Source organism: Enterococcus sp. DIV2379, assembly GCF_050542965.1.
Lineage (GTDB): Bacteria > Bacillota > Bacilli > Lactobacillales > Enterococcaceae > Enterococcus_D > Enterococcus_D entomosocium.
Genome location: NZ_CP172938.1, coordinates 173,015 through 230,685 on the forward strand (window position 1 = coordinate 173,015; position 57,671 = coordinate 230,685).

A 57,671-nucleotide genomic window follows, 5' to 3' on the forward strand; every position below is an offset into this window, starting at 1 on the left:
TATTTGGCTGAAGAGTGCGGAAGGAACCAATATTTTATGCGACCTTTGGTGTGGCACTGGCAAGCGCAGTCATGGGAATGGGCAAATGAAAAAAGGCCATCAAATGATGCGAATGAGTGGTGTACAAGAAATGCAGCCTAACCTACGGACTCAGCCCTTTGTGATCGATCCATTTGCAATCAAAGGAGTGGATGCGTTAGTGGTGACCCACATCCATTCCGATCATTTAGACATCAATACCGCAGCCGCAGTCCATCAAAATTGTCCAGAAGCAAAATTCGTCGGTCCCCATGAAGTCGTTGCAACTTGGTTGAAATGGGGAATACCAGAAGAAAAAACCATCGTGGTCAAACCGGGGGATGAAGTGACTATTGGGCAGGTGAAAATCGTCGCTTTAGAAGCATTCGATCGAACCGCTCTGATTACTTGTGAAGATCCGGATACCAGCTTGAAAGGAAAAATGCCACAGGACATGGATCGTATCGCAGTCAATTACTTGTTTGAGACTTCCGGTGGGGCGATTTATCATGCAGGAGATTCTCATTATTCGAATGTATTTGCTAAACATGGGAATCAGTACAAGATCGATGTTTGCTTAGGTGCATATGGCGAAAACCCGCGGGGCATCACCGACAAAGTTACATCAGTCGATATGTTGCGGATGGCCGAATCCCTCAATGCCAAAGTGGTGATTCCCGTACATTATGATATCTGGTCCAATTTTATGGCTGATCCAAAAGAGATCACCGAGATTTGGAAGTTTAAAAAAGATCGTTTGAACTATGAGTTTAAACCGTATATTTGGCAAGTTGGCGGCAAATTCACCTACCCAACGAATAAAGATGATCTTGAATTTAATTTCTATCGTGGCTTCAAAGATGTTTTTTCGGTCGACAATGATACGCCATTCCCTTCTTTCTTATAAAAGAAGGGGGGATGCTGCAAAAGCCAAATTTGAAAGGAGCAAACGTAATGCTGCGTTATTTTTATGAAAATGAGTTGGTTGCAATCAACCATGAACAGCCCGAAGACTGGGAAGCTGCTATCTGGGCGAGTGGCGAAGGATTAAAGCAAAAGGCGTTGATTACGGATCAGTACATTGAAGATGTCATTCGGGATGTCCATCAATACGGTCCTTATATTGTGATCATTCCCAAAGTAGCCATGCCCCATTCTTCAGCAGAAAGCAAAGGCGTCTTAGGAACAGGGATCGGGCTGACGATTTTTCCAGCGCCCGTCTCGTTTCAGGAAGATAATCCGGACAAGGAGGCGCAGTTGTTCTTTATGCTCGCTGCCAAAAACGCTGAAGCACATATGAACAATATCGCTGGTTTATCAGAGATGTTGATGGAAGAGGGGCTGGTAGAAGATCTATTAGGTGTAAAAACGATGGCAGATTTTGAAATGGTGATGGAGAAATATGACCAAAAAGAAAGCAGGGATTAGATGGAAGTGGTAGGAGATTTCTTATTGAGATGCTGGGATTACTTTGCTCAGAATATTTTGATGCAGCCAGCTTTTTTGATCGGTTTTATTGTACTGATCGGTTACTTACTATTGAAACGGCCGTTTGTTGAATGTGTCGCAGGTTTCTTAAAAGCCACCGTTGGTTACTTGATTTTGACGATTGGCTCTGGTGGATTGGTCAATAATTTCCGTCCGATCTTGGTGGGGCTTAAGGAGCGTTTTGAATTAGATGCGATGGTCACTGACCCGTATTTTGGTCAAAATGCGATCACCGCCGGCATTGAAGAACGATTCGGACGCACCTTTGGTGACACGATGCTCTTATTATTGATTGCCTTTGTTTTTAATATCTTACTCGTTCGCTTTAAAAAATATACGAAGCTGCGGGCCGTCTTTACTACTGGAAATGTGCAAGTACAGCAAGCCGCAACGGCCTTTTGGTTACTGCTATTTTGTTTTCCAGACTTGGGTCGGATCGAAGTCTTACTTGTCATGGGCTTGATCTTAGGCTGCTATTGGGCGGTTGGTTCCAATTTGACCGTGGGCATCTGTCAAGATTTGACGGAAGGTGCTGGTTTTGCGATTGCCCATCAACAGATGTTTGGTGTTTATTTCTTTGCGAGACTTGCGGAACGGTTCAAAAAGAACAAATCCAATCGGAAATTAGAAGATGTCGAACTACCGGGTTTTTTATCGGTCTTCAATGAAAATATGGTATCGACTTCGATCCTGATGCTCTTTTTCTTCGGTATCATTTTAGTGACACTTGGACAAGATTATTTAATAACAGCAGGATTTATGGCAGAAGGACAAAGTTTCTTATTTTATATTTTACAAACATCACTGATGTTTGCCGTCTACTTAGCAATTCTTCAATTAGGTGTGCGCACCTTCGTTTCCGAATTGACCGAGTCATTTCAAGGAATCTCAAATACGATTTTACCAGGTGCTGTTCCGGGGATCGATATCGCCGCAACCTTTGCCTTTGGTTCACCAAATGCTGTGACGGTGGGCTTTTTATTCGGTGCATTAGGACAATTTTTAATGATTGCTTTACTGATTTTGTTCCGGTCACCAACGATCGTGATTGCCGGGTTTATCCCACTGTTCTTTGATAATGCAGCGATTGCCGTTTTTGCCAACAACCGTGGAGGTATCAAGGCGGCTTGTCTTTTCCCATTCTTATCAGGCATCATTCAGATCGGTGGTTCGGCCTTGATCGCTACTTGGGTAGGATTGTCCCAATATGGCGGCTATCTTGGTATGTTCGACTGGGCGACCGTCTGGCCATTCTTTACAGTATTGATGAAATTCTTAGGCATCATTGGTGTGGTTCTTGTGGTGGTGATCTTATTAGTGATTCCGCAATTGCAGTACCGCAGAGATCCAGAAGGATATTTCTTGATCGTAGATGATTACGATGCGTATGTAGAAAAACAAAAATAATAAATTCTTAGGAGGAAAAAAAGATGAGAGTATTAGTATCTTGTGCAAATGGATCAGGAACAAGTTTGATGATGATGCGGAGTGTTGAAAAAGCTTTGAAGTCTGAAGGGATCACAATCACCTCTATCCACCACTGCGCGATTTCCGAAGGCAAAAGCACCGCCAAGAATTACGATGTGGTCTTTACGCCAATGAACTTTGTCAATATGTTCGATAAAGCAAAAGAAAAGGGCGTAACAGTAATCGGGGTCAGAAATGTGATGTCTCCAAAAGAAATCATTGAGCGGGTCAGAGAAGCGGGTCTTTCAAAGGAGTAGTCAGCGTAACAGGATGTGGCAAAACAAAAAGATTGGTCAAACAAAAGAGAGGGGAATTTCATGAGCAGACCAAAACTACAGATTGCTTGCGATCACTCCGATTTAGCTAGTGCACTGGCAGATATCAAAAAAGTCGGCGATGTGGTTGATATTATTGAAGCAGGGACTATTTTATTGTTGCAAGAAGGAGAACAGGTATTACGCTGTTTCCGAGCAATGTATCCGGAGAAGTTGATCGTAGCAGACACAAAATGTGCCGATGCCGGTGGGACGGTCGCCAAAAACTGCCAGCAAGCTGGCGCGGATTATATGACCGTGATTTGTGCAGCAACGATCCCAACAATGAAGGCAGCAGCAAAAGAAATTGCTGAGATCCAAGTAGAATTATATGGTGACTGGACCTACCAGCAAGCACAGCAGTGGCTAGATGCCGGCATCTCACAAGCCATCTATCATCAAAGTCGTGACGCATTGTTAGCTGGTGAAACATGGGGAGAAAAAGATTTAACGAAAGTCCGTAAATTGATCGATATGGGGTTTCGAATGTCCGTCACGGGAGGATTGAGCGTCGAGACGTTGGCTCTGTTTGCCGGCATTGATGTGTATACCTTTATCACAGGACGAGGCATCACTGCCGCTGACGATCCGCAACAAGCAGCAGTTGATTTCAAGCAAGAGATTTTACGGATTTGGGGGTAGTTTTCTATGAGTTTGATCGGTCTATATGAAAAAGCAACACCCAAAGCCCTTTCTTGGCCGGAACGATTGCAGTTTGTCAAAGACCGAGGTTTCGACTTCATTGAAATGTCCATCGATGAATCCGATGAACGCTTGGCACGCCTAGAGTGGAACCAAGCACAGCGCAAAGAGATCGTCGAGGCAATCTATGACTCGGGGATCAAAATCTTGTCTTTATGTCTCAGTGGACATCGGCGGTTTCCCTTTGGTTCGATCGATGAAAAAAAGCGCAAGCACGCGATGCATCTGATGGAAAAAGCCATCGACTTGGCTTCAGATTTGGGTATTCGCTGCATCCAATTAGCCGGATACGATGTGTATTATGAGGAAAAAAGTCTTTGTAGCCGAGAATGGTTCATTGCCAATCTAAAAGAAGCCGTCGCCAGGGCGTCTGAAAAGGGGGTCGTTTTGTCACTAGAGATCATGGATGATCCGTTTCTGAATTCTATCTCAAAGTATTTACGGATCAAGGAGCAGATCCCTTCGCCCTATCTACAAGTCTATCCAGATGTCGGGAACCTATCGGCCTGGCCAGAAAATGATGTCGGTTATGAATTAGAAAAAGGCATTTGCGAGATTACCCAGATTCATTTGAAAGATACATTGGCGGTCTCAGATAAGTTTCGAGGAAAGTTTAAAGAAGTACCGTTTGGCACTGGGTGTGTTGATTTTGATGGCTGCTTACGCACGCTGAAGCGGTTGAATTATAACGGTTCTTTTGTCATCGAGATGTGGAGTGAGACGAGCGCTGACCCGATTGGGGAGATTGAACAAGCCAAAGCATTTTTATTACCAAAACTAAAGGAGGTCGGTTACCTTGATCAATCAGCTTCAATTGATGAAAGAGCGAGTTTATCAAGCCAATAAGAGACTGCCTGAGGAAGGGCTAGTAACGCTGACTTGGGGAAATGTCAGTGAGATTGATCGAGATTTAGGGATTATCGTCATTAAACCAAGTGGTGTTGATTATCAGACGATGACGGTTGATTCAATGGTGGTTTGCGACTTAACGGGAACACCGAAAGAGGCGAAGACGTTGAAGCCTTCCTCGGATATCAAAACCCATGCGCTATTGTATAAGCACTTCGAAGGCGTCAAGGCGATCGTCCATACGCATTCGACAAATGCGGTAAAATGGGCGCAAGCACAGCGAGACATTCCTGCATATGGAACGACGCATGCGGATACTTTTTATGGTAGTGTCCCTTGTACACGACCATTACGGGCCTCTGAGGTAACGGCAGACTATGAAAAAGAAACCGGCAAAGTCATTGTCGAGACGTTTGAAAAGCGGGGATTAGATCCGCTTGCATGCCCAGCTGTCCTCACAGCGGGACACGGTCCCTTTACTTGGGGGCAATCTGCGGAACAAGCGGTCAGCAATAGTATTGTTTTAGAAGAGGTTGCAGAAATGGCACTAGGTACCGAAGCTTTGACCTTGGATCGAACACCGATCGCTGATTATTTGCTGGATAAACATTATTTCCGCAAGCATGGCGAACATGCTTATTATGGACAAGGATAACGGAAAAGCAGCCATTCCTAGCGATCAAGGAATGGCTGCTTTTCTATTCGTTTTCTTCAACGAGTGTTTTCACATAAAAGCGATCCATCGTGGTATGCTGTGCCGCCAATAGTGGCTGGGACAATGCGCGATAGCCGGCTTTTTGATAGACATGCAAGGCAGCTTCTAAAGAATGATGGGATTCTAAATAGAGTTGCCGATAGCCTAGTTCAAAAGCTTTGGCCTCGATCTTCGCCAGCAGGGGATAGCTGAGGCGCTGCCCTTTGGCGGCATCACTGAGATAAAATTTTTGCAGCTCGGCGATTTGCCCTTCTGAATCATAAGTGGCAAGACCACCGCCGCCTAAAAGGATACCCGATTCATCGGTGACGACAAAATAATGGCGGCTAGCAGGATCTGCTGCATAAAATTCACTTAAGTGGTCTAACTCGGGATCAAAATAGGCAGTTCCTGGAACCGCCAACTGGTGGTCGGTCAAGCTTTTGCGAATGATAGCAGCTAATGGCGCATCATCTTGAGATTGGATCGGACGAAATATCGGCTTCATGCAGTTCCTCCTTAACGTAAAAGTAAATGAATAGCTATAGTGTACCACAGCATCGAGGTAGTGTTTAGTGATGATAAGAAAAGCATCCTCGCAATGGCGCACCTCTTTAATAAGAAAACCGCCCCCTCGTTGCCAGGCTCCTAATGTAAAAAGGAGGATGGCGAAACGAGGGGGCGGTTTTTGTGTTAGTCATGGAAGCAGTAATTAGAGCGTTTCACCATTAGAGGCGATTACTTGCTGGTACCACGCAAAGGAATCTTTTTTCAAACGATTCAAGGTTCCTTTGCCGGTATTGTCTTTGTCGACATAGATCATGCCATAGCGTTTCTCCATTTCGCCGCTGCCGAAGCTGACGATATCAATGATCCCCCAAGGCGTATAACCTAATAGCGGTACACCATCTTCAACCACCGCTTTTTCCATCTGTTCGATATGCTCTTTCAGGTAAGTGATGCGGTAGTCATCATGGACTTGCTGTTCATTGGTTAATTGATCGTAAGCACCAAAGCCATTTTCTACGATAAATAGCGGCAAGTCATAGCGTTGATAGATCGTATTTAACACATAGCGCAACCCGACTGGATCGATAGGCCAGCCCCAATCAGAAGCACTGATATAAGGATTACTCACGATTTTTGCTCCCGGGATATCCTCAGTTGGTGTGCCAGCCACTTCATCAAGGGTTGAGATCGTTCCTGACATGTAATAGCTGAACCCAATATAATCAACGGTTCCCGCTTTTAATAGCGCTTGTTCCTCGGGCGTGATCTCAATCGTGATGCCTTTTTTTGCCCAATATTTTTGCACATAGGTTGGGATCTTGCCTCGTACGTGGACGTCGCTGTAAAAATAGCGCCGTTCATTGGCTTTGACGGATGCCATCAAATCAGCTGGCGCACAAGAGTAGGGGTAGACCGGGACATAGGCCATCATACAACCAATCTGAAACTCTGGATTGATTTTTTTGCCTTCGATCACGGCTGCCGCACTGGCAATCAACTCATTGACGCCCGCTTGAAAGACGAGTGCTTCTTTTTGACTGTCATCCTCGATGATCATGGCAGAATTGGTCCAAACGTGCAACGGCTCTTGCCCATCTGCTTGATTATTGATCTCATTGAAAGTCATCCAATACGTCACTTTGTCACGATACCGTTGAAAAACAGTCTTAGCGAATTTGACAAAGAGGGGAATCACTTCTTTGTTAGCAAACCCACCAAATTCTTCATAGAGGGCATAAGGCATTTCAAAGTGAGACAAAGTGATGACGGGTTCGATGCCATTTGCCTGCAATTCGTCGAAAAGATCATCGTAGTATTGGAGACCGGCTTCATTTGGTTCTTCTTCTGTTCCAGTTGGATAGATCCGGCTCCAAGAAATCGATGTCCGTAGACATTTCAAGCCCAGTTCTTTGAATAACTGGATATCTTCTTTGTAACGGTGATAAAAGTCAATGGCTTCATGGTTCGGGTAATATTCCCCTTCAATGACTCCTTTGGTGATTTTACGGGGAATACCGTTGCCACCGGCCGTCATGACATCGGCGGTACTCATTCCACGGCCAGCAACATTCCAAGCGCCTTCCGCTTGATGGGCAGCGATCGCGCCGCCCCATAAAAAATCTTTCGGCATTTTTGCGGACATAAATTTCATTCCTCCTCGACTCATTCGTTTGCTTATAATTCTACTTTCTGGGAACGGTTAGAGGCGATCACGAAAGGCAAATAGATCAAGACCGAAATCGCAAGACAAACGACACCGACAACCGCAGCGATCGCATTTCCTCCAGTTCCTAAAAAGAGATTAATGATTCCTGGGGTCGTCCATGGTACCCCAATCGCTGGGGTCGGCATGATCGGCCAGACAACAGTGACAAAATAACCCACCAAAATATTGACCATTGGTGTCAAAATAAACGGAATGATCATGATTGGATTCAAGACGATCGGTAGACCGAAGATCATCGGTTCATTGATTTGGAAAATTCCTGGAACTAAGGACATCTTAGCGATCTCACGTTGTTCTGGACGTTTTGAAGCGATGAAGATCGCAATGATCAAGCCCAATGTCATACCAGTTCCGCCCATATTTGCGAACATATCATTTAAAACGCCCCAGGTTTCTTTGTAAGGAACGTCCCACAAGGAGCCGCCCTGGTTGATAAAGTCTAGGTTAGCTAGATCTTGTTCGGTAAAAATCGCTGAACGAACCGCATTCAATGTGTTTGGTCCATGGATCCCAATCGCAAACAACGTGGTTTGCAAAAATGCCAAGATCAAGACACCGACGACATTGCCCCCCAGATCCCGCAATGGACTTTGGATCCCGTTGTAAATCAGTTCATTGATGCCTTCCGGTGCAATCATTAAAACTAAGAAATTGATCAAAGCAGTGACTGCCACGATGATCACGATCGGAATCATGCCAGAAAAGGAACGGGAAACAGCTGGTGGTACCATTTCAGGCATTTTGATCTGCAATCGTTTGACCTTGAAAAGCTTCGGTAAGAATTCACCGACCAAACAAGCCACGATCATAGCTACGAACAACCCTTGGGCGCCTAAATATTGTGTAGAGATCACATTGACATCATCTACTGCAAACGAGGTCGGGTACAAGATCATAAAGGCAGCGACACTTGTCAAACCAACTAGCGTAGCATCTGCTTGGAAATGCTTGGCTAAAAGTTGGGCAACAAGAAACGCAATGAATAAACTCATGATGTTGATGGTCCCGTTCGCCACGGAAGCTAGAACTTGCTGGGCGCTTTCCAGATTAGGAAAAAGCCGATTCAGTTGAAATAATTGCACGATGAAACTTTCATTGGAAAATAAAATATTGTTGACCAAAATAACGAGAGAAGAAGCGATGGTCAGTGGGAAAATCAGCATGAATGCATCCCGGATCGCTGCTACGTGGCGTTGATTGTTCAACTTTGTTGCGATTGGTACCAACGAGCGGTCTAACAGGTCATTGAATTTTTGCATAATAATAACACCTTTCCTTAATTGATGCCATCATTATAGCGAATGAAAGCGGCTAAAAGTAAGCGGATACGGATTCCGTACATATCTCTCAAGAAATGAAAAAAATTCCGCATCCGGAACACAGTGTTACAAAAAAAGATGGTTCAGTAAACTGAACCATCAAGGGTTGGAACGATAATCTTGTAAATAGCCGATCAGTGTTTCTAAAATCGCTACTGAAGGCAATTGACTAGTCAAATCAAGAAAGATGTCTTTGCGTTCCTCTTTGATCGCATACTCGATCGAATAATCGCACAGGCGTGCCAACGTACTTTCCCGATTAGGGGTAATGCAGTATTTCTGCACGATCGCTTGATTGTCTAAACCGGTAATGACTTCGATCAGTTCTTTGGTTTCACCAGAGACACTCAGAAAAACCAAAACATTTTTTTGATCTTTTCGCAAAAAGCTTTTGATTGGGTAGGTCAGCTCATCAATGCTGATACTAAAGTAACCGAGACTGGCTAGCTTGCGGGCAACGTATTGCGCGATCGCACCGGATGCCCCCATCCCCATAAATAAGATCAAATCGGCATCCCGCATCGCTTCGGCAAGTTTTCGTATTTGGTATTCCGCATCAGGGTGGAAGATCTGCATATTCAAGCCTTTGATGCGCGCTTCTAAACCTAAGTGTTCAGGATGCGCGTCAAAATGGGCTTTTTCTAAATGATTTTTGATATAGAAGCGAAATTCTGGAAACGACTGAAAGCCGACTTTTTGAATAAAACGAAAGACCGAAGTCGAAGAGACATGAGCATCATCGGCAATGTCGCGCACACGCATATACGGGATCTTTTCTAAGTGATTGACGATAAAACGGTAGATTTCTTGTTCTACCGCAGAGAGCTTGTTCAAGTTTAATTGTTCAAAAAGCGCCATGCTGGTTCCTCGCTGTCCTAGATAATCAATTTACACCAGTATAGCATATCCGAACTTTTAACGGTGCAGCTGTTGGTGGATCTGATAGACTGCGCCGATCAAGCCGGCATCGTTTTTTAGCTTCGCTGGACGAACAGGCGCGATGGTTTGTCCGCGCAAATAATTAATCGCTTCATGCCGTGTTTCCGTGATCGTCAAGCGAGCCTGCAGGCGTTCCCAGAAATAAGGATTGGCACTGATGCCGCCGCCGATCAATACCAATTCTGGGTCAAAACAGCTAATCAAATTGATCAACCCTACAGACAAATCCGTTAGAAATTGGTCCGTCAGCTTCAACGCCAATGCTTCGCCTTGCTGCGCGCGGTCAAAAATCTCTTTGGCGTCTTGGGTGGGTTCAAAGCCAGGAACTGCTGCGCCAGATAAATTGTAGAGGCGAATCAAGCCGCCCACGACGGCAGTTTTTTTATTGATGGAACTTTCCTCGATATTGCCTTCTTCTGGCAGCTGATCGATCACCATCCAACCAAATTCACCAGCCATGCCATGAGCACCTCGGTAGACTTGATTATTGATTACGATCCCACCGCCTACACCAGTGCCTAGGACAAGACACAAATAGTTGGCTACCTCTTGCGCATTCCCGATCCATTTTTCAGCAATCGCTGCTGCATTGGCATCATTTTCCACCGCCACCGGCAATCCTGTACGCGCTTCCAAGACTGCTTTAAAATTTTCACCATATAACGATTTGATGGCGCCAGCCGTTAACATAAACCCGTCTTTTTGAACGATCCCTGGGGCACTGATCCCAATGCCATCAATCGTGTGGCGGCTCTGGGCATCTTCGATGATCGTGAGTAGATCCTGATAAAACTGGGCTGGCTCATAGCTAGTGGGGATCGCTGATTTTTCAAGGATCACTCCGGTTTCATCTAAAACCCCATATTTAATACTTGTTCCGCCAATATCAAATCCTACGTACATTCTTCTTCCTCACCTTTCAAAACATTGTTGCCTTAAGTGTACCATCTGGCAGGAGGAATTTTTTTCTTTTTTCAGCTATTTTTTGACAGCCGTTTCCGCTGCATCCAAATAAAACAAAATGTCACTTTTGCCTTCCTGATTGGTTCCTTTGTACACCTCCGTATCCAGGCCTCCGATACGAAAGCCTGCTCGCAAGTAAAACAGACAGGCAGAAGGATTGTTGTCCTGCGCTTGTGTATAGATTCCGCGATAGTCTTTGGCAAGGGCCGCTTTCAGTGCCTGTTGGATCAACAGTTGACCGATTCCTTGCTTGCGGTAGTCTGTGTTGACCTTTAAGTCATAGAGGTACAGATACTTGAAAAAAGCGTCTTGAACGATCGCTAAGCCGATGCATTTTCCATCATCATAAGCACCGATAAACAGACTGTTTCGGCTCATTTCATCATAGCAATAATTTTCATCTGGGAAACGCATCGTCTGAATGTCTTCAGGTGCAAATTTACAGATCGTGTACTGCCAGTTGCCCTCATTATAAGACGGCAGCATTTTCCCCCATAAGGAGAAGGGTTCGTTTTTCAAGCGGATATCAGCTTGGTGTTCTTGATCGATCAGTTTGATTTCTAGCATGAGACACCTCGATTTTCTATAGTTTTCAATCATGAGTATTTAAAAGTAAGCTGTTGCAGTTTAGTTTACTACAAAGAATGAAAAATCACGATACTTATTAAACAGTCTGGTCTTCCTGTGAGAAGGGACGTTTTTGTAGGAGTAACTTAGTTGTTTGTCTATACATTTAGGTGGAAAAAGCAGAAAATATTCCATTGATACCTTAGTCACAATGACCGACGGAAAAATACGTCTTAAGTTTGATTATATTTATCGCTTGTTTTTTTATACTGAAGGTAGATAGAAAAAACGGAGGACAATCACTTGAAAAAAGCAATTAGTATGATCCTGCTCGTGTTAACGATCGGGACCGTCACATTGGTTACATGGTCTTATTTTACGAAAGATGATTCCAGCGAACTGGTTCAGCTGGTGGATCGTTTCAATCCTTTCGTACCGGAGAAAAAGGTTTATGTCAAAACATCCGATGAGTATGGCGTGCCGCAAGAACATGATGCCTATGAATATACGCAAGAAGGAATCAATGAAGATGGACAAAAAATAAAAATCACGTTTTGGGCACCACAAAAATTAAAAGAAAATGCCTACCTAGAGCTTGATGCAAAGGGCAAACATGTGGAGTCGTATCAAGAGGTGACCGAGCAGGATCTCCCTGACGCTATCAAAGACGAGTTGGTTACGACCCATTGATCATCGAGCCTGCTTGAAGAAACGGACAGAAAGTCATTTCCCACAAGTTGGGAGATGGCTTTTTTTAGTACCTTCACCTAAAGAAAAGTTCGCCAAGATTTGATTTGGGTGAAAAAGATTAGAGGATGATAGAATTTTCAGAAAAAATAGATAATTTTTTCAATTCTTAGTTGCAATAGTAGAAACGTCTGGTATTCTCTATGAGGTAGTTAAAAAAAATCATTCATATAATTAAAAATAGCAACGGTGAGAGAATCACTGTGTATGAAGGATCAACGGTTTTCGAGGAGGAACGTATGACAGAAAAAAATCAATTAAAAAAACAGATGAAAACCAGACACATCACTATGTTGGCACTAGGTGGCGCAATCGGTGCCGGCCTATTCAAAGGCAGTGGGGAAGCGATCCAGTTAGCGGGGCCTGCGGTCTTGCTAGCGTTTATTTTTTGTGGGCTGATCTTATTTGTCGTCATGACAGGACTGGGACAGTTGGTTTTATCTGACCAAAAACAACATGGCCTTTCGGGCTTAGTCCAGCCGTATCTTGGCTTGCATACAGCTGATTTCATTGATTGGATCTACTGGTCAATGTGGATGATCAACATCATCGCCGAAGCAGTTGCTGCCGCAAGCTTTTTGCAGCTGTGGTTTCCCAATATTCCCGCTTGGATCTTTGTTTTGATTTTGGCACTACTCACGACCATCATCAATTTGTTTTCGGTCCGCTTGTTTGCAGAAACGGAATACTGGCTTTCGTGGGCCAAAATCAGTGTGGTGATTGTGCTGATCTTGGTGGGTCTCTATCTGGTTGCCACGCAAGTCTTTGATCTGGGCTTTTTACCGACGATGAGACAAATGACAGACTATGGTGGTTTTGCCCCTCACGGTCTCAAAGGATTTATCAATTCTTTATTGGTCGTAATCTATTCGTATGGCGGTTCTGAGTTAGTAGCCATCACGATTAGTGAAGCAGAAAATCCCAAAAAAGCGATCCCTCAAGCAATCAAAGGAGTAATGACTCGGATTGCCGCTTTTTACATCATTCCTATGTTTCTTTTACTGATCATTTATCCGTGGAATCAATTAGCAGATCCAAATGTCAGTCCCTTTGTAATGGTGTTTCAAAAAATCCATGTGCCTTTTGCTTCCGACATCGTTAATTTAGTGATCATTTTGGCCTTGTTTTCCTCCATCAATTCTGGGGTCTATGCTTCTTCAAGAACGTTGTTTTTCCGGTTAAGCAACAATGGCCAGAAAAAAAGCCGTTTCACGATGCTGAATAAAAACAGCGTGCCCCAACGAGCGATCATGTTTTGCAGCGGTACTTTATATCTTGGAGTCGTTCTTTCTTACTTTTTAGGCGACAAACTCTTCAATTATCTGGCAGGCTCCCTGTCGTATACTGTATTACTGATTTGGTTGTTGATCAGTGTGGCGGCGTTTGTTTTGGTACGCAAGCAGAAGAAAATGGGCTATACGATTTTTTTGGGCGGGGCGATCCTTGCGTTGCTTTTGCTGTTTGCCGGTATCTTGATCACTAACCCATTAGCGGTTACAGGTTTCACCGCATTGCTGTATACGATCATTTTTCTTAGTTTTTATTGGAACCATCGAAAAATAGGGGACACCAGTGGAAAAAGTTGAAGAACCTTCCCTTAAGGCATAAACTGATGGAGAAGGAACAGCCCGCTTGGCTATTTTTTCGCTTCTCAGGAACATGGCTAAAAATAAAGTATAGGAGAAAACGAAAATGGTTAATTTTTGGACATTGATTTTCGGCACCCTCAGCTGGGTTGTGGTGGAAAGTCTGCTTTACAACCCGATGCATAAGTGGGGCAAGTTTTGGGCGAAAGAATCAGGAATGGCAGAGAAGATGGACGGTCAGCAGATGACGACCGGTGACATGCTCTTTACCTTTGGCGGCACGATTGTTGGTGGGATTCTCTTATCGGCAGCGACCTATCAAGTCGTCTATTGGTTTGCCACATTCGATCATGATGGTTGGCTGATGACCTCCTTGCAAGTCGCTTGCTTATTGTGGCTAGGGGTGTATGGGGTCGCCACCTTCGTGATGGCTGTTTACTCGGGACAGTCCCGTAAATTAGTTGGGCTGCACCTTGTGAATGGGTTTCTAGGAGTGATCGTTTTAGGGCTTGTTGTCGGACTAATTGGACAATAGGCAGCGATCATATCCCAGCGAGAACGTTCAAAGATCTCAACGAATCAATCCTAAAGAAAGCCGATCTTGTCTCGACAAGGTTGGTTTTTTTGCGCGTGAAATTAATCTAACTATAAAAAAAAGCTATAAAAGCAAATTGTTTATGCTATACTGAAAATAACTCAATTTGACAGGAAACACAAACCCACGGGTTTGCGAAAAATCATGAAAGAAGGAAACTTAGGGAAAACGAGGAGGGGAAAAATGAAAACGAAAAGCAAGTTAGGTAGAAGAATGTTTGCTACCGTTTGTCTGGCGGTGCTATTTTTTTTGGCAAGCTGCAGCCGCTCAGGGGTTGACTCTGCAGCTGCAAATCAAGTATTGACCAATAGCAACAGTCATCAACAAAATGCCTTGTACGTTTTGGAAGATGGAAAGCTCACCGTCAATAAAACGCTGAGTTTTTTGGTCGATCCGAATCAGGAACCTGCGGAATTGGTAGAAGAACAAGAGGCGCAATTAGTGCAGATCAACGAAACACTGCAAGCAGAGTTTCCCAAAAGCAAAGCACTGACTGCGGCAGACATCGGCACTATGCACACCTTTGAAGTGACAAATGCCCAAGTGATCATTGATCAAGAGAAAAAGGAAGTGCGCATGACTGGCGATGATTTTGAGAAAGTATTCAAAATGGTGGACAACAATGACAAGCGTCTGATCGATGATGAACAAAACGAGTACGAGTTTTCTTACGATGAGAAATAGCAAGTGATAAAAAAGCAGCTGCCTCCGACGAGACAACCGCTTTAGACTGCAGACAAACCTTAGACAAAAATGAGGTTTGTTTTTTTCGTTGCAAAATATTAGTGACTATTACGGAAAACATTTTGCGCAAGGAGTAAGTCCGCGACTTTGCGCTTCTGCTAAAGTTGCAGGCGTGTAGGTACCGTTACCGCATTTTCTCGTATGATATTTCGAACCTGTTGGTGTAACGAGGACCGACGTTTGGGCTTGATTGCTAGCAGCGGCTGGCTGGCTTTGTTCTGGCACAGCGGCGGCTGCCTGCCGTTCTTCCTCCGCCTTAGCTTGTGCGGCTGCTTGTTCGTTGGCAGTGATCGTTCGCGCCACTGTTTTCGTTCGAGTAGCTAATTCCTCATCGGGGGTCTTGAGACGAGCGACAGCATCTTCTGCACGAGCAAGGGCATCTTTTGTCGGCTCCGCCTCTGCCGCTTCCACCGCTTGGACAGCTTCTGCAACGAGGGCTTCTGCTTCTTTCTCAGAAATCTTGGTTTCTACAGTGGATAACCGACTTTCAAACGTTTCCTTGTTCAAAACCGCTTGTGCGACTAATTCTTTTGCCTGATCGAAATCACTGCGCTCAAGGGAAGCTTCAGCAGTATCGAGGGCTTTGCCGATGGCAAGATGTTCTTCCACCACGGTTAGCCGGGTAGCGAAATCTTCGTAGGTTTTACTCAAAGCATGAATCAGCGTCACGGCTTCGTCGTAATTCTTTTGGTTTGGCTGGGTTTCGGCAAGCGCCAGTGCCGTCTCGGCTTTTTCCAGTGCTGCTTGTTCTTGTTTTTCAGCTTGCAAACTCGCTAGAAATGCGCGAGAAGGTTTGACGGTGACGACTTCTTCTTTGGTGCTTCCACCCATTGAGGCTTGGAGGGTAAATTCCTGTTCCTCTTCATCTTTAAGTTGCACGGTGTAAGAAAATGTTTCGTCCGCCAGCGAAACCTCCATCCCGTTGATCGTCAGTTGCGCTTCTGGATTGGTTTGCCCAGTGATCGCTGCTTCACCTTGCTCATTCGTAACCAGTTCTGCTTCATCTACGTGAAGCTCCGGTGTTGTTGTAGGAGTCAATAATACCCCGCCGATCAATAAGAGAAAACCACCCATAAAAATAACGATTTTGTTGCGAAGCGGCTTTTTCTTGATCAAACTAAGAACAAAAAAGATTCCGCTTACAACCATTGTCAAAAAACCAACAACAAAAATAAATATCCCCATACTTTTTTCATTTCCTTTCTTGTGAATAATTTAATTATAACATTTTTACTAACGTATCCGCCATCAATAACCGGCTAGCTAGGGTTGCTGAACGTATGGAGGGTGTTCAACTAGCAAACCAATAGATTTTTATCAATAATAAATAGATTTACAGAAATTTTTATTATAAAATGATGTACAAAGAGTTGTTTTTCGTTTGTATTTGCTTTTTTTGCTAAACAGCTCTTGGTCCTAATACACGTATTTACTTCATTACTGGAAAAAGACGCTTTGAACAAACGGATGAAATCGAGCAAATACCTGCAAACAAGCGGCTTTCCCCAAATAACACCATAAAAAAGACATTCCCCCTCATGTGCAACTAAGCCACTTCATTGATAAGAAAATCAGTATGTGCAAAAGGAGTAGCAATGAAAATCACACAAATCCAATGTCCCAGCTGCTTGGGTCAGTTAACCGTTGACTGGGAGACAGGAAAAGCAGTCTGCCAATATTGCTTAACTAAATCAGTCCTACAGTCGCCGCCAAAACAAACGCAAGAAGCTTCGAATGAACAGGCTCCCGTAGTTTTTCAAAAAGTCAAAGAAGGGTTTTATTCGTTTGCCTTTAATGAAGACGAGGTAGCAAATGCCTTGAAAAAATGGCTGATCCAACAGGAATCAGTTCCTGAGGACATTATCGTTCATCTTGAAGTCAGCGAGGTAAAACGATATTTTATTCCGATTTATGAATTTCAGGTGACCTATACGATGCAGTGGGAGGGGGCCTTTGGCTACGATACCCATTCCATTGCATGGGAAGGATCGCATACGACCACGTGGGAAAAGAAGCGAGGCGACCATTCAGGTGAGACGGTTATATTCTATCAATGCGGCAGTTCGGAGGTGATCGAACAAGAAATTCCTCAGAGCTTTGAGGTCAATGATGAAATGAAAAGAAAACCGCACTTTAGTACCGATCAAAAGGAATTTCAACAGCTAGTCTCAGCACATGCTATTCATGTTTTTCCCTTTGATATTGAGCAAGAGCAGGCGCTCTTTGGTTCTGAAAAACAAGCGGAATTGAGAGCTCATGCGAATGCGGTGATCCAGAAGAAAGAATCTGCCGATCATCTAAAAGAGCTGCACCTAAATCTTTCCCTGATCAGCTGTGCTACAGAAGAGCTCTACTTTCCCCTGTATATGGGCACCTTCAAGTACCAAGAGCAATCCTTTGAATTTGCGATCGACGGCAAAGATCCTGACCGAATGAAGCTGCCGATTATCCCACAGTTCCAAGCTACCTATCAAACGGTTGCGAATTTTTCAAAAGCTCGTAAGGTTTTTGGCTGGTCCTCCGTACTCTTTTTTACGTTAGGTGTGATCCTGATGATCTTGGCGCTATTCATTTCTGAATGGATCCCTCTAGGAAGAGTGTTCAGAGCTGTCATAGGGGGGATTGTCATGAGTTCCCTGCCAACTGCAGTTTATTGGGTAGTATCGGGGATAGTGTTGCACTTTCTAAAAGAACAGTACCTCAAAACAGCCCAAAAATTTAGAGATGAGTGCCAAAGAGAATTATTAGGTAAGAAAACGGCTGGGACAGCTTTTTTAGCAAACTACGAGAAGCGTGGAAAGCATCTTGCAAGAATGAGGAAATTTTATGAATGGCTCGATACGCTCGCTTATGTGGTCGTGGTCGTTACCCTTATTTGGAACATTCTTCGGTTTCTTTGATAAACCATCTTGTTGAAAAGAAAAAACGATTCATAAAAAAGGAGAAAAAATGAAAATCACCCAAATCCAATGTCCCAGCTGTCTGGGACGTCTAGAAGTTGATTGGGACTCAGGGAAAGCAGTCTGTCAGTATTGTTTAAATGAGCTGTTGATCAAACCGGAACAAAAAAACCAGGAACAAACAAAACAAGTCGTCTCGCTTAAAGAGTTGTCACGCATTCAAGGGACCGTCAAAGAAGGATTTTATCCGTTTGCCTATGATGAAAAGGCATGTGAAGCGGCGTTGAAAAATAGACTAGCATGGCAAGACACCATCTCGGAAAGTATCTTTTTTGAGCTAGAGATGGTTCATCTAAAACGTGTATTTATCCCGATGTATTATTTTCAAATTGCTTATGATGCTCAAGTGAGAGGGAGCTATGTCCACGAGGAACAGCAGAGGGGGAGTGGGCGCATTACTGCCGACATTTCTTTACATAACAGCGGGAATACAACAATTTTCAATGAATATTTCCCTACAGATACCCAAAAAGAAGCGGATTACAGTATCAATGGTAAGCTGCCGCTGCATCTTCAAAAAGGAGCCGCCTATTGCACGGATATGCAGCAGTTTTCGGCACTTAGCCAAGGCGTTCAGGTGCTGCCCTTTGATATTTCCAGAGAAGCGGCACTCTCTGATACCCATCTAATGGAAGTCTTTGAAGCAAAAGCCAAAGACCATTTGGTGGGAGCAGATGTTGCCAATGAGGTTCAACTGACTCTTTTTCCGAAACAATGTGATACGGAAAAACTGTATTTTCCTTATTACATTGGCGGATTCAAATACGGAAACCAAACCTATTCTTTCGTGGCTGATGGCACCGATGCTGAACGCCTTTTTCCAACCCAGCTCCCTGAATGTGAACAGCTGGTGCAAGTGAAAAAAAGTTTTTCGAAGACCAGCAGTGTCCTATGGCAGTTCTGCTATACCTTTTTTTCATTCGGAATAATTTCAGGGACCCTTTTAAATTTTATTTTTGGTGGATTTTTAATGCCTGCCGTTGCCTTTAGTTTGATTGGCACATCGATCGTGCTTTTTGTCATTTGGCTAGTAGTTTCATTTTTTTTGATTACGCAAAAAATCAACTTCTTTAAAGAACATAAAAAGTTTAAAAAGGATCTGAATCAAGCACTCAGTCAGCCACAGGCAAATCAAATAGCTATTTTGCAGACATTTGAAGCCCGAAAAAAGAAACTCGTCCGAAAGACAGTATTTTACAGTGGTCTGGAAAATATGGCGTATGAATTCGCATTGATTCTCTTCTTAGCAATATTGGTTTGGTATTTTGGCTTCTACGGCTTGTCTTTTGTCATGCTGCTGGCGTTTGTCAGCTGGAATGCGATCCGTATTTTTACAACGAATAGCTCTGATCGATGCATCAAAACGAAAGGATGATCTCATGGATATCATTCCCATTCAATGTCCCCATTGTTTAGGGGAACTAGAAGTAAACTGGGGTGTCGGCACGGCGATTTGTCTGTATTGTCGTGGGAAAATGGTGATCAAATTGCCCTTTGACCACGCCAAAATTGCCCAGTCCAGTCCCCTGACGGACAAACAGCTTGCGCTGACCCAGCTGGCGGCTCTTTTGAAGAAAATCAGTCTGCCATCTGCTGCTCTTAGGGAAAACGCACCATCAGCCGACGTTTTCGTTGGACAAGAGCAGCCAAAACTAACGTCAAGAAACCAGGCGTCTCCGATTCAAAGGGCGCCCATCCATCAGCGCAACCAGCGGCAAAATCGTTTGAATGCTTTTTTTCAAAAACAAAATTTTTTGTTCTGTTTTTCTGGAGAAAGACAAGTGCTACCAAGGCAATGGCAAAGACAAGTCCTTACCAGTTTTCAAGTGCCTGAAACGGAGACGCCTCTGGCACTGCTAACGTCAAAGATGACTGGCAGAAAAGCGAATGCGGGACTGCTTTTTGGCGTTGAACGAGTGTATTTGTGCACGTACGAAAAGAAAGAAAAACGAATAGTCAGTTTTTCCTGGAGTGTTTGGAAAAACCTCGGTTTTGAGGTCCAGCATAAAATGTTTAGTAGCTTTTTGGTGATTCAACAGGAATATCGTGTTCCTCTTCAAGCATTGGGCTTTGCGACCCAATCATTTTTGCAAGAATTACAGCAGTTGTTGCAAGAGTGGGAGACTGGCTAGTGCTGAGTATCGATGAAATCAAATAGGGAATCAATTTATTGGTCAAAAAAACAAAGAGAGCGTCGCAAACAGCGGCGCTCTCTTTCACTTCATGTGGTTTCCAACTCAGCATTGTTGGTCCCTGTTAAATACTCGGCTTCATCGTTTAAAAGACTGGCCGTCGTTCGCAGCGTGTCGTAAGAATGCAAAACGGCAGCGAGACTTTTTTGCGAATCACTGATTTTCATAGTCGTCGACTCGGTACTATCTAACACGACTAAGGCTTGTTGGTTGATGGCTTGCATGGTTGCGGCAATGGTTTGGGTCAACTGTTTGGTCTGTTCGGCTAATTTTTGCATTTCATCGGCAACTACCCGAAAGCCAGCTGCTTGTTCGCCGATCCGTGCTGTTTCGATGGAAGCGTTGAAGGATAGCAGTTTGGTTTGTTGTGCAATGCGGTCGATGTCATGCAGCACCGCTGTCACCTGTTGGCTATCCATTTCTAAGGCATGGGTCGTTGCTTGATTTTGATCAGACAGCCGTTTGACTTGCGCCAAGTTTTCTGACAAATGATCGACTTGCTGATGCCCGTTGGCAGAAAGTCGTGTCAGGGAAGCAGCACTTTCTTGCACTTTTTTGATAGTGACCGCTAAGGCTTGTTCTCTTTGGGTAATGTCAAAAGCGATTTTGACGACGTTGACGACTTCTTGCTGCTCATCGAGGACGGGGAAGTAGATCCCTTCTAAAATCAGTTTTTCTCCTTGTTTGTTTTTTCGGATGATTTTGTCTTGAAACCGTTGCTTTGAGTACAGCAGTTGATTCCAAAAAGCTTGGTAATCCGTACTGGCAGCATAATGGTCAAAACAAAAGGTCCGATGCGGCAAGCCAATGATTTCTTCTTGGCTGTACCCTAGGATATCAGTCATGTTGGCATTGGCGAAAACAACTTCTTTTTGCGGATCAAAGACTATGACAGCGAGTTCTTGAAAAATAGCAGCGAGCAGACGGTTATTTTGTGTTTCATCTAATGTGAATTTCATACGTACTTACCTACGCCTTTCAGTTTTTTGGGAAGTTTACACAGCGAGTGTCTTACAGTTATCGGTCATGAAGGCAAGGCAGTTAAGAGTGCAAAAACCACCTTTTTTGTCGAACAAAATGCTTGGAAACAGAAGAAAGCAAGATTCTTTGCATCAGAATGACTTGGTGGTACCCTTAAGATCAACACGAACGATTTCAAACAAAAGGAGAGAATCGTATGACAGATAGAATTTCGTTGGAAAAAGCAGCCGTTGAATTTAGTGAGGCAAATGCACCGCACCCACGGATCTATGAATTACCGCCAGAAGAAGGGCGCGCACTATTGGAACAAGTCCAAGAGTCACCCGTCAATAAACTGGCGGTTGAGATAGAAGATCAGACCGTAGATACAGGCGAGTGGGGGGCCATCAATGTTCGTTTTGTTCGTCCCGAAGGAAATCATGCGATTCTCCCTGTTATTTATTATCTCCATGGCGCTGGCTGGGTCTTCGGCAGTGCCGCAACTCATGATAAATTGATCCGTGAATTGGCGGTACGAACCAACTCGATCGTCATTTTTCCTGAATACAGTCGTTCGCCAGAAGCAAAATACCCAACGGCGATCGAACAAAATTATGCGGTCTTGCAGCAATTACCGGGATTTGTCGATGTCAAAGGCTTAGACCTTACCCGTTTGACCGTGGCTGGCGATTCCGTAGGTGGGAACATGGCGACTGTTATGACCTTGTTAACGAAAGCCCGTGGTGGCATTCCGATCGCACAGCAATTATTGTTCTATCCTGTGACAGATGCCCGCTTTGATACGCCTTCGTATGAAGCATTTGGCGAAAACTATTTTCTGACCAAAGAAGGGATGCAATGGTTCTGGGATCAATACACGACGGATGAAACACAGCGGAATCAAATTACCGCTTCTCCTTTACGAGCGACCAAAGAGGAGTTAGCCGATCTGCCACCAGCGTTGATCATTACGGGGGAAGCAGATGTCTTGCGGGATGAAGGGGAAGCCTATGCGCAGCATTTACGAGCAGCTGGCGTGGAAGTTACCCAAGCACGTCTGCAAGGAATCATCCATGATTTTGTGATGGTCAATGCGATGGATCAGACCCAAGCTGCACGAGCTGCCATGACACTGGCTGTCGGTTGGCTGACGGAAAAAAATGTCCCAGCAGAATAAAAAACCGACAAAAGAAGCTTCTTTTTAGAGGTGTTCTGATACAGTAAAGGATTTATGGGGTGGAGCGTTCCACTCCTTTTTTTGTCGGAAAAATGGAAAGACATACACCTGCGGTCTGAAGCAGATGCAAACGCTCTCTAAAAAACTACGTTTTTATAGTACAGATATTAATAAGTGTTTTTCGTTGATAAATAAATAGAAAGTGCTATTATATGTATTGTGATTAATACAGTTTTTGAAAAGAGGTAATACAGTGAGTGCAAAAGGATCAGAAATCATTGTTGAAAGTTTAGAAAATCATCGGGTGCCTTATATCTTTGGGATTCCCGGTGCAAAAATCGATGGCGTATTTGACGTGTTGAGTGATCGGGGACCAGAGTTGATTTTGGCACGACATGAACAAAACGCGGCATTTATGGCACAAGCAATCGGTCGCCTGACAGGAGAGCCAGGAGTCGTCATTGCGACAAGTGGACCAGGAGCCAGTAATTTAGCGACTGGGTTGGTCACGGCAACTGCCGAAGGTGATCCCGTCCTGGCACTAGCAGGCCAAGTGAAGCGTTCTGACCTTTCAAAATTGACCCACCAAAGCATGAATAATGCGGCATTGTTTGCGCCGATCACGAAATTCAGCAGTGAAGTCCAAGATCCTGAAACCCTTTCTGAAAGTATTGCCAACGCCTTTCGCATCGCAAAAACAGCGAAAAAAGGGGCGAGCTTTTTATCCATTCCTCAAGATGTGACGGACGGAACCGTTCAAGGGGCAGCGATCAAACCACTATCTTCGCCTAAATTAGGCAGTGCCGATGCAGAAGATATCCAGGCACTCGTCGATCGGATCAAAGAAGCCAAGCTGCCTGTCCTACTCTTAGGAATGCGGGCTTCAGGCGTGAAAGAAACACAAGCGATTCGTCATTTAGTTGCAAAAACTGGGTTGCCTGTCGTAGAGACCTTCCAAGGCGCTGGGATCATTTCTCGTGAATTAGAAGAGCATTTCTTTGGCCGCGTCGGCTTGTTCCGCAATCAGCCTGGTGATATGCTGTTGAAACGCAGCGACTTAGTGATCGCTGTGGGGTACGACCCGATCGAATACGAAGCTCGCAACTGGAATGCGGAAAAAGATGCCCGCGTGATCGTCATCGATGAAGTACCGATGGAGATCGATCCATTTATGCAGCCAGAAGTTGAACTGATGGGCAGTATCGCGAAAATTATTGAACAACTATCAAAAGCCATCGATCAGTATCACTTGACCGAAGACGCTCAAAACTATTTAACGACGCTGCAAACCAAACTCAATGAAAAACCAGCGGATGTCGAAGGCAGCAACAATACCTTGCATCCCCTGGAAATCATTGATGCTTTGCAACAAGAAGTGACCGATGACATGACGGTGACGGTGGATGTCGGCAGCCACTACATTTGGATGGCCCGTCATTTCCGCAGTTATGAGCCACGGCATCTGCTCTTTAGTAATGGCATGCAGACTTTAGGGGTAGCTTTGCCATGGGCGATCGCGGCAGCGCTCGTGCGACCAAATACTCAAGTGATCTCTGTATCTGGCGATGGTGGCTTCTTGTTTTCTGCCCAAGAGTTAGAAACAGCCGTCCGTTTGAAACAAAACATCATTCACTTGATTTGGAATGACGGTACCTACAATATGGTGAAATTCCAAGAAGAAATGAAATATGATCGTGCTTCTGGGGTTGATTTTGGACCAGTTGATTTCGTGAAATATGCCGAAGCGTTTGGTGCCAAAGGCTTACGGGCAACCACCAAACAAGAATTGATGGCAGCCATCGAAGAAGGCTTTGCAACGGATGGTCCAGTGATCATTGATATCCCTGTGGATTATTCAGACAATGCCGATCTTGGCAAAACGATCCTACCTGATCAATTTTATTAAGACCAAAGGAGCATCAAGATGAAAGTGAAAAACAAAAGTTATTTATATCAGCATGGCACCCTAGGTGGGTTGATGCAGGATTTAATGGATGGCACGGAGCAAATCGGAAAAATGCTTGAATATGGCAATTTTGGGATTGGTACTTTGGCTGGTTCCAATGGTGAAGTGATTATTTTAGATGGTGAAATCTACCATGTAGACGAGTCGGGCAAGGTACAAGTGCTCCAAGGAAATGAAGGAACCCCCTATGCGGCAGTCGTTGATTTTTCTGCGGCGAAGCACCTGCAGGTCAGCCAAGAAATGACCGATGAAGAAGTGAAAAACCACGTCCTGACAGAAGTCAGCCCGAATTTGTTTTCCGCTGTCAAGATTCATGGGGTATTTACTAAGATGCACGTCCGCGTTGCCCCAAAGCAAGAAAAACCGTACCCAAAATTCATTGAGATCATCCAGCATCAGCCGGAATTTCAAGCAGAAGATATCAGCGGCACGATCGTCGGGTTCTTTACCCCGTTGCTGTTCCACGGTGCTGCGGCCGCCGGTTTCCATTTGCATTTTATTAGTGATGATCGCACATTTGCTGGTCATGTCTTAGACTTTGAAGTGGCAGCTGGCGAAGTCGAATTGATGGAACTAGCCGAATTTCGTCAGCATTTTCCTATCGACAACCAAGACTATTTGCAGCGGGAGATCGATGTCGCAAAAATCGCCAAGGATATTGAAGCTGCCGAATAAGCAGCAGGCAGCAAAAAATAATTGATCGCCAGTAGAGTGGTCTCGGATCGAATTGAACGCAAAGCAGCAGTGAAGCCAACGCTTCACTGCTTTTTTGTGCTTCCTTCTATTCATGAGGCTTGCTGCAAAACCTGGATACTTCGATAGAAAAGTTGGGAAATGGTCAAAAATCTGAATTAATTCTTATTTCCGAGCAAATAAATTGATATATTTTAAGAATAATGATAATTTTTGTACTAATTAGAAGTATTTTGTTGAGAGTAATTGCACTTGACTGATTTTATAGAGAAAAGAGGAAAGATATGAAAAAAAAGTTGACGACTGCGCAAGGAGCCAGTGTAGCGGATAACCAGAATTCTTTGACAGCGGGGCGCCGTGGCCCAGTGTTGATTCAAGATGTCCATTTGCTAGAAAAACTGGCACATTTTAATCGTGAGCGGATTCCCGAACGGGTCGTTCATGCGAAAGGTGCGGGGGCTCATGGGGTCTTCCGAGTAACAAACGACGTAACGATGTACACGAAAGCGGCGTTTCTTTCAGCCATCGGGAAAGAAACGGAGATGTTTATTCGCTTTTCAACGGTTGCCGGAGAACTAGGGTCTGCGGATACGTTGCGCGATCCTCGGGGGTTTGCGGTTAAATTTTACACGGAAGCGGGGAATTATGATCTCGTGGGCAATAATACCCCGATTTTCTTTATTCGTGATCCGTTGAAATTTCCTGATTTTATCCATACCCAAAAAAGAGACCCGCGAACGCACTTGAAAAATCCAGAGGCGGTGTGGGATTTTTGGTCCCATTCACCGGAATCCCTCCATCAAGTCAGCCTGTTGATGGGGGATCGGGGCTTACCGGCAACCTTTCGTCATATGCATGGGTATGGGAGCCATACATTCGCTTGGCTCAACGCAGAGGGAGAACGCTTTTGGGTGAAATATCATTTTCGGACGGATCAAGGCATTATGAACATGAGTGCGGCACTCGCAGCAGAACTTGCGGGAAGCAATCCTGATTATCATATTGAAGATCTATATAAAGCGATTGAGGCAAAGGAGTATCCTTCTTGGACACTCTATGTTCAAATCATTCCCTTTGAAGAAGGTTGGTCAGCTGCCGTCAATCTTTTTGATGTGACCAAAACAGTCTCACAAAAAGACTATCCGCTGATTGAAGTGGGACGAATGACTTTGAATCGCAATCCAGAGAACTATTTCAACGAAGTCGAGCAAGTCACTTTTTCACCGGGCAATATCGTTCCAGGGATTGATTTTTCTCCGGACAAACTATTGCAAGGTCGGCTGTTTGCTTACGGTGATGCGCATCGCTATCGAGTTGGACCCAACAGCAGCCAGTTGCCGATCAATGCGCCAAAAGCGCCTGTCCATAATCACCAACAGGACGGTTTCATGAATACCAAAACGAATTCTTCAGGGATCAATTATGAACCGAACAGTTTCGATGGCATCAAAGAAAACCCGCATGCCAAGGGCATCCACTATTCGTTAGAAGGAGAGATCGGTTCCTTTGATTACGATGAAGACTATTATAGCCAAGCAGGTGATTTTTATCGTTTGCTCTCAGAAGAAGAACGAACACGTTTAATTCAAACGATTGCGGGAAGTTTGGGACAGGTTCAAAATCAACAGATCAAAGAACGGCAGGTCATGCATTTTTACCGTGCGGACCCAGAATACGGCAGACGAATCGCTGAAGCGATCGATGTGAACATTTAAGAAAGGAGGAAAAAGAATGTTACTTTTACATGTAGTTTTTGGTCTTTTATCTTTTGTCGGAGCAATGATGCTGGGGGTGGCCTTTAAAGGGCAGCTGCGAGAGCTTTCAAGGCTTCAGCAATGGGCAGTCGGTTTGAGTTATACGGGCACGCTGTTGACGGCGATTTTGGGGATCTTGTCTGCATCTTCTCATCCAATCATCGTACTCATGACCCTCGTAGGCGCACTGGCTTTTACGAAACGGACATTTTTAAGTGCAGATCAATCCAAAGAGCAATGATTGCTGATAGTAGCAGCGTAGAAGGAAAAAGCGTACTTGATTCATTGGAAAGTCCCATATAAAGCTGCTTCCACTAAAAAAGAACAGCTTTATATGGGAGGATTAGTCAGGCGTTCGTTTAAAGGCGACAAGGAAATATCAATTCTCTTTCTTTGGAGAAGCGGCGTGAATGATTGGAATTACTACGTATTATCAAGAACGACCAACCGCAAAATTCTCGGATTGATTCGATTCAAAAGATAATTCCAATCGGCAGCGTCGGGTATTGATTTTAATAAGACACTTTCAACATCCAGTAAGTATTCAGTGGCGTATTCGGAGTAGTTAGTAATGAGAAAATTAATGTTTTTTTCTTTTAAATACTCGTGGGAGAGTTCGTTTGAATCAGGGTAGTACATTTCATGATAAACGCCAAGATATTTTCGGATAATACTTTCAGCGTACTCACAAACATACTCGTTACCTTCAAAAATAACAGCTATAGTTCTCCGCGTGCCCCAATTCTCTTCAATGATGGCTTCCATGTGGAAGGTGAGACTTGCACAAAAATCATCCAAATGGTCGAAAGAATAGAGTGTTTTCACAAGAGGATGTGAGAGCAAAAACTGGCGATTTTTTTTATATTCAGCCGCAAATTTTTCTTTGACGAAAGCATTCAAATCATCGATGTTGACGTTCATCGTTGGCGATAACAACTCACGAAGCTTGAAAATAGTGAAGAATGACTCTAACCAAAGCAAATCTTTTTGTTCATCAAAGCTGTTGACGCGATTTTGGACATAAAAATCAGCAGTGATCTGTTTGATCGCGGGCCAGTGGTTATAGTTAAGACAAAACGCTTTGCTTGTTTCTAGATCGGTGTTGAGTTTGCGACGACAAATGATGCAAGTCAAAAGATAGATTGCTTCTTCTTGAGGAAACTCAAAGGTAAAATAACGCTGGATAATCTTTTTAAGGTCCTCATAATTTGAAAGTAAACCATTTTTTTTAACTAACTCGCTTAGTTCTGGAGAGGGGGCAGCAAGTAAACCGCGTTTGCTGCGCTCCACGCTGATATAAAGGATATAAGCAAAATAAGAAAACGAAGAGCTCTGTAAGGCCTTCGTTTCCAAAAGGTCAGTGATTTCCATCACCGCATCTTGTACATGGATCGAGGGAAATAACGTGTGGACATTAATATCAGACTCGTAGTAAAAAAGACAGAAAAATTTTCGTATATCGATCTCCGAACCTGCCAAAGAGACGGGATCCGTTTTTATTTTTAAACCGAAAGGGGATAAAAATGGCTGTATTTTCCGGAAGTAGCTGATCAGCGCTTGTTCAGAAATATTAAGCGTTAAGCTCCAATCAAAGAGGGTTTGCTGCTCATCATAAAAAATACTTTCTAAAATCTGGAAAATCGGTTCATCTTTTATCAGTTCTTGCTTTTGCTTTCGATACCTATCATGATCGATTTCTTCAAAAAGATACCCGATTTTTGCTGTATGGATCGCCATAGCCCCTTTAAAATACTCTCGCAAGCTAGCAATGTCAGTAATCAACGTACGCGTACTGCTCTCGGTCACTTCAGCGAGTTCTCCCAGTGTACGGGAGGGACTTTTCTCAAATTCATTCAACAATTGCAGCCAGCGAATCAACGTACGATTTCGCATGAATTTTAATTGAAATGTTTTCATGTCAGCCTCCGAAAAATAAGTTTAAATAATTATAGCATAATCATTTACACAGAGAATGAAACGTTCAACTGTTAGGCGTTCTTGCCACAGTGCCTTGAAGGCTCTGACTACCAGCAGAACATTTCCGGGAATATCAATCGTTCACGGTAAGTATAGCAAGGACCTGAGAAACCAATTGCCAAAAATCATACATAAACTTGAGAAAACGAAACGCTAATAGAAAGGCTCCAAACGCTAGATAAAAAGCTAATGAAGTAAGAAAAGACGATAAAAACACAGTTGTTCAACTGGCAGTTGCCCATTTGAACAACTGTGTTTTTTTCTGATGACGCCAGAGGATCTTAGGCAACAGAAAGTAAAAGCTGCAACCCAGACTCGATAACGAATTGGATGCAAAACGTGATCCTTTACCAGTAGACCCATTCTTCCAACAACTCGTTCTCTTTGACAAGCACGGGAGTCATTTGCTTGAGTCGAAAAAACGAAGCGTAGTATAATAAAAGAGAATTGATATTTATTTACTATTTGGATGACAACATGTTTTTTTGATAGAGGTTGTTAAGTGAAAAAAGGAGAGAAAGGAAATCGCCTATGAAGCATTCGCAAAAAGGGGTAGCGCTTCTTTTGGTTTGCGGACAACTTTTAGCTGGTGTGCCAGTTTCAGCTGCGGTTGTTGCATCGGAAGGTACGATCGTTGCCCAAACATCAGAAACAGCTGCACAAGAAAGTGACAGTAGCAGCACAGCAGGGACGGTTGAAGAAACTGCTCCAGCAGGGGAAGGACAAGTGTCCGATTCGGAGCAAGGATCGGCACCTGTAGAAAGTGTACCAGAAGGATCTGAGACAGCGTCGGAGGGAACAGAGCAAACCGAAGAACCAAACCCAGATCCTCAACCGACGCCAGAACCGAACCCAGAGCCAGAGCTACCGAGTAAGCCAGAGCCTTCTCAGCCAGAAGAACCAACCCCAGCACCGAAACCAGAAAAAACAACACAGCCTGAAGCGCCCAAACCTGAGACGCAGCCAGAGAAGCCCCAACCGTCAAAACCTGTAGAAACGCAACCGACACCAGAAGAAAATAGGGGAGCAAGTCAAGAAACACCGGCGGCTGTGTCTCCGATCATACCACCAAGTACCCAAGCACCAAGCGGGCCAAGTCAATCCGATCCTATAACGCAGCAAGGTAGCGAAACGAGCTTGACGGTCACACCAGTAAAAGAAGTGTGGGATTTTATCCAAGAAATCGGCGAAGATGCTCGGGAAATTGGCTTGAAAAATGATTTGTACGCTTCTGTCATGATTGCACAGGCTATTTTAGAATCAGGTGGCGGGCAAAGCAGACTGAGTCAGGCGCCGTATTTCAATCTCTTTGGTATCAAAGGAACCTATCACGGACAGGGTGTTGCCTTTCGGACACAAGAAGATGATGGTTCGGGAAATCACTACACAATCACGGCAACGTTCCGCCAATATACTGGGTACAAAGAGTCATTGATGGACTATGCTCGTTTGTTGAAAGAAGGGGTCGGGCAGCAGTCTGATTTTTATAAAGGCGTATGGAAATCAGAAGCGACTTCTTATCAAGAGGCTGCCCGTTATTTGACTGGTCGGTATGCCACAGATACGACGTATGATCAAAAGCTGACCGCATTGATCGAAGCCTATGCGTTGACCCGTTATGATCAGAAAAAACCTGATGTGACCGCAAGCGAGACGTATCTTTTTCCTGTTGAAAAAGCCGTTGTCACTTCTACTTTTGGCCCACGTTGGGGAAGCTTTCATCGGGGCGTTGACTTTGCCGCAGCGTTTGGGACACCCATCATGGCGAGTCAATCTGGAACGGTCATCCGTTCAGAGGTTCATCCTTCTTGGGGGAATTATGTAGCGATTCTCCATGAGGACGGGATGACGACACTCTATGCTCACAATCAACAGAACCTTGTGAAGGTTGGTCAACAAGTGGAACAAGGAGAAACGATTGCGCTCATGGGTAGTACGGGCAATAGCACAGGCGCACACCTGCACTTTGAAGTCAGTGCATCGCCTAGCTTGAGCCAAGCGAAATTGGTCGATCCAATCGCTTTTTTAACAAAATAAGGATTGCCGAAAAGAGAGTATCGTGGATACTTTCTTTTTTTGTCTTTTCCAGCAATTTTTTGGGAGCAACGATTTTAATTTTTTTTTCATGAAAACCGAAAAAATGTTTAAAAAAATCGTGCATAGATTCTTTATAATTTTCACATAACCGTAACAGTTGCTAATCCATAAACTGGCGTGAGCAGATCGGTCAACCAGCAGCACAAATGGTAGGTTCGAATGCTATTGATGATGAGCGGAGAAGCAAAATCGTTACAGTTGTTACCCCTACGAATAAAAACTTGCTAACGAAGTAGGGGAGCGAATAATCAGGAAGTGCATCAATTATAAGTCTACTCCTTTTTTTCTAATCAGTATTGATCGTTGAAAAGAACTAACAAGAAATGATTAACCATAAAAAAGTAGAAGAGATAAATGAGCTGCTCTTTTTTTCTGTTAAACGAAAAGAATGTTTTACACAGTGACGCATAAAATAAAAAAAGAGGGGAACATTTTATGAGAATAAATAAAACGGATTTTGAGGCAGTGATGGTCAATAGCGAATTTTTAGACTATTACTGTCAATTATTTGAACAAAACGGTGAACGATCCGTCACAGATAAGCAATTAGAAAAATTACACTATTTGATTCAAAAGCAGGTGGCACTAACGATTCAAAAGAATGCGAGCTATTCCTTTTTTACACAAACATACAAGCTGCCGCAAACACTCGTAAAGGATTACCAACTGTTAGCGGAATGTACCGAGAGGCTTTCAAAAATAGAAATGGATCAGTTGATACCCAAACAATTTATTGAACAGGACTTTAATGTGCAGATGAAAAAAGTAAGTCAAGAAACGCAATATGAACAGCTTTTAAACATCATGACAGACACATTTAGACAAATAAAGAAAACATAGGTGATTTTCAACATAGCAGTTTTTTTTCAAAATGAAGCAAATAATACAAAGAATTTTCTTATTCCTTAAGCAGAATCTGATGAAAGCAAAAGCGAAATCCTTGCACTATTTTTAATAGCCGATAAAATAATTGTTATAAGACAGTAGTCTGGACACAACGCTTTTTTTCATCAGTCTATGAAAAAACCGATTTTTTATGTAGGATGAAAACCGATATAATGAGACTGCTTAGGCGCCTTTCATGCGTAAATTAGCCGCAAAAAAGAAATTCTTAGTAAGGAGCTTATGTTTGAAAAATTTTCAATTGAGTTTTGTCACAAGCAAATCGACCGTCCGATGGCTGCAGATTCTAAGTGAATTTGAAAAAAATGAAATTTGCAGTGCCAGCCATTTGGCTGAAGTAACAAGTAGTACCACAAGGACGATTGGCAAAGACATCAGTCAGATTAATGATTATTTCTGTGGGTTGATCCTGATCACTTCCACCAATCAAGGCTATTCGTTTGAACTATTTGATTATTCACAGTATGAAAAGAAAAAAGCTTCGCTTTTAGCGAATGAACCGCTCTTTATTTTATTGGAAAATATTTTTATTGGAGAGTTAAAGACGATCGATGAGTGGGCGGACTGCTTGTTTTTATCCAAGAGTACCTTATCAAAATACTTGCAGCGCATTCATGAACAACTGGCACGTTTTGATCTCCAACTAGCACTAGATCCCCTGAATATCGTTGGACAAGAAGCAGATATCCGCAATTTCTTCTGTACCTTTTTCTATGAAACGGATAGCACCCCCCATACTGTCTTTCCGCCAGCTGCGGTCCAACAGGCAGTAACGGAAATCGGCAGGATGTTTGACAAAAATAGTTATCATACTGTTTCGTTTTCACAATATACGTATCTACTCTATATTTCGCTTGAGCGATTTATGCAAGGCAAAACTGTGCAAATCAACGACGAATTGTACCACGCCTTGCGACACAGTATTCAGCTGATGCACTTTCAACGAATCAATGGCATTATTGAAAAGTACTTTCAATGTCGATTGACGAACGATGAACTTATCTTTTTGTTTGTTAGTATTATCACAAAGAAAAAACTGCAAAATGTGATCGTCGAACAAAAGTTTTGTCTTTCTTATAATCATTGGACCGAGATTCGCACGTTGACCAACGAGTTTTATCAGATGTTGAATGTATCGTCGAAAAAGCCTAAAGAAGATCAGATTCTGATCGAATCCTTTTTTACTTCTGCCAAATTGAAGGAGTGCTTATCCACTTCGGCCAATCGTAATATTTATGATGTGAATGCGTTTATTAAGAAAACTTTTTCTAAGGAGTTTGCTGCTTACCGAGAGTTTTTAGAAAGTAGTTTCGAGTACCACACCCTTTATTCTGTGGAGTATCTGACGGATTTTTGTGCAAACTTAGTGATTTTTATTGAATCTGTTCGAGAACGTCATTGGTTTCCCCGAAAAAATATCGCCTTTATCTTTGAAGGAAATAACAATATCGTTCAGTACATTGAGGGCTGGTCCAACCGCTATTTTAGCCGATCCCATCAAGTCTTTTATCCTGACTCAGGGGAAGTCAATGCTCAGTATTTAGAACAAAATACCATTGATCTGCTAGTGACGAACTATGCCGAGCATGCGACCGAATTTCGAGATATCGTTGAATGTATCGTCTTCAAAACGATCCCTTCTTCTTCTGACTGGAATCGGCTGCTTGAACGGATCAATCCTAACGTCACCCGCCAATTTGCCCTAAAAGACCTCTTCTAGTTTCCCATTCTGTTTTGACCTAAAGAGTTGCTAGAAAGGGCCTTTTACATGAAAAGAAAGCATTTTTCCTTCACTGCTTAGACAGTGAGAAGGAAAGATGCTTTCTTTTTTAATGGCTTGACTCTCCGCAACTGTGCAGGAGTGTGGGGAGGGGAAGTGGGGAGTGCATCAGGTACGGATGCAAGCCTTTGGAACCAGCGGTTTTCAATTCAATCGATCAATGTGGGCGAAATCATTGGGCTTCACTTAAGTAAATCAAACTCCAAGGCGCCTTTTGGTTTAGCTGAAGACCGGTCAATTCCCGATAGAAACAGGTTTTGTCTTTGACCGTCAGCTGAATGATCTCTTCTTCCGTATACTCGTTTAGAGAAGAAATTTTTAAAACATAAAGTTCTTTTAGTATTTGCAGCTGTGCGTCGATATCTAATAGCAACGACATTTTTTCGAAAAAAGTACCCTCGTCTTGTTCATAGATCGCCAAGAATCGTTGGCGCAAAGAGAGATAAAAATTAAAGATTTTTGGGTGTGTATAAGAACAGGGCGAGTGGATAAATTCTACGTCAAAAAAGTTTACATATTCTTCGGCTGATTGGATCGTTTTTAAGTTCATATCAATACTCCTTATAAGTGTTAGGAAAGGGCGACAATACGTGTCATTATCAAAAAGAGTCACTGTTAAGCAATGTCTTACTGAGAAGGCCCTTTTGTTTTTTTTAATGATTGGGGGAAGGACTTTCGCTACATTCAATGTACAGGATATTCCAAATTGGCTCAAACGCGTTTTTTCGTAACCATACGAAGATTTGTTTTTCGCTGGTATTAACGTCAAAAATGTTCAACTATTCTGATAATTGTTGTTATAAAAAGAATATTTTCGGAATGGGCGAAATGACTGGGTTTCCTTTCTTTTCCAGCAGGTTGTTTTTTCATTCGCTGAAATCATGGTTGAGAAAAAACAGCATCAGTTGACCGGTAGGCTCATCCCCGTCATTTTTTCAAAGGTGTGATACTATAGAATTATCTAGAAAAACGATCCTTTGATTCAAGTGGCCAATGCCAAAATAGTGCGAAGACACGCAGTTGCAGTGAGACGCAACCGTCTGTTTCGGTGAAAAGAATTGGCTAAATAGGGACGTTTATTAAAGCAAACGAGGAGCAATTCAATGAATGAGAAAAAAACAGTTGTAGTGATCGGCGGCGGACTTGGTGGTCTATCAGCGGCGGTCTCATTAGCCCAAAATGGCTTTGATGTATCATTATATGAAAAAAATCACCATTTAGGTGGCAAATTGAACCGACTGGAAACAAACGGCTTCGGCTTTGACTTAGGTCCTTCGATTTTGACGATGCCACAGATTTTCGAAAAATTATTTACTGGCAGCAATCGCGACATGGCGGATTATGTTGCGATTCGCCGATTGCCATTGGAATGGCGCTCCTTTTTTTCTGACGGCACCAAGATTGATCTCTATGGCGATCTTGCCCGCATGGCAAAGGAAAACCCCCACTTGTCAGAAAAAGACATGGCAGAGTACCAAGACTTTTTGGACTATGCGCAAAAGATTTATGATATCACGGAAAAAGGCTATTTCGAGAAAGGCTTAGATACCACGAAAGAAATCTTGAAGTATCACGGCGTGATCAAAGCGCTGAAAGGCTTTGATTATTTCTCTTCCATGCATGATGCCATTCAAAAACGTGTCAGCAATCCGCAGCTGCAAGACATGCTGAGCTATTTTATCAAGTATGTCGGCTCGTCTCCTTATGACGCCCCAGCCGTCTTGAACATGATGATCTACATGCAGCATGCCCAAGGTGTCTGGTACGTGCCAGGCGGGATGCATCGGTTAGCCGAAGGCATCGTTCGCTTAGCAAAAGAGATTGGTGTGACCTTCCACACGGGACACAAAGTGGAAAAATTGATCGTTGAACAGGAACAAATCCGTGCCGCTCGTTTGGATGATGGCACGTTGATCGAAGCCGACTATTTTGTTTCCAACATGGAAGTGATCCCGGCTTATGAAGAGCTGTTAGAAGAAGCGCCGGCCTTTACTCAAAAACTGGAAGAAAAATTTGAACCAGCAAGTTCTGGCTTTGTCTTGCACTTAGGGGTCAAAACCTCCTATCCGCAACTGGCGCACCACAACTTTTTCTTTTCCAATGCCTCAAAAGAAAACTTTGATCAAAATTTCCATCAGCATCAGCTGCCGGAAGACCCAACGATCTATTTGGTCAATGCCAACAAAACCGATCCTTCGCAAACAGTGGTAGGGCATGAAAACATCAAAATCCTGCCTCATATCCCTTATTTGCAGGATAAACCCTTTACGGAAGCGGAATACGATGCCTTTCGTGAACGGATTTTGATCAAGCTGGAAAACATGGGCTTAACGGATCTACGCAAGCACATCGTGTATGAAGACCGCTGGACACCAGAAGACATCCAAAAGAATTATTTGTCACATCGCGGCGCCATCTACGGCACGGTCTCTAATCGCAAGAAAAATCATGGCTTTAAACACCCGAAACACAGCGAACGCTACGACAATCTTTACTTCGTTGGCGGTACGGTCAATCCCGGTGCCGGCATGCCGATGGTGACCCTTAGTGGCCAGCAAGTCAGTGAGATGATCACCAAAAGAGAACACTAAGACAAGAAAGGATGATGACTGTGTACCTGCTGCTCGCTGGTATTTGCGCTGCTTGGCTGGCAGGCTGGCTGATTTTTTTCCGCCTGCCGACGATACCCACCCGCAAGGAGACAGCCGCATCCAAAGACTTGAAGGAGAGGGCAGAATTGTCGATCATCATCCCCGCCCGCAATGAAGCAGAAAATTTGCCGCAATTGTTGGCATCCTTGCAGCAGCAAACCCTTTATCCTGTGGAGATTTTGGTGGTTGATGACGGATCGGAAGACGAGACGATCGCCTGTGCCAAGCGCTTCGGTGCGACGGTCTTGCAAACCGCTGCTGATTCTGCTGGGAAAGCGGCGGCTTGCTGGTTAGGCGCCTCACAAGCGGTGGGCAAGTATCTATTATTTTTGGATGCCGATACCTTCTTTCTAGCAGAAGATGGCTTAGAGCGCCTTTTCGCTGCGTATGAGGAGCGATCGGGACAAGGCCTGCTCTCGGTGCAGCCCTATCATCAAACGAAGCGCCTGTATGAACAATTATCTGCCGTCTTTAATGTCATCTTACCTGTCGGGTTGAACCGCTTTTCTATCGTAGGCGAAAAACTCTCAGCCGGCGGCGCCTTTGGTCCGTGTATTTTGTGCAGCAAAACAGCGTACCTTCAAGCCAATGGGCATCAGGACATGCCACAAGGAATCTTAGATGATCTAGCATTAGCGAGACGCTTTAAGAAAAAACGCTTGCCGATCGCCTTGTATGGTGGAAAAGACCTGTTGGCCTTTCGGATGTATCCAGCTGGTGTTCGTCAACTTGTTCAAGGCTGGACGAAGGACTTTGCCACTGCTTCGCAATTCACTCACCCTTTGATTATGGCAGGTGTCATCTTGTGGATCAGCGGCGGCATTGGGGTACTGGCGGCACCGTTTCTAATGGAACCGCTTTGGCTAGGACTGCTTTTTTATGCTGCTTATTTTGGACAAACCGTGTGCTTTGCCCGCCGTGTCGGCAACTTCAACCGAGTCTTGCTGCTTTTTTTCCCATGTTACTTTCTTTTTTTCCTAGGCTTATTTGGTTGGTCATGGATCCAAACCCATTTGTTGAAATCCGTGACCTGGAAAGGACGAAAAATCAATTTATAGGAGGCGATGCACATGCCGCTGATCACCTTATCTCCACTGCTCTTGCTCATTACAGACAGCTTGGCTTGGCTGCTGTTTCATCTAGGCATCTCGTTTGGCTTGCGCAAAGTCAGTGATGCTTTTTTTGAACGTCATGCCAACTGGTTCCGTTCTTTTGCCTTTGAAAAAGGCGGTAGGATCTGGGCGGAGGTATTTCGTATTCGTCAGTGGAAAGACAAATTGCCCGACGGCACTGTGATTGCCAAAAAAGGCTTTGACAAATCTCGCTTGGCTCAGCAACAAAAGGACTATCTGGAAAAATTCGTCATCGAAACACGCCGAGCAGAGCTGACCCATTGGCTGCTGATGGTTCCAGCACCGTTCTTTTTCCTCTGGAATCCTGCGTGGGCGGGCTGGGTGATGATCGTCTATGCGTTATTGGCCAACTGCCCATTCATCATGATCCAACGCTATAATCGCCCCCGTTTGGAGCGAGTCTTGCGGAAAAAAGAAAAGCTTTTTGGTTAAAAGATATTTGAATTAAAGCTTAGACGGATTTGTCGTTCTAAGCTTTTTTGTATATAACTACTACTGTTTGTAAACCAAATATTCATTGTATTTTTAGTCTGACAGTGGTTGAATAAACTTTGTGGAAAAAATTGTGGGAAGAAAGTGAACGATGTGAAGAATACCGATAAAGAAAAACTTTATTATCTGTTGAAAGATTTTGACATGATAAGTGATCAACTAGCTCCTTGGTTAAAAGAAGAAAACATTTTTCAAATATTAAAGTTATCTAGAACAGAAATTCGACATAGTAACTTTTTAGCTTACTTGTTTAATCCAAAAGAAGGTCATGGAATGAAGGACTATTTTCTGAAATCATTTTTAAAAATATGTTTAAAAATGGACCAGTATGATTTTATTGGATTAGATTATTTTGATATTGTGCTAGCGGATTATGAAGATATAGAGATTTTTCGTGAGCATAAGGATATCGATCTTCTTTTGATATCACAAAAGAATAAGATGGTATTGTGTATAGAAAATAAAACGATATCACTCGAATCAAAACATCAATTAAATAAATATAAGAGTTATGTAGAAGAAAACTATAAAGAATATAATCGGATTTTTGTTTTTTTAACTCCAGAAGGAATAGAGCCTTCTGACGAAGAATGGTGTATAGTTTCTTACTATGATATCGCACTTATTTTGGAGCGATTATTAAAGCTGAATCAGCTAGAATCAAAAATAAGCTATATAATAAATGACTATTTAAACGTATTAAGGAGTGATCTTTTAGTGGATGAAAAACTTAGAGAGATATGTCGGAAAATATACGCAGAACATCAAGATGCATTAGATTTAATTTTTGAAAACCGCCCTGATAATTTAAGTTTGATGAGTGAATTATATATTGAGGCCTTGGCGGAATTAGCTAACGAAAAGAATGAGGAAATAAAGATTATTTCTACTAGCAAAACAATGATTCGATTCCAAACAAAGAGGCTGAATCAATTGTTTCCAGACTTGCCAGAAAATTTCCCCGGTGGATGGAATAACCACAAGCCTTACGGTATTGAATTGTACAATAAATCTGAATCTATTTCTGGAAGAATTAAGATAGCATTTACAGGCAAAATTGATCCTGATGGACGTCAAAGATTAGAGCGTATTCTTACAGAAGTAGATGGTGGTAGAAAAAGAAAAGATACTTGGGAGTGGTGGGGAACAGGGAATTGGAAAATTGCTGGTATCAATAACAAGTTTGTAGAAGATATTTTTATAATTGTTGCTGAAGAGGGTAGAGAAAAGATAGTAAGTAAAATTAAGAATAACTTAGAAAAAACGCTTATTCAAATTGATCAGTTCGTAGATAGGATAGAGGGTATCGCAGAAAAAACTCGTCTTAAATAATGTGTTTCATTTTCTGAAAAATTGGTGTTAATTTTTATGGGATGCGTCAAGACCATTCTTTGTACACTAAGGTCATTCAGAGGAAAGGGTGATCGTATGTCATCAGAAGGATGTGGGCAAATTTTCGACCTGCCTTTGCAGGCTGCTGCATTGGTTGGTCGTGTGTTTGGACAAGCACAAAGTATTTTTGTAAGTATAGAAAAGAAGGAGGGATGCGCAAGATGATTGAAGATAGCCGTCAACGGGACCACTATTACGACATGCTGATTGAAAAAAATTCCCAATATGAAGGGATTTTTTACGTTGGAGTAAAAACCACCGGCGTCTTTTGCCGTCCTACCTGTCCAGCGAAAAAACCGCTCAAGAAAAACTGCGAGTTTTTTCAGACGGCACAAGAAGCGTTGCTGGCGGCGTATCGTCCCTGCAAACGATGTCGCCCGCTCAGCTCACCTAGCCACTTATCCCCTGACGTGAAAAGCCTTGTGGAAGCGGTGGAGAGCAACCCGGAGAAAAAGTGGACCGACAAAGATTTTGAAGTGCTAGCGATCCATCCCAATACTGCACGTCGACAATTTAAAAAATATTTTGGCATGACCTTTATCGAATATTCCCGTGCACGCCGTTTAGGGTTAGCGTTCAAGCAGATTCGTGAAGGAGAACCGCTGATCCAAGCACAATTAGAAGCCGGCTTCGATTCTGGCAACGGCTTTCGAGATGCGTTTTCCCGGATTATGGGGGAATTGCCTTCCAACAGCCGTGAAAAAACGATTCTTTCTTCTGCTTGGCTTGAGACCAAGCTGGGATCGATGCTGGCAATCAGCGACCAGCAGCAGCTTTACTTGTTAGAATTCGTGGATCGCAGAGGGCTAGAAACGGAGATCGCTGTTTTGAGAAGCCGTTTGAATGCAGTGATTATTCCCCAGCAAACAGCAATCATTCAGCAACTCAAGCAAGAATTGACGGAATATTTTGAAGGGAATCGAACTGCCTTCACGGTACCCATCGCATTGATCGGCTCTGATTTTCAAAAAGCCGTCTGGCAGCAGCTGTTGGCGATGAAGATCGGAGAAACATACTCTTACAAACAATTGGCACAGCGAATCGGCAATGAAAAAGCCACCCGAGCTGTTGCCAATGCCAACGGAAAAAATCAATTGGCGTTGATCGTTCCATGCCACCGCGTCATCAATAGCGATGGCAGCATCGGCGGCTATGGCGGCGGTGTCGAACGCAAAAAGTGGTTGCTGGCTTTGGAAAAGCAGGTCCAGCCGACTGTAAAGATTTGAAAAAGAGATAACTATGCGTGGGAATCAGCGCTTCATCGATCAGTACATGGAATGGATCGAATCCTCTTCAGTAAAATATATATTTAGCGGAACTCATGGAACCTTTCATGAGTTTCGTTTTTTATTAGATTTGAAGGGGACATAGAGAAAAGGTGAGACCTTCGTTAGTGTCTAACCGTTCTTAACCTCTATAAAAATAAGCATTGAATGATTTTCTTAAACAACCAAAGCATATCTTTTTACAACTTACAAAAAGTAAGTTATGATTATCTCGAATTCGAAATAAAGAGGTGAGGAAAATGGCGCATCAAGAAGAAGCGCTCAAAGCGTACATTGGTTTGCTGCGTACGGCGAGTCGTTTGGAACAAGTGGCAAAAAAAGATGTTCGTTGTTATGGCTTAAATATCACAGAGTTTTCTGTACTGGAATTGCTTTACCATAAAGGCACCCATACGACGCAAGCCATCAAGGAAAAAATTTTGATCGCCAGCAGCTCGACAACCTATGTAGTCGATCAATTAGTCAAAAAAGGATGCGTGCGCCGGGAACCTAGCCAAGAAGATCAACGGGTAACTTACGTCAGGATTACGGAAGCAGGCAGGGCATTGATGGAGAAAATTTTTCCCAGTCATGCACAAAAGATTGCGGCGAGTTTTTCCGAACTCAGCAGTGAAGAATTGCAACAATTAAAAACAATTTTACGAAAAATAACTTACGATCAGAAATGAGGAAAAGAAAATGAGAAAACAAGATCAAATATTAGGGGTACACCATGTGACGGCCATGACAAGTGATGTGGAACGGAATTACCATTTCTTTACAGATGTGTTAGGGATGCGTTTAGTGAAAAAAACCGTCAATCAAGATGACATTTATACGTACCATACCTACTTTGCGGATGATTTAGGGTCACCGGGAACGACCATGACGTTCTTTGATTTTCCCAATACCGCTCGCGGCAGCAAAGGAACCAACTCGATCACCCGCACTAGTTTCCGAGTACCCAGTGATGCTGCCCTTGATTATTATGCCGCACGCTTTGATGAATTTGAGGTAAAACACGAAGCAATCACCACCGAATTTGGGAAAAAAGTGATGCGTTTTTGGGATTTTGATACGCAAGCTTATCAATTGATCTCTGACGAACACAATACTGGCGTGAAAGCTGGTACTCCTTGGAAAAAAGGACCGGTTCCTACTGAATTTGCGATTTATGGCTTAGGTCCTGTCGAAATGTCTGTTTCTTACTTGGCAGATTTCAAAGGGCTGCTGGAATCCGTTTTTGATTTCAAAACCATTGATCAAGTAGATAATCGCTATTTGCTAGAAGTTGGTGAAGGCGGCAATGGCGCTCAAGTCGTTTTAGTGGAAGATACCACGAGCCCGCAAGCGCAACAAGGCGATGGCGAAGTGCATCATGTCGCTTTTCGCTTAGCTCACCACGACTCATTAGCAGTTTGGCAAGAAATCTTTGATAACTTGGGATTGGCCAACTCCGGCTATGTGGATCGCTACTATTTTGAATCCTTGTATGTGCGCATCGGCCATATTCTTTTTGAACTAGCAACAGATGAACCAGGGTTCATGGGGGATGAGCCATACGAAACATTGGGTGAGTCCTTATCATTGGCACCATTTTTAGAAAATCGCCGTGAATACATCGAAGGAGTCATCAAACCCTTCAATACAAAACGCGCCTAAGGAGGCACACAGTATGCAACCCATTCAACAGATCCACCATATTTCAGCCATCGTAGGCGATCCGCAAACGAACGTTGCCTTTTACCGCGACGTGTTGGGGTTGCGCCTCGTCAAACAAACCGTCAATTTTGATGATCCGTACACGTATCATCTTTATTACAGCAATCAAGCATTAGAAAATGGGACCATCGTCACCTTCTTCCCCTGGGCAAATGCCCATCCTGGGCGAGTAGGAAGCGGACAAGTCGGCACGATCGCGTTTCGTATTCCTAAAGGCAGCAGTGCCTATTGGCAAGAACATCTGGCGAAACATCAAGTAACTGTCCAAGAAAGTACATTGTTTGATCGGCCAACTTTAGAACTTCATGATCAGCATGACCTGTCTTTGGCGTTAGTCGAAGCCGAAGAATCGGCGGAAACACCAGCGATTGTAGGCTTTCATGGGGCCGTCTTGCTTTCGGCACAACCAGAAGCGACCATTCAAACGTTGGCAGATGATCTAGGTCTGGACATTTTTAATCAAACAAATAAAAGCACGCATCTCCATACCGCAGGTACCCTCGCTCATGAGATCGTCGTGCCCCATGAAGCAATGCCAGCAGGGCGCTGGGGTGTCGGCACCGTCCATCACATCGCGTGGTCCGTGCCAACGGAAGCAGTGCAAAAAGAGTGGCAAGAATACTTGTACGATCAAAGATACGGAGTCACTGAAATCAAAGACCGCAACTATTTCAAAGCCGTCTATTTCCAAGAAAGGGGCAACATCGTCTTTGAGATCGCAACAGAAACCCCGGGCTTTTTCGTTGATGAACCGTTGGAAACGTTAGGACAGCAGTTGATGCTGCCAGCCCAATTTGAAAGCCGTCGTGCAGAGATCGAGGATCGCTTGCCAGACTTATCGGTTTAGAAAAAAGGAGACGCTGTATGCACTATTTAGATCCCAAGAATTTGACCCAACGAGAAAATTATAAACTACTGATCGGCTCCATCATTCCACGGCCAGTGGCAGTGGTCAGTACGCAATCAGCCGATGGTATCGTCAACATCGCCCCATTCAGTTTTTTTAACATCGTCAGCTCAGAACCCGTGATCCTCTCGTTGGCTATCCAGCGTAAAGAGGGGGAACTGAAAGACACCGCCCGCAATCTGTTGGCGACGAAAGAAGCCGTCGTGCATATTTTAGATCAAACAAATGTCCAAGAGGCCAATAAAACCGCGGCATTATTGCCCGCAGACCAAAGCGAGTTGACGGTTTCTGGATTTACCACAACGACATCGAAAGCAATTGCCGCTCCTGGCTTGAAAGAAGCCAATGTACGCTTAGAAACGATTCTGCATCAACACGTACCCATCAAAAAAGACCAGCAGACCACTGCCGATCTCTTATTGTTGGAAGTTGTCGGCTACCAGATTGCAGAGGATGTCTATCAAGATGGCAAGATCGATCCCCGTGCCTTACAAGCAGTCAGCCGGCTAGCGGGAAATTCTTACGCAACGATTGGGGAGATTTTCGATATCAAACGACCAAGTTAAAGGAGGAACTTCGATGAAAGCAATCTACCAACAAGGAGCAGCTGACGCACCAGTTTTGGTGCTGCTCCACGGCACCGGTGGCGACGAACAGTCGCTGCTAGAAGTAGGAAAAGCCCTTGATCCCCAAGCGTCACTATTAGGTATTCGCGGCAATGTCTTAGAAAACGGCATGCCCCGTTACTTCAAACGCCTAGCTGAAGGGGTGTACGATGAAGCCGACTTAGCACTTCGCGGCGACGAATTAGCCGATTTTATTCGGCAAGCCGCCAAAGAACACCACTTTTCGTTAGCGCAAGTGGTACTGGTGGGTTATTCCAATGGCGCCAACATTGCCATTCGCTTATTACTAAATGATAGTGACCACTTCAAAAAAGCGATCCTCTACCACGCCATGTATCCAGTCGAGAATGTACCGACGAATTCCTTGCCTGACACTCATGTGTTTATGAGTTTTGGCAGAAACGATCCGATCGTTTCCCTAGCTGACAGTGCTTACGTCCAAGAGATCTTTACCTCGCGGGGCGCAGTCCTTTCAACCGTTTGGACCCCGAGTCATCAGTTAACGTATGAAGAAGTTGAACACTCGCGCACGTGGTTGACCAAACAATAAAGCAGTGCCTATTTCCTAATCAAACAGCGATCATGCTGGTTGGTTAGGTTTTTTTGTTTCACGTGAAAACATTGAACAGAGAGTAGATCAGCTCCACCAAGATATGCTTTACATTAGTTCTGTTAGTATGGGTGGTTTTTATATTCTTAAAGCTTCTAGATTATAAGGTAGCTTGTTATCTCTAACCTGTTTAAGTTAATAACATGAATTATTCCTAAAAAAAATGGTAATACAATTTAATAAAACACATAATGGAAAATGAGTTTGGTGATGATCAAAACCAGTTAGGGATTATACCTAGCTGGTTTTTTTATTATGGAAGCAGATTTGTTGAAAGTTCCTTTATTTAACAACGTTGATTGTTGTATCGGTGAATAGTGAGTGACTTGTGGTTCTTTAGATACCAAGACTCAAAAACCAGTGAACGTACTTGTTAAAAATAACATTAAGGTCGTTCCCTTGATGGATTTCAATACCTTTATCAATTGGGTTATTAATTGATAATCATTGTTTTGGCGCCATTTTTCGTATTTAAAGATAACGAAGACATTTTTATATAAAAACAAAAAATTGTTGACAGACAAAATGAAAGCGTTTATATTGGATATGTGGTTACTACCAGTTGAGAGTAAGGGGAGGACATAAGATGCTTGGTTTGGTTTTAACAGGTCATGGAGGATTTGCGCAAGGGATGGAAAATGCGCTTGCGATGATTGCAGGGCCGCAAGAACAGTTTCTAGCAGTGTCGTTTTTAGAGGAAAATCCGTTAGCTGACTTTGAAAAAGAGTTGCAAGGAGCAATCGATCAATTAAAGGAAACCTGTGATGGGGTCGTGATTTGTGCAGACCTTGTAGGCGGGACCCCTTTTAATGTTGCGATGACCGCTGCCAATGAGGACCCGCAAGTCGAGGTCATCGGCGGCATCAATCTACTGCTGCTAGTGGAAGGTTCGTTGACTAGATATACGGCAACTGATCCAGAGCGTTTTTGTCAAGAACTGGCAGAGATTGGCAAGAGCGGTATTTTTCACGGAAAGATCAAAGGCCATGAGGAAACCAATGAGGAAGAAGGGATTTAACGATGTGGGAAATGATCTTAGCAGCCTCAATCGTGGTGCTTGTTTTTCTCTTTCTCTTTTTGGCGGTCTCATCTTTCTTGAATGGGAAACATCTGAAAAAGCAAAAAGGCTATTTCGCTGAATTGCAACAGTCCTTGAAAAAGGGGCAGAAAATCAAATTATACGGCGGCATTATTGGGGAGATTCAAACACTGGGGAAAGAGACGGTCGATCTAAGGGTGAAATCGGGAACGGTGATTGAAGTAGAACGTAGTGCGGTTACAGAAATCATGCAGTAAATAGAAGGAGGACATATTTATGGGAGAACCAAATATTTTGTTGACGCGAATCGACAATCGGTTGATTCATGGGCAAGTTGCCACCCAATGGAACGGTACGTTGGGGGCAAATCTAATTTTAGTGGCAAATGATAAGGTCGCCAAAGACAAAGTCAGACAAGGGTTGATGGATATGGCGGCGCCAGCTGGCGTCCAAACGAGGTATTTCTCGATTCAAAAAACCATCGAGATCATTCATAAAGCATCGCCAAAACAAAAGATTTTCATGGTGGTTGAAAATCCGCAAGATGCGTTGAAATTAGCTGAAGGTGGGGTGCCGATCAAGAAACTGAACATTGGGAATATGCATATGTCAGAAGGGAAAAGACAGGTTGCTACGACAGTTGCCGTCGATGAAGCAGATGTCGATGCCTTTAAAAAACTGAAGGAAATGGGGGTGCAATTAGTGATTCAGCGGGTTCCAACGACACCTGTTGAAGATGAAAAGAAATTATTTCAGTGATGCAGAGGTAAGGAAGGAGAAAGAAAATGGATTACACGATTTTTCAAATCATTTTAGTCTTCATAGTTACATTCATTGCCGCAATCGATCAATTTAGTTTTTTAGAATCATTGTACCAGCCCATTGTTACCGGGATGGTTATCGGACTTATTCTTGGAGATCTTCAAACCGGCTTGATCGTTGGCGGAACCTATCAGTTAATGACGATCGGCAATATGCCGGTGGGCGGCGCGCAACCGCCAAATGCGGTGATTGGCGGAATTATGGCAGCAATCTTAGCGATCACGCTGCAGCTGGAACCGACAGTGGCCGTCGCTACGGCGATTCCGTTTTCTTTGCTTGGGCAATATGGGGTGACGATTATCTTCTCACTAATGTCGCCAGTGATGTCAAAAGCTGACAGCTACGCCCATGATGCCAATACGAAGGGTATTGACCGGATCAATTATTTAGCGATGGTGGGTCTTGGAACGATCTTCGGCTTGATTGTGGTCTTATTCTTTATCGGCGGTGCTGCCTTCGGGAATCAGGCGGTCGCAGCGATCCCTCAATGGTTGATGGGTGGGCTCGGCGCAGCTGGGGGCATGATGCGGTATGTCGGTTTTGCGATTTTACTAAAAGTGATGGTTTCCAAAGAAATGTGGGGCTTCTTCTTTATGGGGTTTGGTTTAGCCACGATCGTAATGGCGGCACCTTCCTTGCAAGGACCAGCCTTGATCATTCTAGCCTTTATCGGTTTTGCATTAGCCTTTTGGGATTATCAAATCCAGTCCAAATTTAAAGTAGTAACAGCCAATACCTATGATTTCGGAGGCGATGAAGATGGCATATAATATTCCCGATTCTTATAGCGAACAAGCGCCCGCAGAACAACTGGATAAAAAGACCTTGAACAATATGGTCTGGCGTTCCTTATTTCTACAAGCCTCTTTCAACTATGAGCGAATGCAAGCAGGAGGCTGGTTATTCAGTATTTTACCGGGATTGAAAAAGATCCACAAAAATGAAAAGGACTTGGCTGCTTCAATGAGCCATAACCTAGAGTTTTTCAATACTCATCCATTCCTCGTGAACTTTGTGATGGGGATCATTCTATCGATGGAACAAAACAAAGCCGATATTCCCATGATTCGGGCAGTGCGAGTCGCCGCGATGGGACCGCTAGGCGGGATCGGTGACGCGTTATTCTGGTTCACTCTGGTACCGATAACAGCTGGTATCACAGCCAATATGGCGATCAACGGCAACATCGCTGCACCGTTTATTTTCTTACTGGTATTCAATGCGGCCCAATTTGGTTTACGGTTCTTCTTGATGCATTGGTCCTATCGTTTAGGGACAGATGCGATTGGGATCTTAACGGAAAATGCCAAAGAGTTCACCCGAGCAGCGAGTATTTTAGGGATTTTTGTTGTCGGTTCCTTGACCTGCGTGTATGGGGCGACGTCTTTGGATATTCAGATCCCTAACGGTACTACCAATGAAGTGACACAAGCGACGACGATCGTGGATGATCAAGCAGCCATTGCCGCTTACGAAGACATGCTGTATACCACGGATGAGAATGGACAATTGACCGACACACTGCAAGAAAATGCGGCGGTCAACGAATTGGCTAACGGCAAATATGAATTGACGTTTAACAAAGTCAACGAAGTGCCCGTGACGATCGATATTCAAAAAATCCTCGATGGGATCTTGCCGCAAGTGATTCCATTGACCATCACACTGATGCTGTATTTCTTCTTATCAAAACGCGGCTGGACGCCATTGAAATGTATCGCTTTGCTGCTAGTGATCGGCTTGATCGGTTCTGGCTTTGGTCTGTATCCATCCATTTGGCCGCAATAAGCAAGCTAGCAGAAGAAACAGCGCAAACCGTAGGAGGAGTTTTGCTAAGCAAGCAAAAGCTGACTTTTCAGCTTAGCTCGTGCTGGCAATTGGTTCATTTTCCTGCGTGAAGAGATGCAAGTTCAGGAAACAGAGCCCCTGTAGACGATTGTTTGACACGCCTATCGAGAAATAGTACACTCGTTATGTGGTAGTAACCAGTTTGGAGGGGCTTATGAATATCAATAAAAATCGACAACCATTATACGATCAATTGTTAAATTTACTGATTGAAAAAATCGAAAATGAAATGGAAGCAGACACGATGCTTCCCTCAGAAAGAGAACTGTCAAAGCGCTACGGGTTAAGTCGGACTACCGTTCGCTTGGCACTACAGGAGTTAGAAAAATTAGGCTATATTTATCGCCAACATGGTAAAGGAACCTTTGTCTCGGAGATCCGCAAGCAGGCAACCAATTTATCGGGTTCCTATAGTTTTACCGAACAGATGAAAGCACTGGGGAAACAACCGGAAACTAGAGTATTGGCATTCAAAAAAATGGAAGCGACAAAATATTTTGCCACTCAGTTGCAAGTTTCCATTGGCGAGCCGATCTACAAGTTAAAACGATTGCGTCTTGCTGATGGCCAACCGATGATGATCGAGCGTTCTTATCTGCCCGTCAAGCGCTTCATGAATTTAACGAGTGAGATGATCGAGCAAAAACCATTGTACGATATCTTCCATGAAGATTTTCATCAAGTGATCCGCCTAGCGGACGAAGAATTTTTTGCCAGCATTGCCAGTGCGAAAGATGCGGCATTGCTAAAAATCCACGAAGGTGCGCCGGTGTTGAACCTGGTACGCAGCACGTTCAATATTGAAAATGAAGTGATCGAATACACCTTGAGTGTTGCTCGAGCAGACCAATTTAGATACAAAGTCCGCCACTTGCGTAACGACGAGTAGCGCATTTCCTAGACAGTCTGAAATGATCCGCTCGAGCAAAGAAAAGGTGTGTATTCAAAACCAGTGAGGTCGAGGAAGTTTGCCCTTTGGGTGATCGCTAAGTATTCATCCAAGACAACGCTCCTCGTACCGTCACTGGGAATACATACTGGAAAACCAGCAGCTAGGAGGAAGAAAGATGTTTCAACTGTCAACAAAGGAATTAGCAGAATTAGGTGCGGAGATTACAACAAGAGAAATCAAACAACAGCCAGAACTGTGGCAAGAAACCTTGACGATCTATCAAGAAAAGCAAGAGGCGATCGCGGCTTTCTTACGTACTATCAAGCAAAAGACGGACAAGCGAATCCGCGTGGTCTTCACGGGAGCGGGGACATCGCAATATGTTGGAGATACGATCGTTCCTTACTTGAATAAGAACGGCGCAACGGTGGATTATCTTTTTGAAAGTATTGCTACGACGGATATTGTCGCTGCTCCAGAACAAGTTTTATTTGCGGATGAGCCAACACTGCTCGTTTCTTTTGCTAGAAGTGGCAATTCACCAGAAAGTTTAGCAGCGGTCAAAATCGTCGATCAATTCGTTGCGGACAGCTATCATTTGACGATCACTTGTGCAGCCGACGGATCTTTGGCACAACAAGCTGCCGCTGATGAAGCGAGTTATCTGTTATTGATGCCTGAGAGGTCAAATGATGCTGGATTTGCGATGACGGGAAGCTTTTCTTGCATGGCCCTTTCGGCACTGCTGATTTTTGACCAGACGCCTCTGGCGGAAAAAGGGCATTATGTTGAAACCCTTAGCCGGTTGGGGCAAGAAGTGATCGACAGAGAAACAGAACTCCAAGTACTGACGGACCGTTCCTTTAAGCGAATCGTTTACCTTGGTTCAGGTACGTTGTCGGGGTTGACCAGGGAAGCACAGCTAAAAGTATTGGAACTGACTGCGGGAAAAATCGCCACCGTGTTCGATTCTTCGATGGGCTTCCGTCATGGACCGAAATCATTCGTAGATGATCAAACCCTCGTCTTTGTCTTTGTCAGCAATACGCCATACACGCGGCAGTATGATCTTGATATGTTGGAAGAATTAAAGAGTGACGGCATCGCCGTCGCAGTGACCGCCATCGGACAGCCGGCAGCTGTGAATTTTTCAGGAACAAACTTTTTCTTTCCAGATGACACTTCACTGCCAGATGGCTATCTTGCCTTAGCAGACATTGTTTTTGCGCAAACGATCGCACTGTTGGCATCGATCAAAGTCGGTAATACACCGGATACCCCTTCGCCAACGCGTACCGTCAATCGGGTGGTCAAAGGCGTGACGATTCATCCGTATAACAACTAACGATGACTGAGAAAGACCACCACGAGCACGTATCCTTTCGTGTACGAAGTCGATACGTGCGGTGGTCAATCAGTCGAACGGCTTCATCAATAGACATTTTTATATGTGCTGACAACCGTTTCGCCAACACTGAAAAAAGTGAAAACGGTTGATTCTTTGGCATGGACAAAAAAGGAGGAATTTTAATGAAAGCAACCGTAACGAAAGCCAAAAAAGCAGCGATGGATCGCCTGTCAACGAAAGAAGGAGTGATCGCAGCTTTAGCAATCGACCAACGAGGTGCCTTGAAAAAAATGATGGCAGCACTTGGCGTGGAGGCTGATGCAGAAAAAATCAGCCAGTTTAAAAAGCTAGTCTCACAAGAATTGACCCCTTACGCGTCTTCCATTTTACTAGATCCAGAATATGGGTTGGCAGCTGCGCAAAGTCGTGATCCAGAGGCGGGGCTTTTGCTGGCGTATGAAAAAACCGGCTATGATGCGACTACGCCGGGACGTTTGCCTGATTTATTAGGGGAATGGTCAGTTGAGCGATTAAAAGCAGCAGGCGCCGATGCCATCAAATTTTTGCTTTATTATGATGTAGATGAAGATGCCCAGATCAATCAGTTGAAACACGTCTTTGTGGAACGACTCGGCAGCGAATGCCAAGCCGCTGATCTGCCCTTCTTTTTAGAAGTTCTTTCCTATGATGCTAAGTTGCCTGAAGTCGACTCAAAAGCATATGCGCAACGCAAACCAGAAAAAGTCATCGGATTGATGAAGGAATTTTCAAAACCACAGTACAAAGTCGATGTGTTAAAGGTGGAAGTAGCAGTCAACATGAATTATGTGGCAGATTTTGCCAAGGAAGAAGCCGTGCATACCAAGGAAGAAGCCGCAGCGTATTTCAAAGCGCAAAGCGATGCGACGCATCTGCCGTTTATTTTTCTCAGTGCAGGCGTATCAGCCAGCTTATTCCAAGAAACACTGGTTTTTGCCAAAGAAGCCGGTTCAACCTTCAATGGCGTCTTGTGCGGCCGGGCAACGTGGAAAGACGGTGTTGATCCCTTTGTAAAACAAGGGACAGAAGCAGCCAAAGAATGGCTAGCAAGTACCGGAAAACAGCACATCGAAGACTTGAATGAAGTGATCCAAAAGACCGCTACTTCTTGGTGGGACAAAGTTACGGTCGAAGAATAGTTTTTTCGCTGTTTGACAAGAGAAATGGCCAATGATCAGACATCTTAAGGGCTTTTGAGAAGAAGTGCAGGCTTCTGACTTAAGGCTCTAGGGTGTCTTTTTTATACCTTGACAAGTTCGGTTATCATCGTAGGAATGAAACGTAAACAGGAAGAGGTTTAGAGAGTAATTTACAAGGGGAATTGAATAGGATAAACTAGCAGTAAAAGCCATCAAATCCACTTGCTTCACTTTTGGTCGAAATAAGGTTCAATAAACCTACAATAAAGGAGCATTCATGAACGTGTATACGTTTCATTCCGTCACGTCAGAAAACCAACAAGCTGCCTATAGTATTTATCAGAAAAACCAGGCCTATTTTGCTTTAACGAAAGAGACACCTTCCATCGAACAACTCATGCGGGACATGACTGTTCTACCGCCATCTGTGGCTCAAGAGCAAAAGGTATTTTCTATTATTTATTATGATCAAAAACCTATTGCTATCATGGATTATCTTGTTGATTATCCGCAAGAGGGCACTGCGTATATTGGCTTGCTGCTGGTTGGCGAAAGACGTCAGGGGCACGGGCAAGCTCTTTATCAGCAAGTAGAACAAGACTGGCGCATAAAGGGGATTTCTCTCGTATCTCTCGCTGTTATTGAAGAAAATACAGCAGGTAGATCTTTCTGGGAGAGTCAAGGATTTAAAGAAACACGAAAAGCCGTGACAACAGTCAATGATCAGAAGGTAAGTGTGGTCTGCTTTGAGAAAAAGATCAGAAATTCTTAAACAACAGGTGAAGCAAGAATGAAATAACAAATCATTCGGTTATGAAAATTTAAAAAACCTCCTTATTAAATTAGATTTTCTGGAAAACAATCCTAAATAAATGAGTAAACATTACGAAAAAGTAGCTATAAAAAATCGTTGGTTTTTATAACTAATACTGCGACTTGGTGCCCTTATCGATTTGTATAGTCATCGATTTTAAGAAAAATGTAAGGGTTGACATTTTCTTTTGTAGATAGTACGATGTTGTCAAAGATGCAGGAGTGTTACTGATAAACAAGTCAGGCACCACCAAGTCCAAAAGCAAAGTTATTCTTCGCGTAACAGCGCAGGAAGCTTCGTTTTAGGTTTGGTGTTTTTTTGTCTTTAAGGAGGTGGAAATGATGACTATAGTAAAAACACTGAATAACAATATTGTTTTGGTACGAGATGATCAAGGGACTGAGAAAGTTTTATTTGGGACAGGAATTGGGTTTAAAAAGAAACGTGGAGACATGGTTGATGAAGCATTGATCAGTAAAATTTTTACTCCCAATGAAGAGGAGAAGCATAGCCATAAGATAGAGAATTATACGCCGGAAGTATTAAGTATTGCAGCAAAAATTATTGATCTTGGGGAAGCAGAATTAAATCAAAAGTTTGGTACCGGATTGTTGTTTTCTTTAGCAGACCATTTAACTTTTTCGTTGAACAATTCGGTAGAAAATGAAAATCCCATCAAATGGGAGATTCCTCATCTATATTACAAAGAATATCAAATCGGTAAGCAAGCGTTGGCACTTATTCAACAAGAGTTAGCTGTGCAATTATTGCCAGAGGAAGCAGCATTTATTGCGCTTCATTTTGTGAATGGACAGATTGATCAGTCGAATATGGCAGATACATTGCAAATAACAGAAGTGATCAAAAAAATTGTTAAAATCGTCCAAATCCTTTATGGAACAGTCTTAGATAAAACAACAGCAGATTATTCACGATTTATTACTCATATTCGTTATTTCATTATGCGCCAAAAAAACAAAAAAACGTCGTTGAAGATGGACGAGCAAATACGTGAACTGATTCAGGAACGATATATGAAAAGTTATGCCTGTGGTCTGCTCATTAAAGATATGCTAGATAGAGAGTACCATTGGAAAATCTCTGAGGATGAATTGGTATATTTAGTCATTCATATTGAACGAATTACAACTAAATAAAGATAAGGTGTGTTATCTAGAAAAGAGCATAAGCCTAAGTGGAAGTTTTTTTCACTTGGGCTTTTTCTTTAGTAAAGGAGGAGCAACAATGGAAAATAAAGAATTAGCGAAAAAAATCATTGCCTTAGTTGGTGGAAAAAGTAACATATCCCAAAGCTGGCATTGCATTACCCGTTTACGATTTAATTTGATAGATGATTCGAAAGTAGAAAAGAATGAGATCAATGAATTAGCAGGAGTGATCGGCAGTCAATTTAGTGGGGGGCAATATCAAGTGATCATTGGTGCCAAGGTGGCTGAAGTCTACAAAGAAGTTGCCGATCAATTAGGGGAAGAGGTTACTAAGGAAGGGTCTTCGAATAAGAAAATGAACTTCTTAGATAAAATTTTCGATGTGATTAGTGGAATCTTCACGCCACTGATGCCTGCAATCATCGGGTCAGGTTTGATCAAAGGTCTCATGGCATTATTCGTTGTAGTTGGGTGGCTTTCACCAGAGAGCTCTGCCTATGAAGTATTGAATATCTTCTCAGATGCGGTATTTTACTTCTTGCCTTTCTTTGTTGCTATCACAGCAGCTAGAAAATTTCAGACGAAAGAGTCTCTGGCTGCTGCGTTAGCAGCGATCCTCATGTATCCCACGCTGATCAATGGTGCGGCAGAAGGAGGAAGTGCATTATCGTTATTTGGTCTAGCCATTCCATTAAATAACTATTCTTCTACGGTATTACCGATTATTTTAGGTGTACTTCTTATGAGCTATATCAATAAATGGATGGATCGAGTAGTTCCTAAAACAGTTAACATCGTTTTTAGTCCAATGTTGACCTTACTAGTCACGGCACCGATTCTATTAGCGATCGTTGCACCACTAGGAAATTTTTTAGGTAAATATTTAGAAGAAATCTTTACCACGTTGTTCACCGTTGCAGGTCCTTTAGCGGGCTTGTTGATGGGAGGACTGATGCCGCTGATCGTCATAACAGGTATGCATTATGCTTTCTTTCCTGGAACATTTGCTAGTCTTCAAAAATTAGGCTACGATATTATGCTTTTGCCGATGAATTTGGTTGCGAATAGTGCACAGGCTGGAGCTGTTTTAGGGGTAGCTTTGAAGGCGAAAAAAGCGACCACGAAATCTTTGGCATTTTCTACTCTGATTCCTGCAATTTTCGGAATTACTGAACCAGCTATCTATGGCGTAACGTTGCGCTTGAAGAAACCTTTCTATGCCTCATTGGCAGGAGGCGCTGTAGGAGGAACGATTTTTGGCTTTTTTGCTGTCCAAGTGACCGCATTTTCTATTCCTGGTATTACTGCTTTACCAACATACATTATTCAGGATTCGAATAATTTTATTTATGCGCTGATCGGTTATATCGCTAGTTTTGTCGTTTCGTTTGTTCTAACAATGTTTTTGGGATTTGAAGAAGAAGCATCAGAAAAAGCATCAGAAAAAACGACCAATATAGCAGTTGAAACCAAATATCCAATTGAAGTTTATTCTCCTATGGAAGGCGAGGTCAGAGATTTAGCGACCGTTGCAGATGAGACATTTTCAACAGGGCTAATGGGAAAAGGGGTAGCAATTTTTCCAGAAGAAGGCGTAGTCTACGCACCATTTTCCGGGAAAATCACGATGATGACTCCGACGAAGCATGCGGTAGGAATACGTTCAGAAGAAGGTGTCGATCTTTTGATCCATGTTGGGATCGATACTGTCAAGCTGCAAGGCGAATCTTTTGATTATCTTGTTGCAGCAGACGAAACAGTCGAAAAAGGACAACCCATCATTAGGTTTGACTTAGAAAAAATAGCTAGAAGTGGGTATGATCTAACAACAATGATCATTGTGACCAATAGCTCAGAATTTTTAGACGTGATCATTACTGGAGATAGGCATATGGAGTCAACGACATCGCGCTTGATGATGTGCATTCAATAATAGAAAAGGAGAGAAAATAATGAAAAAATTTACAGGATTTAAAGATGATTTTTTATGGGGAGGAGCTACCGCTGCTAACCAAATCGAAGGTGCTTATTTAGAAGGCGGAAAAGGATTATCCACTTCAGATTTTGCCGCATACAAAGACCCTTATGCTTCTGGAAAAGTAAATAATTTTACTTTTAACGTTACTTCAAAAGAGTTAGCTGAGTATGCGATGAATCCTGAACATTATCTTTTCCCAAAACGTTGGGGCATTGATTTTTACCATCGGTACAAAGAAGATATTGCTTTATTTGCAGAAATGGGATTTAAATGTTTTCGCTTATCAATCTCATGGGCGAGGATTTTCCCCACGGGACTTGAAGATGAGCCGAATGAAGCAGGACTAGCTTTTTATGATGCTGTTTTCAATGAGTGTGCGAAATATGGTATTGAGCCTTTGGTAACGATGTCACATTATGAAATGCCGATCGAACTGACGAAGAAGTACAACGGATGGATCAGTCGTGAGCTAGTTCCCTTGTTTGAGAAGTATGCCCGAGTCATTCTTGAACGCTATAAAAATAAGGTGAAGTATTGGATCACGTTCAATGAAATGAATATGAATCTTAATAGCTTATATACAGGGGCGGGGATCTTAGAAGATTTAGTGGATGATTCATTGCAAGCGGCATATCAAGCGTCTCACCATCAATTCTTGGCAAGCGCATTGGCTGTAAAAGCTGCGAAAGAAATTACTCCTGATGTAGAGATTGGGTGTATGATCAATCAAATAGAAGCATATGCACATACGACAAAGCCAGAAGATCAACTGCAAGCAGTGAAATCCAACCAGTTGAATATGTTTTATCCAGATGTTCAAGCACGGGGGTATTATCCTAGCTATATTTATAGCTACTTTTCAGAGAATGACTTGTCCATCGATATCCGACCAGAAGACGCGGATATCCTTCAAGAGGGGACAGTGGACTTTGTGGCCATTAGTTATTATATGTCTCATGTTGCGGAGGCGAGAGAAGATGCATCTAAATTAGCAGGTACTTTTGATAGCCCAATTAAAAATGAATATTTAGAGCTCTCTCAATGGGACTGGCCAATTGATCCAATTGGGTTAAGAATATCATTGATCAAATTATATGATCGTTTCCAAAAACCTTTATTTGTTTGTGAAAATGGATTAGGAGCGAAAGATGAGTTCGTCAATGGGGAAGTCCACGATGCGTATCGAATCGATTATTTAAAAAAACACATTGAACAAATGCGCGAAGCCGTTAAAGACGGTGTTGATCTCATGGGATACACGCCATGGGGCTGCATTGATCTGATCAGTTGCGGAACTTCTCAAATGTCAAAACGCTACGGCTTTATCTATGTGGATCAAGATGACCAAGGAAACGGAAGTTTGGCTCGTTATCGGAAAGACTCGTTTTATTGGTACAAGAAAGTGATTGCTTCTAATGGAGATGAATTATAAAAAAGGCTGTGAATGAGCAGGGGAGCAAAAAGATAGAAACAGAAAAACTCAGACAATCGTTGCAAGTAGGAGTGTGCCTCATGCTTGGCTTTTTAAAAGCATAAGACCCAAAGCGCTCGACAGCAGTTTCAACTGCTGTCGCGTATTTGTATTTCAATGGTGTTTGTATGTGTTGATTAGTAAATGAGTTTAAAACTTTTCTATGATTTTTTTAATAAATATTCCTATTGATTATCATATTTTCTTAATATTAAATCAGTTAACTTTCGCCATTTCTCCAATCACTTTCCCATAGCTTCAATTCCTCTTTTTTTGTTAACAGGTTAAGTCAAAAATCCCTCAAAATCTTTTCTCATTTTTCAGCAGTATTGCCAGTAGAAAATCGCTTGATAAAAAAGTCGTGGCTTGCTATTCTGTTCTGTAAATTGACAGAAGGAGATGGCGTATGAAGCAAATGGCAATCAAAGAGAATCCGTTTTTGACGCGTCTGGATTATCAGCGGGCAGTGGAAGACATGATCGCTCCTTTGCGAGAAGCGATCTTGGCAGATGACTATCCAGGATTGAATCTAGGTAGCAGTGGGGCCGTGTATGACCGAACACGGGCTGAGATGGAAGCGCTTGTGCGTCCTTTGTGGGGGCTGGCGCCTTATTGGAGGATTTGCTC

At 43.3% G+C, this 57,671-nt stretch carries 55 protein-coding genes (2 of these 55 running past the window's edge); 45 read left to right on the forward strand and 10 right to left on the reverse strand.

Annotation, left to right across the window (positions count from 1 at the left end):
• The 7 genes in view from ulaG to araD are tightly spaced (at most 60 nt apart) and all read left to right on the forward strand, a layout consistent with a single transcriptional unit that may run on beyond the window.
• Positions 1–925, forward strand: the 3' portion of a protein-coding gene (ulaG, locus tag IGI92_RS00805; protein ID WP_005232716.1) for an L-ascorbate 6-phosphate lactonase. It extends 140 nt beyond the left edge of the window; the window shows 925 of its 1,065 coding nt (coding positions 141–1,065); its start codon lies off the left edge, out of view; it ends in the stop codon at positions 923–925.
• 47 nt (positions 926–972) lie between these two features.
• Positions 973–1,446, forward strand: a complete 474-nt coding sequence (locus IGI92_RS00810) for a PTS sugar transporter subunit IIA (protein WP_005232715.1) — start codon at positions 973–975, stop codon at positions 1,444–1,446.
• On the forward strand, positions 1,447–2,913 hold the full coding sequence (locus IGI92_RS00815; protein WP_016611581.1) for a PTS ascorbate transporter subunit IIC: 1,467 nt from the start codon (positions 1,447–1,449) through the stop codon (positions 2,911–2,913).
• Between the two features lie 23 nt (positions 2,914–2,936).
• Positions 2,937–3,230: a PTS sugar transporter subunit IIB gene (locus IGI92_RS00820; RefSeq protein ID WP_008376531.1), complete on the forward strand. Its 294-nt coding sequence runs from the start codon at positions 2,937–2,939 to the stop codon at positions 3,228–3,230.
• Positions 3,231–3,290: 60 nt separating this feature from the next.
• The gene (locus tag IGI92_RS00825) at positions 3,291–3,929 is read left to right on the forward strand and encodes a 3-keto-L-gulonate-6-phosphate decarboxylase UlaD (RefSeq protein ID WP_430607650.1); all 639 of its coding nucleotides are present in this window, start codon (positions 3,291–3,293) and stop codon (positions 3,927–3,929) included.
• Between the two features lie 6 nt (positions 3,930–3,935).
• Positions 3,936–4,835, forward strand: coding sequence for an L-ribulose-5-phosphate 3-epimerase (locus IGI92_RS00830; RefSeq protein WP_429961668.1), 900 nt, complete (start codon positions 3,936–3,938; stop codon positions 4,833–4,835).
• A complete protein-coding gene (gene araD / locus IGI92_RS00835; protein WP_430608474.1) occupies positions 4,807–5,493 on the forward strand; it encodes an L-ribulose-5-phosphate 4-epimerase AraD in 687 nt (228 codons plus the stop codon). Before IGI92_RS00830 ends, araD begins: the two co-directional genes overlap by 29 nt.
• 43 nt (positions 5,494–5,536) lie before the next feature.
• On the opposite strand, the gene IGI92_RS00840 is transcribed toward araD, so the two are convergent.
• The 6 genes from IGI92_RS00840 to IGI92_RS00865 form a co-directional block, all read right to left on the reverse strand.
• A complete protein-coding gene (locus IGI92_RS00840; protein ID WP_086316755.1) occupies positions 5,537–6,040 on the reverse strand; it encodes a GNAT family N-acetyltransferase in 504 nt (167 codons plus the stop codon).
• A 204-nt stretch (positions 6,041–6,244) separates the two neighbouring features.
• Complete coding sequence (locus tag IGI92_RS00845) at positions 6,245–7,684, reverse strand: 6-phospho-beta-glucosidase (protein ID WP_034878166.1); 1,440 nt, start codon at positions 7,682–7,684, stop codon at positions 6,245–6,247.
• Between the two features lie 32 nt (positions 7,685–7,716).
• Positions 7,717–9,027 carry a PTS sugar transporter subunit IIC gene (locus IGI92_RS00850; RefSeq protein WP_008376519.1) on the reverse strand — a complete coding sequence of 437 codons (1,311 nt, stop codon included), beginning with the start codon at positions 9,025–9,027 and terminating at the stop codon, positions 7,717–7,719.
• Positions 9,028–9,186: 159 nt separating this feature from the next.
• The gene (locus tag IGI92_RS00855; protein WP_005232695.1) at positions 9,187–9,945 is read right to left on the reverse strand and encodes a MurR/RpiR family transcriptional regulator; all 759 of its coding nucleotides are present in this window, start codon (positions 9,943–9,945) and stop codon (positions 9,187–9,189) included.
• A 57-nt stretch (positions 9,946–10,002) separates the two neighbouring features.
• Positions 10,003–10,929 (reverse strand): ROK family protein, encoded by a 927-nt coding sequence (locus tag IGI92_RS00860; protein WP_005232693.1) that lies wholly within the window; start codon positions 10,927–10,929, stop codon positions 10,003–10,005.
• A 75-nt stretch (positions 10,930–11,004) separates the two neighbouring features.
• Positions 11,005–11,556 (reverse strand): GNAT family N-acetyltransferase, encoded by a 552-nt coding sequence (locus IGI92_RS00865; protein ID WP_005232691.1) that lies wholly within the window; start codon positions 11,554–11,556, stop codon positions 11,005–11,007.
• A gap of 321 nt (positions 11,557–11,877) precedes the next feature.
• Here IGI92_RS00865 and IGI92_RS00870 point away from each other — a divergent pair, with 321 nt between their 5' ends.
• The 4 genes from IGI92_RS00870 (at position 11,878) to IGI92_RS00885 (ending at position 15,168) form a co-directional block, all read left to right on the forward strand.
• Positions 11,878–12,246 (forward strand): YxeA family protein, encoded by a 369-nt coding sequence (locus tag IGI92_RS00870; protein ID WP_016619558.1) that lies wholly within the window; start codon positions 11,878–11,880, stop codon positions 12,244–12,246.
• A 296-nt stretch (positions 12,247–12,542) separates the two neighbouring features.
• A complete protein-coding gene (locus IGI92_RS00875) occupies positions 12,543–13,889 on the forward strand; it encodes an amino acid permease (protein WP_008376509.1) in 1,347 nt (448 codons plus the stop codon).
• Between the two features lie 106 nt (positions 13,890–13,995).
• The gene (locus IGI92_RS00880) at positions 13,996–14,424 is read left to right on the forward strand and encodes a DUF1761 domain-containing protein (protein WP_008376507.1); all 429 of its coding nucleotides are present in this window, start codon (positions 13,996–13,998) and stop codon (positions 14,422–14,424) included.
• A 243-nt stretch (positions 14,425–14,667) separates the two neighbouring features.
• Positions 14,668–15,168: a hypothetical protein gene (locus IGI92_RS00885; RefSeq protein WP_061053579.1), complete on the forward strand. Its 501-nt coding sequence runs from the start codon at positions 14,668–14,670 to the stop codon at positions 15,166–15,168.
• 108 nt (positions 15,169–15,276) lie between these two features.
• Here IGI92_RS00885 and IGI92_RS00890 read toward each other — a convergent pair whose 3' ends face one another.
• On the reverse strand, positions 15,277–16,413 hold the full coding sequence (locus tag IGI92_RS00890) for a serine protease (RefSeq protein WP_430607656.1): 1,137 nt from the start codon (positions 16,411–16,413) through the stop codon (positions 15,277–15,279).
• Between the two features lie 410 nt (positions 16,414–16,823).
• On the opposite strand from IGI92_RS00890, the gene IGI92_RS00895 reads away from it, so the two are divergent.
• The 3 genes from IGI92_RS00895 to IGI92_RS00905 are packed head-to-tail and all read left to right on the forward strand — an operon-like array spanning position 16,824 to position 20,320.
• Complete coding sequence (locus IGI92_RS00895; protein ID WP_430607658.1) at positions 16,824–18,128, forward strand: hypothetical protein; 1,305 nt, start codon at positions 16,824–16,826, stop codon at positions 18,126–18,128.
• A gap of 49 nt (positions 18,129–18,177) precedes the next feature.
• Positions 18,178–19,563 carry a hypothetical protein gene (locus tag IGI92_RS00900; protein WP_430607661.1) on the forward strand — a complete coding sequence of 462 codons (1,386 nt, stop codon included), beginning with the start codon at positions 18,178–18,180 and terminating at the stop codon, positions 19,561–19,563.
• A 4-nt stretch (positions 19,564–19,567) separates the two neighbouring features.
• Positions 19,568–20,320: a hypothetical protein gene (locus tag IGI92_RS00905; protein WP_430607663.1), complete on the forward strand. Its 753-nt coding sequence runs from the start codon at positions 19,568–19,570 to the stop codon at positions 20,318–20,320.
• An 89-nt stretch (positions 20,321–20,409) separates the two neighbouring features.
• Here the strand turns inward: IGI92_RS00905 and IGI92_RS00910 are convergent, their stop codons facing one another.
• Positions 20,410–21,339 carry a methyl-accepting chemotaxis protein gene (locus tag IGI92_RS00910; protein ID WP_430599796.1) on the reverse strand — a complete coding sequence of 310 codons (930 nt, stop codon included), beginning with the start codon at positions 21,337–21,339 and terminating at the stop codon, positions 20,410–20,412.
• Positions 21,340–21,557: 218 nt separating this feature from the next.
• On the opposite strand from IGI92_RS00910, the gene IGI92_RS00915 reads away from it, so the two are divergent.
• The 5 genes from IGI92_RS00915 to IGI92_RS00935 all read left to right on the forward strand — a co-directional run bounded on the left by IGI92_RS00915 (position 21,558) and on the right by IGI92_RS00935 (position 27,171).
• Entirely contained in the window at positions 21,558–22,517 is a 960-nt protein-coding gene (locus IGI92_RS00915) for an alpha/beta hydrolase (RefSeq protein WP_005232674.1), read from the forward strand.
• Positions 22,518–22,770: 253 nt separating this feature from the next.
• Positions 22,771–24,423, forward strand: coding sequence for an acetolactate synthase AlsS (gene alsS / locus IGI92_RS00920; protein WP_005232673.1), 1,653 nt, complete (start codon positions 22,771–22,773; stop codon positions 24,421–24,423).
• 18 nt (positions 24,424–24,441) lie between these two features.
• Entirely contained in the window at positions 24,442–25,158 is a 717-nt protein-coding gene (gene budA / locus IGI92_RS00925) for an acetolactate decarboxylase (protein WP_005232672.1), read from the forward strand.
• 302 nt (positions 25,159–25,460) lie between these two features.
• Positions 25,461–26,891, forward strand: coding sequence for a catalase (locus tag IGI92_RS00930; protein ID WP_005232671.1), 1,431 nt, complete (start codon positions 25,461–25,463; stop codon positions 26,889–26,891).
• Between the two features lie 16 nt (positions 26,892–26,907).
• Positions 26,908–27,171 (forward strand): hypothetical protein, encoded by a 264-nt coding sequence (locus IGI92_RS00935; protein WP_005232670.1) that lies wholly within the window; start codon positions 26,908–26,910, stop codon positions 27,169–27,171.
• Positions 27,172–27,353: 182 nt separating this feature from the next.
• On the opposite strand, the gene IGI92_RS00940 is transcribed toward IGI92_RS00935, so the two are convergent.
• Positions 27,354–28,847, reverse strand: a complete 1,494-nt coding sequence (locus tag IGI92_RS00940; protein WP_430607668.1) for a helix-turn-helix domain-containing protein — start codon at positions 28,845–28,847, stop codon at positions 27,354–27,356.
• Positions 28,848–29,438: 591 nt separating this feature from the next.
• Here IGI92_RS00940 and IGI92_RS00945 point away from each other — a divergent pair.
• The 3 genes from IGI92_RS00945 (at position 29,439) to IGI92_RS00955 (ending at position 33,627) form a co-directional block, all read left to right on the forward strand.
• Entirely contained in the window at positions 29,439–30,944 is a 1,506-nt protein-coding gene (locus IGI92_RS00945) for a peptidoglycan DD-metalloendopeptidase family protein (protein WP_430607671.1), read from the forward strand.
• 495 nt (positions 30,945–31,439) lie between these two features.
• Positions 31,440–31,844, forward strand: coding sequence for a hypothetical protein (locus IGI92_RS00950; protein WP_430607674.1), 405 nt, complete (start codon positions 31,440–31,442; stop codon positions 31,842–31,844).
• Between the two features lie 289 nt (positions 31,845–32,133).
• Positions 32,134–33,627: a helix-turn-helix domain-containing protein gene (locus IGI92_RS00955; protein ID WP_225869336.1), complete on the forward strand. Its 1,494-nt coding sequence runs from the start codon at positions 32,134–32,136 to the stop codon at positions 33,625–33,627.
• Between the two features lie 232 nt (positions 33,628–33,859).
• Here the strand turns inward: IGI92_RS00955 and IGI92_RS00960 are convergent, their stop codons facing one another.
• Complete coding sequence (locus IGI92_RS00960; protein ID WP_005232663.1) at positions 33,860–34,237, reverse strand: DUF7006 family protein; 378 nt, start codon at positions 34,235–34,237, stop codon at positions 33,860–33,862.
• 553 nt (positions 34,238–34,790) lie between these two features.
• Between IGI92_RS00960 and IGI92_RS00965 the strand changes: the two genes are divergently transcribed.
• From IGI92_RS00965 to IGI92_RS01075, 23 genes are all read left to right on the forward strand, one after another.
• Entirely contained in the window at positions 34,791–36,278 is a 1,488-nt protein-coding gene (locus tag IGI92_RS00965) for a phytoene desaturase family protein (RefSeq protein ID WP_061053588.1), read from the forward strand.
• Between the two features lie 11 nt (positions 36,279–36,289).
• Positions 36,290–37,396, forward strand: coding sequence for a glycosyltransferase (locus tag IGI92_RS00970; protein ID WP_430607677.1), 1,107 nt, complete (start codon positions 36,290–36,292; stop codon positions 37,394–37,396).
• A gap of 12 nt (positions 37,397–37,408) precedes the next feature.
• Positions 37,409–37,903 carry a glycosyl-4,4'-diaponeurosporenoate acyltransferase gene (locus IGI92_RS00975; protein ID WP_242596020.1) on the forward strand — a complete coding sequence of 165 codons (495 nt, stop codon included), beginning with the start codon at positions 37,409–37,411 and terminating at the stop codon, positions 37,901–37,903.
• 153 nt (positions 37,904–38,056) lie between these two features.
• Positions 38,057–39,295, forward strand: coding sequence for a PD-(D/E)XK nuclease family protein (locus tag IGI92_RS00980; RefSeq protein ID WP_258186457.1), 1,239 nt, complete (start codon positions 38,057–38,059; stop codon positions 39,293–39,295).
• Between the two features lie 221 nt (positions 39,296–39,516).
• On the forward strand, positions 39,517–40,581 hold the full coding sequence (locus IGI92_RS00985) for a bifunctional transcriptional activator/DNA repair enzyme AdaA (protein ID WP_194199359.1): 1,065 nt from the start codon (positions 39,517–39,519) through the stop codon (positions 40,579–40,581).
• A gap of 299 nt (positions 40,582–40,880) precedes the next feature.
• The gene (locus tag IGI92_RS00990) at positions 40,881–41,309 is read left to right on the forward strand and encodes a MarR family winged helix-turn-helix transcriptional regulator (protein ID WP_005232643.1); all 429 of its coding nucleotides are present in this window, start codon (positions 40,881–40,883) and stop codon (positions 41,307–41,309) included.
• A 10-nt stretch (positions 41,310–41,319) separates the two neighbouring features.
• On the forward strand, positions 41,320–42,282 hold the full coding sequence (locus IGI92_RS00995) for a ring-cleaving dioxygenase (protein ID WP_422705482.1): 963 nt from the start codon (positions 41,320–41,322) through the stop codon (positions 42,280–42,282).
• 13 nt (positions 42,283–42,295) lie between these two features.
• A complete protein-coding gene (locus IGI92_RS01000) occupies positions 42,296–43,189 on the forward strand; it encodes a VOC family protein (RefSeq protein WP_430607682.1) in 894 nt (297 codons plus the stop codon).
• Between the two features lie 17 nt (positions 43,190–43,206).
• Complete coding sequence (locus IGI92_RS01005; protein ID WP_194199357.1) at positions 43,207–43,815, forward strand: flavin reductase family protein; 609 nt, start codon at positions 43,207–43,209, stop codon at positions 43,813–43,815.
• 13 nt (positions 43,816–43,828) lie between these two features.
• Entirely contained in the window at positions 43,829–44,425 is a 597-nt protein-coding gene (locus tag IGI92_RS01010) for an alpha/beta hydrolase (protein WP_430607683.1), read from the forward strand.
• 646 nt (positions 44,426–45,071) lie between these two features.
• Entirely contained in the window at positions 45,072–45,503 is a 432-nt protein-coding gene (locus IGI92_RS01015; protein WP_008376461.1) for a PTS sugar transporter subunit IIA, read from the forward strand.
• 2 nt (positions 45,504–45,505) lie between these two features.
• Positions 45,506–45,781, forward strand: a complete 276-nt coding sequence (gene yajC / locus IGI92_RS01020; protein WP_244732883.1) for a preprotein translocase subunit YajC — start codon at positions 45,506–45,508, stop codon at positions 45,779–45,781.
• A gap of 19 nt (positions 45,782–45,800) precedes the next feature.
• Positions 45,801–46,283, forward strand: coding sequence for a PTS N-acetylgalactosamine transporter subunit IIB (gene agaV / locus IGI92_RS01025; protein WP_005232625.1), 483 nt, complete (start codon positions 45,801–45,803; stop codon positions 46,281–46,283).
• Positions 46,284–46,309: 26 nt separating this feature from the next.
• Positions 46,310–47,116 (forward strand): PTS mannose/fructose/sorbose/N-acetylgalactosamine transporter subunit IIC, encoded by an 807-nt coding sequence (locus IGI92_RS01030; RefSeq protein ID WP_430607686.1) that lies wholly within the window; start codon positions 46,310–46,312, stop codon positions 47,114–47,116.
• Complete coding sequence (locus IGI92_RS01035) at positions 47,106–48,134, forward strand: PTS system mannose/fructose/sorbose family transporter subunit IID (RefSeq protein WP_008376454.1); 1,029 nt, start codon at positions 47,106–47,108, stop codon at positions 48,132–48,134. Before IGI92_RS01030 ends, IGI92_RS01035 begins: the two co-directional genes overlap by 11 nt.
• A 214-nt stretch (positions 48,135–48,348) precedes the next feature.
• Positions 48,349–49,083 carry a GntR family transcriptional regulator gene (locus IGI92_RS01040; protein ID WP_005232618.1) on the forward strand — a complete coding sequence of 245 codons (735 nt, stop codon included), beginning with the start codon at positions 48,349–48,351 and terminating at the stop codon, positions 49,081–49,083.
• A gap of 178 nt (positions 49,084–49,261) precedes the next feature.
• Positions 49,262–50,431 carry an SIS domain-containing protein gene (locus IGI92_RS01045; protein ID WP_194199353.1) on the forward strand — a complete coding sequence of 390 codons (1,170 nt, stop codon included), beginning with the start codon at positions 49,262–49,264 and terminating at the stop codon, positions 50,429–50,431.
• A 185-nt stretch (positions 50,432–50,616) separates the two neighbouring features.
• The gene (gene lacD / locus IGI92_RS01050) at positions 50,617–51,612 is read left to right on the forward strand and encodes a tagatose-bisphosphate aldolase (RefSeq protein ID WP_430607689.1); all 996 of its coding nucleotides are present in this window, start codon (positions 50,617–50,619) and stop codon (positions 51,610–51,612) included.
• A gap of 277 nt (positions 51,613–51,889) precedes the next feature.
• Positions 51,890–52,384 (forward strand): GNAT family N-acetyltransferase, encoded by a 495-nt coding sequence (locus tag IGI92_RS01055; protein ID WP_430607692.1) that lies wholly within the window; start codon positions 51,890–51,892, stop codon positions 52,382–52,384.
• 383 nt (positions 52,385–52,767) lie between these two features.
• Entirely contained in the window at positions 52,768–53,583 is an 816-nt protein-coding gene (locus IGI92_RS01060) for a PRD domain-containing protein (protein WP_223347153.1), read from the forward strand.
• A gap of 88 nt (positions 53,584–53,671) precedes the next feature.
• Positions 53,672–55,528, forward strand: a complete 1,857-nt coding sequence (locus IGI92_RS01065) for a beta-glucoside-specific PTS transporter subunit IIABC (protein WP_430607695.1) — start codon at positions 53,672–53,674, stop codon at positions 55,526–55,528.
• A gap of 19 nt (positions 55,529–55,547) precedes the next feature.
• Complete coding sequence (locus tag IGI92_RS01070; protein WP_430607697.1) at positions 55,548–57,005, forward strand: glycoside hydrolase family 1 protein; 1,458 nt, start codon at positions 55,548–55,550, stop codon at positions 57,003–57,005.
• 445 nt (positions 57,006–57,450) lie between these two features.
• On the forward strand, positions 57,451–57,671 hold the 5' portion of the coding sequence (locus IGI92_RS01075) for a DUF2264 domain-containing protein (protein WP_086332891.1). 1,546 nt of this gene lie beyond the right edge of the window; the window shows 221 of its 1,767 coding nt (coding positions 1–221); it begins with the start codon at positions 57,451–57,453; its stop codon lies off the right edge, out of view.

Bases quoted from the DNA above. Each gene is read 5' to 3' on its own strand.
- IGI92_RS00940 (WP_430607668.1), bottom strand. From the start codon at position 28,847: ATGAAAACATTTCAATTAAAATTCATGCGAAATCGTACGTTGATTCGC.
- IGI92_RS00930 (WP_005232671.1), top strand. From the start codon at position 25,461: ATGAAAAAAAAGTTGACGACTGCGCAAGGAGCCAGTGTAGCGGATAAC.
- IGI92_RS00870 (WP_016619558.1), top strand. From the start codon at position 11,878: ATGATCCTGCTCGTGTTAACGATCGGGACCGTCACATTGGTTACATGG.
- IGI92_RS00830 (WP_429961668.1), top strand. From the start codon at position 3,936: ATGAGTTTGATCGGTCTATATGAAAAAGCAACACCCAAAGCCCTTTCT.
- IGI92_RS00935 (WP_005232670.1), top strand. From the start codon at position 26,908: ATGTTACTTTTACATGTAGTTTTTGGTCTTTTATCTTTTGTCGGAGCA.
- IGI92_RS00885 (WP_061053579.1), top strand. From the start codon at position 14,668: ATGAAAACGAAAAGCAAGTTAGGTAGAAGAATGTTTGCTACCGTTTGT.
- IGI92_RS00850 (WP_008376519.1), bottom strand. From the start codon at position 9,027: ATGCAAAAATTCAATGACCTGTTAGACCGCTCGTTGGTACCAATCGCA.
- IGI92_RS00990 (WP_005232643.1), top strand. From the start codon at position 40,881: ATGGCGCATCAAGAAGAAGCGCTCAAAGCGTACATTGGTTTGCTGCGT.
- IGI92_RS01035 (WP_008376454.1), top strand. From the start codon at position 47,106: ATGGCATATAATATTCCCGATTCTTATAGCGAACAAGCGCCCGCAGAA.
- IGI92_RS01030 (WP_430607686.1), top strand. From the start codon at position 46,310: ATGGATTACACGATTTTTCAAATCATTTTAGTCTTCATAGTTACATTC.
- IGI92_RS00840 (WP_086316755.1), bottom strand. From the start codon at position 6,040: ATGAAGCCGATATTTCGTCCGATCCAATCTCAAGATGATGCGCCATTA.
- IGI92_RS00950 (WP_430607674.1), top strand. From the start codon at position 31,440: ATGAGAATAAATAAAACGGATTTTGAGGCAGTGATGGTCAATAGCGAA.
- IGI92_RS01010 (WP_430607683.1), top strand. From the start codon at position 43,829: ATGAAAGCAATCTACCAACAAGGAGCAGCTGACGCACCAGTTTTGGTG.
- IGI92_RS00825 (WP_430607650.1), top strand. From the start codon at position 3,291: ATGAGCAGACCAAAACTACAGATTGCTTGCGATCACTCCGATTTAGCT.
- IGI92_RS00890 (WP_430607656.1), bottom strand. From the start codon at position 16,413: ATGGGGATATTTATTTTTGTTGTTGGTTTTTTGACAATGGTTGTAAGC.
- IGI92_RS00880 (WP_008376507.1), top strand. From the start codon at position 13,996: ATGGTTAATTTTTGGACATTGATTTTCGGCACCCTCAGCTGGGTTGTG.
- agaV (WP_005232625.1), top strand. From the start codon at position 45,801: ATGGGAGAACCAAATATTTTGTTGACGCGAATCGACAATCGGTTGATT.
- IGI92_RS00900 (WP_430607661.1), top strand. From the start codon at position 18,178: ATGAAAATCACCCAAATCCAATGTCCCAGCTGTCTGGGACGTCTAGAA.
- IGI92_RS00970 (WP_430607677.1), top strand. From the start codon at position 36,290: ATGATGACTGTGTACCTGCTGCTCGCTGGTATTTGCGCTGCTTGGCTG.
- IGI92_RS00875 (WP_008376509.1), top strand. From the start codon at position 12,543: ATGACAGAAAAAAATCAATTAAAAAAACAGATGAAAACCAGACACATC.
- IGI92_RS01005 (WP_194199357.1), top strand. From the start codon at position 43,207: ATGCACTATTTAGATCCCAAGAATTTGACCCAACGAGAAAATTATAAA.
- IGI92_RS00965 (WP_061053588.1), top strand. From the start codon at position 34,791: ATGAATGAGAAAAAAACAGTTGTAGTGATCGGCGGCGGACTTGGTGGT.
- IGI92_RS00860 (WP_005232693.1), bottom strand. From the start codon at position 10,929: ATGTACGTAGGATTTGATATTGGCGGAACAAGTATTAAATATGGGGTT.
- IGI92_RS00815 (WP_016611581.1), top strand. From the start codon at position 1,447: ATGGAAGTGGTAGGAGATTTCTTATTGAGATGCTGGGATTACTTTGCT.
- araD (WP_430608474.1), top strand. From the start codon at position 4,807: ATGAAAGAGCGAGTTTATCAAGCCAATAAGAGACTGCCTGAGGAAGGG.
- IGI92_RS00945 (WP_430607671.1), top strand. From the start codon at position 29,439: ATGAAGCATTCGCAAAAAGGGGTAGCGCTTCTTTTGGTTTGCGGACAA.
- IGI92_RS00915 (WP_005232674.1), top strand. From the start codon at position 21,558: ATGACAGATAGAATTTCGTTGGAAAAAGCAGCCGTTGAATTTAGTGAG.
- IGI92_RS01045 (WP_194199353.1), top strand. From the start codon at position 49,262: ATGTTTCAACTGTCAACAAAGGAATTAGCAGAATTAGGTGCGGAGATT.
- IGI92_RS00960 (WP_005232663.1), bottom strand. From the start codon at position 34,237: ATGAACTTAAAAACGATCCAATCAGCCGAAGAATATGTAAACTTTTTT.
- IGI92_RS01040 (WP_005232618.1), top strand. From the start codon at position 48,349: ATGAATATCAATAAAAATCGACAACCATTATACGATCAATTGTTAAAT.
- IGI92_RS01060 (WP_223347153.1), top strand. From the start codon at position 52,768: ATGACTATAGTAAAAACACTGAATAACAATATTGTTTTGGTACGAGAT.
- IGI92_RS00905 (WP_430607663.1), top strand. From the start codon at position 19,568: ATGGATATCATTCCCATTCAATGTCCCCATTGTTTAGGGGAACTAGAA.
- IGI92_RS01000 (WP_430607682.1), top strand. From the start codon at position 42,296: ATGCAACCCATTCAACAGATCCACCATATTTCAGCCATCGTAGGCGAT.
- IGI92_RS00975 (WP_242596020.1), top strand. From the start codon at position 37,409: ATGCCGCTGATCACCTTATCTCCACTGCTCTTGCTCATTACAGACAGC.
- IGI92_RS01065 (WP_430607695.1), top strand. From the start codon at position 53,672: ATGGAAAATAAAGAATTAGCGAAAAAAATCATTGCCTTAGTTGGTGGA.
- IGI92_RS00910 (WP_430599796.1), bottom strand. From the start codon at position 21,339: ATGAAATTCACATTAGATGAAACACAAAATAACCGTCTGCTCGCTGCT.
- budA (WP_005232672.1), top strand. From the start codon at position 24,442: ATGAAAGTGAAAAACAAAAGTTATTTATATCAGCATGGCACCCTAGGT.
- IGI92_RS00985 (WP_194199359.1), top strand. From the start codon at position 39,517: ATGATTGAAGATAGCCGTCAACGGGACCACTATTACGACATGCTGATT.
- IGI92_RS00995 (WP_422705482.1), top strand. From the start codon at position 41,320: ATGAGAAAACAAGATCAAATATTAGGGGTACACCATGTGACGGCCATG.
- IGI92_RS00810 (WP_005232715.1), top strand. From the start codon at position 973: ATGCTGCGTTATTTTTATGAAAATGAGTTGGTTGCAATCAACCATGAA.
- yajC (WP_244732883.1), top strand. From the start codon at position 45,506: ATGTGGGAAATGATCTTAGCAGCCTCAATCGTGGTGCTTGTTTTTCTC.
- IGI92_RS00895 (WP_430607658.1), top strand. From the start codon at position 16,824: ATGAAAATCACACAAATCCAATGTCCCAGCTGCTTGGGTCAGTTAACC.
- lacD (WP_430607689.1), top strand. From the start codon at position 50,617: ATGAAAGCAACCGTAACGAAAGCCAAAAAAGCAGCGATGGATCGCCTG.
- IGI92_RS00845 (WP_034878166.1), bottom strand. From the start codon at position 7,684: ATGTCCGCAAAAATGCCGAAAGATTTTTTATGGGGCGGCGCGATCGCT.
- IGI92_RS00865 (WP_005232691.1), bottom strand. From the start codon at position 11,556: ATGCTAGAAATCAAACTGATCGATCAAGAACACCAAGCTGATATCCGC.
- IGI92_RS00820 (WP_008376531.1), top strand. From the start codon at position 2,937: ATGAGAGTATTAGTATCTTGTGCAAATGGATCAGGAACAAGTTTGATG.
- IGI92_RS01055 (WP_430607692.1), top strand. From the start codon at position 51,890: ATGAACGTGTATACGTTTCATTCCGTCACGTCAGAAAACCAACAAGCT.
- IGI92_RS01070 (WP_430607697.1), top strand. From the start codon at position 55,548: ATGAAAAAATTTACAGGATTTAAAGATGATTTTTTATGGGGAGGAGCT.
- IGI92_RS00855 (WP_005232695.1), bottom strand. From the start codon at position 9,945: ATGGCGCTTTTTGAACAATTAAACTTGAACAAGCTCTCTGCGGTAGAA.
- IGI92_RS01015 (WP_008376461.1), top strand. From the start codon at position 45,072: ATGCTTGGTTTGGTTTTAACAGGTCATGGAGGATTTGCGCAAGGGATG.